Here is a 56912-nt window from a genome sequence, read left to right on the forward strand (position 1 = left end):
CCGGAGAGATAGACGCCACCCTGCCCGCTCATGCGGCTCAGGTCGCTGTCCTCCAGCGCCTGGAGTTCAGCGTGGGCAAGCAGCGGCAGCGCCAGCAGCGCAGCCAGGCAAAGCGGCCTAGAGATCATGGCTGGTCACCTTGAGGTAGTTGATGCCGAGGCCCTGGATGGCGTTGTAGCCGAAGTTGTAGCCACCGCTGCTGAAGTCGCCGCTGCCGACCTTGAGGCTGTTGATCACGATGTTGGTGCGCGGCGCGTTGGCGTAGAAATCAGTGGCCAGGGCGTCCTTCTGTGCCTGGGTAGTGCCGGAGGCGGTGGGATTGGGCAGCTCAAGGACGAACTGGCCGTTGCTGCTCACGTCGAACAGCAGCGGCTGGCTCTTGCCGTAGCCGAGGGAGATGTTGGCGTAGGCGTCGTTGAGGAAGATGGTGCGGTCGCGCTGCTCGGTGGCCGTGGTGCAGCCGCTGGTGTTCGCCGCGCAGCTCATGATCTGCATGCTCTTGGCGAAGAGGTTGATCCGCGCCTCGCCGACCATCTGGTTCCGCGTGCTGTCGCCCCACAGGCGCAGGTAGGAGCCGTCCATCGACAGTTCGGCGAAGTCCAGGTTGAGGATGTCGGTGCGGCCGGCGGCAACCTGGAAGTCGAAGCGGATGCCGAGGTCGACCTTTTCGCTGGCGCGGCTGGAGCAGCTGTTGCCCGCCGCCGCGAACCCGGCGATGCAGGGCTGACCGGCCGCGCCGGTGAGGCGTTCGGGGAACATGAATTCGAGGACGGTGACATTGCTCGGGGTGGTCTGCACCCACTGGCCGTCGTCCCGCAGGGTCAGCATGGACTCGCCCTTGGCCAGGTTGAGGGCGAAGGGATGGTTGAGCCGGCCGATGGTCACCGGGCTGAGGCTCGCCCCTTTGTTGCTGCCGGTGGCGCCGAGGTAGAACTCCTTCACCGAGATCGGCACGTTCTGCCCGCTGCCGTTGGTGATGTCGTTGATGGTGATGGTGGCGTTGGTGGCATCCAGCAGGATGTTGTCCAGCACGAAGCCGATGCCCGCACCTTCCACGCTGGACAGCTCCGCATCGTCCAGCGCCTTGAGTTCGGCCTGCGCCGTGGCGGCGGCCAGCGACAGCAGGATCACGGCGGCCCTGCTCATGCTCAGCACCCCGCCGTGGCCGTGCCGAGGCAGGTGTCCTGCCGCGGAATGCCGTTGAAGGCCTGGTCGAAGTTGATGTTGATCGGCGCCACCAGGTTGCCGTTGGCATCCTTGTACTTGGGCATGTTCATGAAGGCGCCCTTGAGGGCGGTGATGAAGGCATTGCGATCCATGTCCTTCCAGGCCAGGTCCTGGGTCTGGAAGGAGATGAAGAAGCCACGGGCGGCGCCTTCCATGTTTGCCATGTTGGCGGTGTTGCCCACCGGCAGGGACTGGAACTGGGACAGCGGGAAGCAGGTGGCGATGCCGAGGATGCTGCAGTTGCTGGACGCGAACGCCCCCAGCAGGGCATCGGTCCAGCCACCGGCGCAGCCTGCGGTGCAGGTCAGGCCGTCGCCGTTCTTGATGCCGGACTGGGTGGCGCGGATAGAGTCCGCTTCGCCGCCGGAGGTCACCAGCTGCGCGTCGGCCTCCATCGTACTGCTGCGATACACGCCCGCCAGGAACAGGGCGGTCTGCTGGGCGAAGTTGGACTTGTCATAGATGGCGTTGCCGGTGCCCTTGATGTGCACCGGGATGTTGCCGGTCAGGCTCTGGATGTCGCCGGAGAGCGTGCCCTTGGATTCGCCGAAGCCGATGCGCACGCCCACCACCTTGTTGCCGTTGTAGGCCAGTTCGACGAAGGGGTTGGCGATCTTGAAGGGGTTTACCGAGCCATCGGCGTTGACCGTGCCCAGGGCGAAGTGGTTGATCAGGATGTCGGACGAACCGGCGACTTCGCCCGGCCGGGTCACCGCGTCGTTGTATTGGCCGAGCTGGAGTTTCTTGATGTTCAGCTGGGTGTCGACGTTCACGCCGAAGTTGACGCGGGTGTAGTTGATCCCGGCATTGGCGTCGGTGGTCAGGTTGATGAAGGCCTGGCCGGTGACGTTGGACAGCTCGCTGTCGGCCAGTTCCTCCATCCGCGCCTGGGCAACGGACACGGACAGTACCCCGGCGAGCACAGCAGCGGTCAGTTGCCTGGCTGGAAGCGGTATCGAACGCATGGCGACTTCCCTGATTGTTCTTGTATGGGCTAACGACGAAGGCTCGTCCCCTTGCTAGCCACTATAGGGAGGCCGGGCGGGAAGCGTCCCGACCCATAGTCGAGTTGAATCCAACGGGGTCGCGGCTGCCGAAGGCGCGCTGTTACCCATTGCCACAACCGGGTAACGCCAGGTTGTTCAGGCCTGGCGGAACAGGCCGATCAGGTGCTCGGCGATGGCGCCCTTGATGTTCTCCACGTCCAACCGCGAGTGTTGTTTCAGGCGGGCCACATCGATGCGGTGCAGGGGCAGCGAGGGCATGCGCGCCTCGTACTCGCGCAGGTCGCCCTTGGCCAGGACCGGCAGGAACTGCTGACCACGCGCCTGGTAACGCTGGATCAACAGCTTGAGGCCATCCTGGAAGGGCAATTCGTGCGAAGGGCTCAAGCGGTGTTCGCCGGGGATCTTGAGGTAGAGGCCGGTTTCGCCCAGCACCTCGCCGGGGAGGATGTGGATGCCGGTGGGCAAGACGGCGTCGACGGGAATTTCGTGGAAGGTGTCGTGCCAGGCGCGCTCGTCGGGGAGGATGGTGATGCTGCCGTGCTCCTCCTCCGGCACCACGAAGCTGTAGTTGCTGTAGAGCTTTTCGACAAAGGCCGAGTAGACGCAGAGGCGGTTCTCGAAGCGCAGCAGGAAGTCGATGGCTTCCTGCCGGCTGGTGAGGGCGTCAAGGTCCCAATCCAGGCAGGTCTGGCGTTCCAGTTCGGCCCAGCGGGATTCGGCGGGAAAGGCGTAGTCGAGGCTCATGGTCCTTGCGGTCGGGCAGCGTACCGTTGCTCTAACGCAGAAAACATGCCAATGAATTCAAGCACTTGAATGAGACTTGCGGCACATTTCCCGGCCGTTGACGACACGCCGCCAGTCGCAAACTGCCCAAAAACGTCACCCCGCGACGAGCGTCGCTCCTCTGATCGGTTGAGTCTCAATCGCAACCTTCAACCTGAAGTACAATCGCCTCTTTTTTCAGCGAACCCGGCCAATCGATGATCGATCCCAAGCGCGTACTGCGCGCCCTAGCCGAACACTGGACGTTGCTCGAGCCGCTCTGCGAGCGCTTCGATACCGGCACCTTGAGCCTGGTTGAACTGCGCGTGCAGCTCGCCGGCCAGTTGCCGGAGGGCACGCCCACCGACATCACCGCCCTGCTCGACCTCTGGGTGCGCCTGGACATCCTGGTTCCCGTGGCCAAGAGCCCGAACCGCTTCGAGCTGAACGCGCAGATCCACGACTTCCTCGCCTACCTGCGGCGCGAACACCGCCTGGGCCTGTGCCTGGAGATCGAAGCCTACCTGCGTCACCTGGAGCGCCTCGCCGGCTATATCCAGGAAGCCTTCGAGATTCGCGACGGCAATGACCTGGCCCGCCAGCTGCGCCTGCTCGACATGCGCGTTCGCGACGTACTGAAGAAGCTCGACAACGACGAGCAGGCCCTGGTGGCCGTGGCCGACCGCGCCAAGACCAGCGACCGGCAGATTCCCCTGCGCCAGCGTTATGCCGAAGTGCTGGCCACCTGGGACGAGTATGTCGAGCCGATGATCCAGCTGGTGGCCGCCGATGGCGCCTTCGAGCAAGGCGTGCGCCGCGTCGAGCAGGTGCTGCTGCGCCTGTTGGGCGAACAGCAGCGCCTGGGCCAACTGGTGGACGACGACCTGCTGCTGCGCACCCACGCGCGCATCCTGGAGATGCAGACCAGCGCCCAGCTGACCCTGCGCAAGGCCCGCGAGCTGCTGCTGCCGCTGCGGGAGGAAGCCCGCCGGCACAACGCCGTGACCCGTGGCGCCGCCCTGGCGCTGTCGGTGATCCGCAAGAAGGGCCTGGATGCGGTGCCCCAGGCGGCGATGCCGCTGTTCACCCGCCCCCAGACCACCTTCCTCGGCAGCGGCTCCCAGGTGGAGGCTTACGTCTACGCCCTGGCCCGCTTCCAGCCGAAGCCGGCGCACTTCCCGAAATCCGGCGGCTCGCGCAAGGCCGCCGCGCCCCGTTCGCCGAAGACCGCGCGGGAAATGCTCGACCGCTGCGAGCAGGCCCTGCCGCTGCCGGACCTGATGGTCTGGCTGCTGGAGCAGGAGCCGGAAGGCGCCACCGACGAACTCCTCTACTGGTTCTCGCGACTGTCCCGCGATGCGCGCTTCCAACGCGATCGCCTGGAACGCCGTGAATACCTGACCGCCGAGCACCAGGTCAGCCTGAGCTCCTACGCCCTGATCAAGAGCCCCACCGCTGCGGCCGAGAAGACTTCCTGATGAATATCGACCTGAAAGAAATGACCCAGCTCGCGCCCATCTTCCGCGAGCTGTTCAAGGGCTATCACCTCTCCCGCAGCGAGCCGGAGTGCTACGCCCAGCTGTCCACCATGCAGGACCAGTACCGCGCCCTGTTCAAGGCGCTCGGTTTCGAGCTGGTCTGCGATCCGCGCGGCTTCTACTACTTCGTGCCCGAGCAGATGGGCGCCCAGGTGAACAAGACCGCCCAGCGCCTGGCGCTGTTCACCTTCATCCTGGTGGAACACCTGGCCGACCAGGGCCGCGACCCGCTGTCGGTCCTCGATGGCGGCAGCATCGGCCGCGACGAGCTGCCGGCCCTGCTGGAGAAGTACCGCGACCTGTTCATGCAGGCCGAAGTGACCACTCACGAAGAGCTGGAAGAGAAGGTGATCCGTCGCCTGACCCAGCTCGGTTTCGCCGAGGACAGCAACGGCGTGTACCGCTTCCTGCCGCCCATGCACCGCTTCCTCGATGTGTGCCTGGCCGTGCAGCACGACCGCGACCTGGCCGCCAGCCTGCACAGCACAGACCTGGAGCTGCGCGCCCCGGTGCTGATGGATGACGACAGCGGCGACGCCATCATCCCCATCGAAACCGCTGAAATCGGCGAAGCTGCCGACGAGTCCGAAGAAGACGCCCTGGCCCGCGCCATGGCTGAAGAACGCGCAGCCCAGGAGGAAGACGCATGAGCCAGGAACGCTACGGCATCCGCCGCTTCGCCCTGCTGAACACCGCCGGATACAGCCTGGGCCTGTTCCCGCTGGAAACCCCGCTGTCGATCTACGGCGCCAACAACCTCGGCAAGTCGGCCTCGATCAACGCGCTGCAGTTCCCGATCCTGGCGCGCATGTCGGACATGAGCTTCGGCAAGTACAGCCTGGAGCAGTCGCGCAAGTTCTACTTCGCCACCGACACCAGCTACATCCTCGTCGAAGTTTCCCTGCCCCACGGCCCCCACGTGATCGGCGTGGCCGGTCGCGGCCCGGGTGGCGGCTTCGGCCACCAGTTCTTCGCCTACCGTGGCGAGCTCGACCTGGACCATTACCAGCGCGACGGCACCTGCCTGCGTCAGCGCGAGCTGTTCAACAACCTGGAGCGCGAGGGCATCAAGGCCTACGAGCTCAAGCCCGATGAACTGCGCCGCCTGCTGGTGGGTGGTCACACGTCCATTCCGCTGGACCTGACCCTGATCCCGCTGCGCTCCACCAGCGAGCAGAGCCTGAAGACCTTCCGCTCGCTGTTCATCAACCTGCTGCACATGCGTGAGATCACCGCGGCCAAGCTCAAGCAGCTGTTCCTCGATGCCTTCGAGCACAGCCTGCGCTCGGGCAGCGTGGACTACATCGCTGCCTGCGAAGAAGCCTTCCGCGACGTACGCCGTATGGAGCAGGACTACCAGGCCCTGGTGGCGGCCGGTCCGCTGGTGGAAGCCCTGGCCAATGGCGTGGCCCAGCGCGAGGTCCTGCGCGGCAAGCTGCACCGCATCTCCCCGCTGCTGGACTCCCTGCTGGGCACCTGGCAGGACTACGCCGGTGCGCGCAAGGAAGAGCTGGTGATCCAGGCTGAGCACTACCGCGGCGAGCAGGATGGCCTGCAGAACGAGCAGCGTGGCGGCACCCAGGAAATGATGCGCCTGGAGCGCGCCATCACCGAGAACCAGCGCTGGCTGGGTGAACTCGCGGTGCTGAAGAACCGCTTCGCCCTGGTGGAAGACGCCAAGGTACTGGAGCAGCAACTGCTGGCCGCCAAGGACGCCCACGACGAGCTGGCCGGCGCCCTGGCCCAGTCCCGCCAGTTCTCCGCCGAGGACCTGGACGAGCGCCTGCGCGACCTGGAAAAACGCCTGAAGGCGGTCAAGCAGCAGCTCGACCACGCCGACAACAACAGCTACTCGCGCCTGCGTGAAGAATTCAGCCAGGCCGACGTGGACCGCCTGATGCGCCTGTTCAACGGCCAGCTGTTCAGCCTGCCCCTGGGCGAGAAAGGCATTGAGCTGGATGACCAGGACACCTGGGTGAAGACCCTGGAAGCCGTGCTCGACCAGTTCAAGGGCAGCCAGTTCGAGGTGCCCGGCCTGTCCATCGACCTGTCCCATATCGAGCCGCCGGCCCTGCAGGCCCTGGCTGACCGCGCCGCCCTGCGTGACCAGAAAGACCGCCTGGAGCGCGAGCTGAAGCAGCTTCGCACCCAGCAGTCCGTCGCCGCCGACCGTGCCGCGAGCAAAGCCCAGGCCGAGAAGCTTTACCAGGACGTGCTGGACGCCCAGAAGGCCCTGGAAGACTTCCGCAAAGCCCAGACCCTGACCGCCGAAGAACCGGCCAAGCTGGAAGAACTGGCGCAACTGGAAGCCACCCAGGACGAGTTGAAGCGCTCCGCTGACGCCTTCACCGAGCGCGTCCAGCAGCTCTCCGCCAAGCTGCAGCTGGTGGGCCGCCAACTGGCCGACCTGGAAGCCAAGGAACGCACCCTGGAAGACGCTCTGCGCCGCCGCCAGCTGCTACCCGCCGACCTGCCCTTCGGCAAGCCCTTCATGGACCCGGTGGACGACAGCCTGGACAACCTGCTGCCGCTGCTCAACGACTACCAGGACACCTGGCAGGCGCTGCAGCGTATCGACGGCCAGATCGAAGCCCTCTACGCCCAGGTGCGCCTGAAGGGTGTGGCCAAGTTCGACAGCGAGGATGACGCCGAGCGCCGCCTGCAGCTGCTGATCAACGCCTACGCCCACCGCCAGGACGAGGCCCTGACCCTGGCCAAGGCTCGTCGCGCGGCGGTTACCGACATCGCCCGGACGCTGCGCAACATCCGCAGCGACTACGACAACCTGGAACACCAGCTGGCCCTGTTCAACCGCGAGATCAACAAGCGCCAGGTCTCCAACCTGCAAAGCTTCCGTATCGTCCTCGCGCCGAACAAGGAAGCCCTGCGCCACATCGACCAGATCATCCACAGTGCTGGCCAGTACGAGGAAGGCGAGACCCTGTCGGTCTTCGACCTGACCAACTCCAGCGACCAGGATGCGAAGAACGAGGAAGCCAAGGAGTACCTGGCTCGCCTGGTGGCCGCCAACGGCAACCAGCTGGGCCTGAAGGACCTGTTCGAGCTGGCCTTCGAGATCACCAAGGTGCACGGCCAGCCGGTCATCCACACGGACATCGATGGCGCCGCCTCCAACGGCACCACGATGACCATCAAGGCGCTGACCAACATGTACCTGCTCCTGCACCTGATGGACCGCGAGCAGGCCGGCCGCATCCGCCTGCCCTACTACCTCGACGAGGCGGCGGACATCGACGAGCGCAACCAGCAGGCGCTGATCGAGACCAGCCAGCAGTTGGGCTTCACGCCTATCCTGGCGTCGGTGAAGCCGCAGGTGTCGGCCAACGTCGCCATCGACCTGGAAGGCGGCAGCGGCCCCAACGGCATCTACATCGACGAAGCGGACTGGAAGTTCATCAAGCGCCGCGAGGTGGCCAAGGCCACTCAGGACGCAGAGGACGAGGCGGTCGAACCCGCCTGATCCTTTCCCCGGAAAAGCAAAAGGGCCGCAATCGCGGCCCTTTTGTTTTAGGTGGCGGTCAATTCGCCAGCGGGATCTTCGGCGCCCAGGTCAGCCATTCGTCCTCGGCATCGTCATGGAGGGCGAAGGTCTGGCCGTTCAGGGCAACGTTGCCCATCTGTGCCTCGTTCGGCGTGGCGAAGGAAATGCCGCCTTCCACCATCGTCTCCAGGGAGCCGGTACGGACCTTCACGCCTTCGAACAGGCTGGCGTCCACACCGACACCACTGGAGTGCCAGAAGCGGCTGCCGCTGTGCACCAGGGGCGCGTAGCGCGGCTCGATGAGCACGTGGATGAACACGCGGTCAGCGGTGTTGCCCAGTTCATAGGACAGCACCTTGCCCACCGGTACCTCGCGGTAGCTGACGATCACGCCGGGCTTGATGGAGCCACGACGCGGCGCGCTGAGGGTAATGTGCAGCCCTGCCTGACGCAGGAGCGGGTCCGGCGCCTGGGTCAGCACCGTGAAGCGGGTCTGCGCCTTGCCGGGTTTGTCGGCGGGCTCCACTTCCAGGTACGGGCCGCTGACCAAGGTGTCCAGGTTGGCCGTGCGCAGCAGGCCGAGCTCCGGCCCCACGACCCAGAACTGGCTACCGGCGCGGGCGATGCGATCCGCCGCTTGGGTGATGCGCGCCTTGACCAGCACGCCGGACAGGTCGTTGGCCAGGACCACCGATTCCACCTCACCGACATCGATGCCCTTGAAGCGGATCGGCGTGCCTTCCTTGACGCCCGCGGCCTGGGGAATGGCGATCTCGACCAGGGTGCCCTTGGCGATGGCCTGGGACTCGTCGTCGTACAGGGTGAAGCGACGCGGCCGGGTCACCGGCTTGGCCTTGGGATCGGGGGTGCTGAAGGTGATGCCGCCGGCCAGCAGGGTCTGCAGGGATTCGCTCTTCACTTCGACGCCCGACAGCCCACCCTTGAGGGTCACGCCGCTGGAATTCCAGAAGCGGGTGGACTCGTTCACCAGCTTGGCGAACTCCGGCTCGATGTGGACGCCGACCACTACGCGCTGCTGGTCTCGGGAGAGCTGGTAGCTCTGCACGCTGCCCACGCGGATCTGGCGGTAGAGGACGGGGCTGCCGACTTCCAGGGAGCCGAGGCGGTCGCTACTCAGGACAAGGTGCAGTCCGGGAGCGTCGGTGTTCAGCGGCGGTGCCTTGGGCCTCACCTTGAATTCGCGGGTCGGTGTGCCTTCGCGGGCGAAGCGCACGGCGATGTAGTTACCCTTCACCAGGGCTTCGATTCCGGTGATGCCCGCCAGCGAAATCGACGGTTTGACCGTCCAGAACTCGGTGCCGTCGACCAGGAAGTCCTCGGTGCGCGGTTCCATGGTCAGCTCGGCAGTGGCGCCGGTGAAGTCCTTGTCCATGTCCAGTTTCTTCAGGGTGCCGACCTGCACGCCGTTGTACATCACCGGCGTGCTGCCGGGGTTCAGGCCACTGACGTCGTCCATGCGCAGCAGCACGCGCAGGCCGGCCTCGGCCGCTTCGAAGCCGTCATACAGCCGGAACGGGATGCTCGGGTCGGTGGGCGGGCTGTCCTGGCGGTGCTCCGGGGTGGCGAAGGCGATGCCACCGGCCATGATGCTGAGCATCGACTCGGTGCGAATCTTCACCCCGGAGAAGTCGGCCATGACGTTCAGACCACTGGCGTTCCAGAAGCGCGTGTGTTTGCGCACGAGGTGAGCATAGGGCTGCTCGATGTGCACCTTGATCTCGACGGTGCGCTGGTCCTCGGCCAGCCGATAGCTCTTCACCTGGCCGACCTGGATCTGCCGGTAATACACGGGGCTGCCCTGTTCCAGGGAGCCGAGGCGCTCGGCCTTGAGGGTCAGGTGCAGGCCGGGCAGCGAGTCGGACAGCGGCGGCGGCTCCGGCAGGGCAACGTAATTCCGCTCGCGCTCGCCCTTCACCGGGTCGATCGCGATATAGATGCCGGAAACCAGGGTTTCGAGGCCGGTCACCCCGGCGAGGGACACCCGCGGGCGCACCAGCCAGAAGCGGGTTTCCTTGCTGAGGTAGGGCTCGGCTTCCTTGAGCACTTCTACGGTGGCGATCACGCCCTTGATGTCCTGGCTGATGTGCAGGTCGGTGACCTTGCCCACCTGGATGCCCTTGTACATCAGCAGGGTCTTGCCCACCGTGATGCCATCACCGTTCTCGAAGCGGATCTGGATCTCGATCCCGGCTTCGCTCATGGCCTTCCAAGCCAGCCAGCCGCCGATGAGCAAGGCCAGCAGCGGTAATACCCAGATGGCGGACCAACTGGTGGTTTTCTTGGTTTTCGGCGTTGGCAACTCAGGCATTCTCGTCGTCCATATCGGTGTTGTCCCAGATCAGCCTGGGGTCGAAAGTCACTGCTGCGATCATGGTGATGCACACAACGCTAGCAAAGGCCGCCGCCCCCAGGTTGGCTTCGATGCTGGCCAGGTTGCCGAAGTTCACCAGCGCCACAAGGATGGCGATGACGAAGATATCCAGCATGGACCAGCGACCGATCCATTCGATGAAGCGGTACATCAGAATTCGTTGCTTGGGCGACATGGGCAGCCGTCGCTGCACTGAGTAAAGCAGCAATGCGATGCCGACCAGCTTGAAGGTGGGCACCAGGATGCTGGCCACGAAGACCACCAGGGCAATGGGCACCATCTCGGCGTGGATCAGCTCGATCACGCCGCCCATGATGGTGGAGGGCGCGCCGTTGCCGAGGAAGTTCACGGTCATGATCGGCAGCACGTTGGCCGGTATGTAGAGGATCGCGGCGGTGATCAGCAGAGCCCAGGTGCGGGCGAGGCTGTTGGGGCGGCGCGGGTGGAGCGTGGCACCGCAGCGGCGGCAGTTGCCGTAGGTCTCGTCCGACTCCGGGCGATTCAATTCATGGCATTCGTCGCAGACGATGATGCCGGCATCAATGGCGCGCATGGGATTGTCCTTCGGGGTCCAGGGCATCCCAGACCTGGTGCGGCGACATGGTCACCTCCAGCCAGACCTGGGACAGCAGCAGCCCCACAAAGCAGACGAGGCCAACGCCGAGGTGGAGGTCGGCCATGCCGATCAGCTTGACGATGGAAACCAGGATGCCCATGAGGTAGACCTCGAGCATTCCCCACTCCCGCAGGTGGTGGTACAGGCGATAGAGCTTCACACCCGTGCCCAGCGCCCAGCGGGTATTGATACAGACCAGGACCGCCAGTTGGCAGAGCAGCTTGATCAGGGGAATGATCATGCTGCACAGGAGGACCAGCGCGGCCACCCCTTCCATCCCGTTGTTGTAGAGGCCGACTACGCCGCTCCAGACGGTGTCCTGGGTCGTATGCCCAAGCATGTTGAGCTTCATGATGGGCAGGAAGTTGGCCGGGACGAACAGCAGCAGCGCGGTGAACACCAGAGCCAGGGCACGTCGCTCCATCTGCGAGCGGTGCACCACCAGTTCATAGCCGCAGCGGGGGCAACAGGCTTTCTGCTCTTCGCCCACGTCGGGGCGACGCATCAGCAGGTCGCACTCGTGGCAGGCAATCAGCGCATGCAGGGGAAGTTCGGACAGCGGACGTTCATCAGCCTGTTCAGGCATGGCGGCAAGGCTCTCAGGGTAACGCGGCTATTCTAGACGAGCGGCGCCATGCGGTCGCGATCCAAGCGTTTCCGCAAACTACCGCCCTCTCAGTTCCTTTATGTGAAGAGCGACAACCTTCCCCACGTCACGCCCACTTTCCCGCGCGCAAAGACAAACCCCCGACACGCCGTGGCGTATCGGGGGTTTGGGATAGAAGCTTGACGATGACCTACTCTCACATGGAGAAGCTCCACACTACCATCGGCGATGCGTCGTTTCACTGCTGAGTTCGGGATGGGATCAGGTGGTTCCAACGCTCTATAGTCGTCAAGCAATTCGGTAGGGGCCTCGTCGCAGGACGCGACCCCGAATCAGGTATGTGACAAGTTTGGCTTTTGCGGTTCTGGCAAATTTTCGGTCTATATCGACTTCACCACCACACGCAACAATCACCAGATTGTTTGGGTGTTATATGGTCAAGCCTCACGGGCAATTAGTATTGGTTAGCTCAACGCCTCACAGCGCTTACACACNTTCAGTTCAATACTGCTTGGGTTTTGAGAAAACCCTAAACTTGGCTCAGCAATCGCAAATAAACTCTCGAATTCACGAGTGTTACTTGTGATGCTGATAATCAGTTGACTATCAGTCTTACCTCACAAGCACCCACACGAATTGCTTGATTCAGTTGTTAAAGAGCGTTTCGATCAAGTCTTTCGTCTCAACCGAGGCCGCGCATTCTACGCTAGCCGTTCTTGCTGTCAAGCTGTTTTTTCGAAATTTTCGTTTCTACTCAACCGCTTGCGCTTCCGATCCGATTCACTCTTCTCGTCAGCGGGAGGCGCATTCTACAGCGTTCAAACTCGCTGTCAACCGCCTCTTTTCGACTTCGTTCGCCTTGGACGAACTGGTTGAAGCCGAACCTTCCAGCACTTTCGTCATCAACTTAACTCGTTGATTATCAAGGAGTTTTGCTTGGCGACTGCGCCGGAAGTGGGGCGCATTATAGGGATGCAAAATCTGCCGTCAACACTTAATTGAAATCTTTTTGTCATCCCGCCTGAGGGCCGCGATAGCCCTTGGCAGGAAGCGCTCGACCGGCGGGACCCGCAGGAGCATCAGCAAAGCACCGGTCAGAGCGTAACCAGACCACTCCGCCATATCTGCCCGTACCACCCAAAGCATATGGAGCAATGCGATGGCCAGAATCGCGTAGACCAATCGATGCAGCTGCTTCCAACGCTTCCCAAGACGCCGAATGCTGAATCGGTTGGAGGTGACGGCCAGCGCCAGCAGACCGCTGAACCCTAGAGCCCCGACAAAAATATAAGGCCGTTTACCCAGATCGATGAGCAGTTGCTGCATATCCAGCCCAAGAAGGAACACGGTATAGCCACTGATGTGCAGAACCACGTAGGTGAAGCACCAGAGACCGAGCTGCCTGCGCACTGCTATCCACCCACCCCAGCCGGTCAGCCTCTGCAGCGGCGTCATGGACAGCGTGATCAGCAGCAACCAGAGCGCGCCCAACCCCAGCCGATCGACCAATACCTTTCCCGGATCCGGCCCCAGGGCGAAGATCCAGGCCTGGTACAACCAGAGGCCGACCGGAATTGGCGCAACCAGGAATACGAAAAGTCTCCACAGTTTGAAGCGCATCAGTAGTTCTTCCTCAGATCCAGCCCCGTATAGAGACTGGCCACTTCGTCATAGCCATTGAACATACGGGTAGACACGATGTTGGGGCTGAACAGCCCGCTTGGGAGACGCCGCTCATGGGCCTGGCTCCAACGGGGATGGTCCACCTCAGGATTGACGTTCGAATAGAAGCCATATTCCTCAGGCGCTATCGATTGCCAAGTAGTGCGCGGCTGCTCGCTGACGAGACTGATCCGCACAATGGACTTGATGCCCTTGAAGCCATACTTCCAGGGCACCACGAGGCGAAGCGGCGCTCCATTCTGATTGGGAAGAACACGCCCATACATGCCCACGGCAAGGATGGTCAGCGGATGCATGGCCTCATCCAATCGCAAGCCTTCCACGTAAGGCCAATCGATCAGCGAGAAACCTGAGCGCACCCCGGCCATCTCTTCTGGCGCCAGCCGGCTTTCGAAGCTGACGTACTTCGCCTTGCTGGTCGGCTCCACCCGCTTGAGCAGGTCCGCAAGCGGAAATCCCAACCAGGGAATCACCATGGACCAGGCCTCGACGCAACGCAGGCGGTAGATGCGTTCCTCCAGACCATGGGGCTTGAGCAGATCCTCCACCGAGTAGGTACCAGGCCTGGCCACCTCCCCATCGATGCGCACCGTCCAAGGTTCGGTACGCATCTTGTCTGCATAGCGAGCCGGATCGCCCTTATTGGTGCCGAACTCATAGAAGTTGTTGTAGTGGGTAGCATCCTGGAACGGAGTAATCGACTCGTTCCCCGGCGTAACTGCCTGCCAGCGCGTGGCAGCCAGCTTCTCGGAGAACCAGGCGGGCGCTGAAGCCGGCTCCACATCCGGATAGGAAGAAGCGTCCTGGGCACGACCCGGCAACGCGGCCATGGCAGCGAGCCCTCCGGCTGCAGCCAGCACTCGACGTCGGGAGAGGTAGACGGTTTCAGGCGTGACTTCGTGCTCGCGGCAGGCGGACGAAGGGGGGATCTGGATCAGCATGGCGGCTCCGCAACTCGGGCTGGGATGCCCAGTAGACTGCGGAGCCGCGAGGAAATTACATCACTCTACTTTCTTGCGACGGCGCAGCTGGAGCAAGTATTGCACCGGGCCGGAGGCGGCGTAAGCAAGGAAGATCAGCAGGAGGATGCGCGGCGGATCGCTGAATACCACCGCGAAAGCCAGCACTACCACCAGGATCGCCACGAAGGGGACACGCCCTTTCAGATCCAGGTCCTTGAAGCTGTAGAACTTGATGTTGCTCACCATCAGCATGCCGGCCAGAGCGACCAGCAGGGCGACGATGAAGGACATGTTGGACCCCTTGATGCCGAAATCGCTGAAGGCCCAGACGGTGCCCGCGACGACACCTGCGGCGGCAGGGCTGGCAAGACCAATGAAGTAGCGCTTGTCTACTTTGCCGATCTGGGTATTGAAACGCGCCAGACGCAGGGCAGCACCCGCTACATAGATGAAGGCAACGGTCAGGCCGACGCTGCCCAAGCCGCTAAGCGCCCACTCGAAGGCCAGCAAGGCCGGCGCTACACCGAAGGCGACCATGTCCGACAGCGAGTCGTACTCGGCGCCAAAGGCACTCTGGGTATTGGTGAGACGGGCAACACGGCCGTCGAGGCTGTCCAGCACCATGGCGACGAAGACGGTGGCAGCGGCCACCGAGAAGTTGCCGCTCATGGCGTTGACGATGGCGTAGAAACCGGCGAACAGGTTCGCAGTGGTGAACAGGTTGGGCAGCAGATAGATACCGCGGTGCCGGACCTTACGACCGTCCGCGTCCTGACCTTCCTCGACGTGCTCGTCGATGGGCAGCAGGCTGTCGCTTTCGGTGGGCTGATTCGGCTCTTCGGGACGTTCACTCATGAACAACATCCTTGCAACGAATACGAGGTGTGGAGGACAGGGCACCCAGGATGCACCGTCCGGAAGACAGGCTTTATACCAGAACCCTGTCGCCATAACGAAAGAACGCGGCCGAGGCCGCGTTCTTTGTGATCAGGAGAAGACCTTAGTTCTTGGTCTTGTCGACGATCTTGTTGGCAGAGATCCACGGCATCATCGCACGCAGACGCTCACCGACCTGCTCGATCGGGTGGGCGGCGTTGTTGCGACGGTAGGCAGTCATCGAAGCGTAGTTCGAAGCGCCTTCCTGGATGAACATCTTGGCGTATTCGCCGTCCTGGATGCGCTTCAGAGCGTTGCGCATGGCCTGACGGGATTCGGCGTTGATGACCTCCGGACCGGTTACGTACTCACCGTACTCGGCGTTGTTGGAGATCGAGTAGTTCATGTTGGCGATGCCGCCTTCGTACATCAGGTCGACGATCAGCTTCAGCTCGTGCAGGCACTCGAAGTAGGCCATTTCCGGCGCGTAGCCAGCTTCGACCAGGGTTTCGAAACCGGCTTTCACCAGCTCTACGCAACCACCGCAGAGAACGGCCTGCTCACCGAACAGGTCGGTTTCGGTCTCATCCTTGAAGGTGGTTTCGATGATGCCGGTACGGCCGCCGCCCACGCCGCAGGCGTAGGACAGGGCAACGTTCTTGGCGTTGCCGGAAGCGTCCTGGTAAACGGCTACCAGGTCAGGGATGCCGCCGCCCTTGACGAACTCGGAGCGCACGGTGTGGCCCGGGGCCTTCGGCGCGATCATGATCACATCGAGGTCGGCACGCGGTACAACCTGGTTGTAGTGGATGGCGAAGCCGTGAGCGAAGGCCAGGGTGGCGCCCTTCTTCAGGTTCGGCTCGACTTCTTCCTTGTACAGCTTGGACTGGAACTCGTCCGGAGTCAGGATCATGACCAGGTCAGCAGCGGCAACGGCTTCCGGCACGCTCTTGACGGTCAGGCCATGGGCTTGAGCCTTGGCAACGGTGGCGGAACCCGGACGCAGGCCGACGGTAACGTCAACGCCAGAGTCTTTCAGGTTGCAGGCATGGGCATGACCCTGGGAGCCGTAACCGATGATGGCTACTTTCTTGCCCTGGATGATCGAGAGGTCACAGTCTTTGTCGTAATAAACTTTCATGTTCCTGACTCTTTTGTAACGAAAGGGATGGGGGTGCGCGCACCGCGACAAGGGCACATTAAGCGATCTGCTCCATTGCGTAAAATGATATATTCGCAACGCAATGTGCCGATATGAGAAATGCTCATGGACAGCCACTCCCTCAAGCTCTTTCTTTCCCTGGCAGACAACCTGCACTTCGGCAAAACCAGCCGCGAGCAGCATGTCAGCCCCTCCGCGCTCAGTCGCAGCATCAAGCAACTCGAGGACGAACTCGGCGCACCACTGTTCGTGCGCGACAGTCGCTCGGTTCAGTTGACCCGCGAGGGGCAGCAGTTCCGCGAATATGCGAGCGAGGCCATGAGCGGCTGGCATGCTATCCGCCAACGACTCATGCAGGACCAATTGGACCTGCACGGCGAACTCTCCCTGTATTGCTCGGTGACGGCGAGCTACAGCTTCCTCTATGACATCCTGAGCAGCTTCCGCCTGGACTACCCCCGCATCGAAATGAAGCTGCACACCGGCGACCCCGCAAGGGCCGTCGAGCGGGTGCAACAAGGGCTGGAGGATCTTGCCATTGGTGCCCGACCCGACAACCTGCCAGCCGGCGTCGAATTCCAGTCGATTACCCGCTCGGAGCTGCGCTTCATCGGCCCACAGTCACCTCAACTGCTGACAGAAGAACAGCGGAGGCAGCCCACGGCGCAGAGCTGGAAGGACGTGCCGATGATTCTCTCGGAAGAAGGCCTGGCCCGGACCCGGACCGACCGCTGGCTGAAAAGCCACGGCATCAAGCCGCGCATCTATGCCCAGGTGAGCGGCAACGAGGCCATCGTCAGCATGGTGAGCCTGGGGTTCGGTATCGGCGTGGTTCCGCAGATCGTGCTCGACAACAGCCCACTGACCGCACGCATCCGCATCTACGATATCCAGCCGCCATTGGCCGCCTACGACATCGGCCTGTTCGCCCTGGAAAAACGCCTCAAAGCCCCGCTGATCGCAGCCTTCTGGAATCGCCGCCAGTAAAATTCGGGAAATAAAAAACCCCGCACCAGGCGGGGTTTTTTCATGTCTGCGATCAGACGGTCAGTACTTTGTCGCCACGGGAAATCCCGGTGACGCCACTGCGTACAGTTTCCAGGATCGAGCTGGTGCCGATGGCCTGGATGAAGCTGTCCAGCTTATCGCTGGTACCCGCCAGCTGGATCGTGTAGACGCTGGACGTCACGTCGACGATCTGGCCGCGGAAGATGTCGGTGGTGCGCTTGACTTCGGCGCGCTGAGCGCCAGTGGCCTTGACCTTGACCAGCATCAGTTCGCGCTCGATATGAGCGCTCTCCGACAGGTTCACCAACTTGACCACTTCGATCAGCTTGTTGAGGTTCTTGGTGATCTGCTCGATCACTTCATCGTGGCCGATAGTGGTCAACGTCAGACGCGACAGGGTCGGGTCTTCAGTCGGTGCCACGGTCAGGCTTTCGATGTTGTAGTTGCGCTGAGAGAAGAGACCGACGACGCGGGACAGTGCGCCCGGCTCGTTTTCCAGCAGCAGGGAAATGATGTGTCGCATGTTCAGGTCCGCTCCGTCTTGCTCAGCCACATGTCGCGCATGGCGCCATCCCGAATCTGCATCGGGTACACGTGCTCGCTGGAGTCGACCTGGATGTCGAGGAACACCAGGCGGTTCTTCAGGGAGAACGCTTCTTCCATCTTCGCTTTCAGATCCTTCGGATCGGTCACGCGAATGCCGACGTGGCCATAGGCCTCGGCCAGCTTGACGAAGTCAGGCAGCGATTCCATGTAGGAGTGCGAATAACGGCTGTTGTACTGCATGTCCTGCCACTGGCGAACCATGCCCAGCGCACCGTTGTTCAGGTTGACGATCTTCACCGGCAAGTCGTACTGCAGGCAGGTCGACAGTTCCTGGATGTTCATCTGGATACTGCCCTCGCCGGTCACGCAGGCGACGTCGACTTCCGGGAAGTTCAGCTTGATGCCCATGGCTGCGGGGAAACCGAAGCCCATGGTGCCCAGGCCGCCGGAGTTGATCCAGCGATTGGGCTTGTTGAAGCGGTAATACTGCGCCGCAAACATCTGGTGCTGGCCCACGTCGGAGGTGACGTAGGCATCGCCCTTGGTCACTTCCCAGAGGGTTTCGATCACGCTCTGTGGCTTGATGATGCTGCCGTCGCCCTTGTCGTAGGGGAACAGGTCGCCACCGGCACGCCACTCATCGATCTGCTTCCACCAGGCCGCGACGGTTTCCTTGTTCGGGGTCTCGCCGATTTCCTTGAGGATGGCGACCATCTCGGACAGCACGCTGTCCACCGGGCCAACGATCGGGATGTCGGCCTTGATGGTCTTGGAGATCGAAGCCGGGTCGATGTCGACATGGATGATCTTGGCGTTCGGGCAGAACTTGGCAGCGCCGTTGATGACGCGGTCATCGAAGCGCGCACCGACGGCCAGGATCACATCGGAATGGTGCATCGCCAGGTTGGCGGTGTAGCTGCCGTGCATACCCAGCATGCCGACGAACTGGCGGTCGGTGCCCGGGAAGGCGCCGAGGCCCATCAGAGTGTTGGTGACCGGCAGGTTGAGCATTTTTGCCAGCTCGGTGAGCTGCTCGGACGCATTGCCCATGATCACACCACCACCGGAGTAGAGGATCGGGCGCTTGGCGGCCAGCAGCATTTCGGCGGCCTTGCGGATCTGGCCGGAGTGGCCACGAACGGCAGGGCTGTACGAGCGCAGCTTGACCTTCTTCGGGTAACTGTACTCGAACTTCTGGGTCGGATCGCCCATGTCCTTCGGGATGTCGACCACAACCGGGCCGGGACGGCCGGACTGGGCAATGTAGAACGCCTTCTTGATCACCTCGGGGATTTCCGAGGGATGCTTGATGATGAAGCTGTGCTTCACGATCGGGCGGGAGATACCGACCATGTCGGTCTCCTGGAAGGCATCGGTGCCGACCATGGCGCTCGGCACCTGGCCGGACAGGATCACCATCGGGATGGAGTCCATGTAGGCAGTGGCGATGCCGGTGATGGCGTTGGTCGCGCCGGGGCCGGACGTCACCAGTACTACACCGGGTTTGCCGGTGGCACGGGCGTAACCGTCAGCCATGTGGGTAGCAGCCTGTTCGTGACGGACCAGGATATGGGTCACTTCGTTTTCTTTGAACAGGGCATCGTAGATATGCAGGAGGGCACCACCCGGGTACCCGTAAATGTACTTAACGCCTTCGTCACGCAGCGAGCGGACGACCATTTCAGCGCCAGATAAAAGCTCCACGTTTTTCACCTCTAGAACGCCAGATAACCGCCCGCGACCGGACAGCCTGAATAGGTTTGCCTGCAATCAGCGCGTGAGCGACTGGTGGTCGCCGACTACGTCAGCTACTGACTGAACAGGCATTGGGTCGGCCCCTGAGAGTTGTTGCGGGGCTTTCCCACCCAGCGCGAGGTAACGCGTTGCGGGTGTTACAGGTCGGCGCGGGTGTGCACCTCATCGACTGCTACAGCTTCCGACTTGCGGCCGGCCCACTGGAACAGCGAACCCTGGATTCTTCGGATAAGCACCGTACAAGTCAAGTAATCCGTTGCGGAATCTTGCTTGGATTGCTGTGACGCGACGCAGGATCACGGTTGACGGCTTTTGGTTATAGTTACCGGAGGATTCTCCGTCATCAGAAGGAAACCCCATGCATCGCATGATTCTCGCCGGCAGCCTGCTGCTGGTACTGAGCAGCTCCGCCGTGGCCGGCCAGGTCTACAAGTGGGTAGATGCCCAGGGCGTCACCCATTTCGGCGCGCAGCCGCCCGAAGGCCAGGAAGCCACCAGCGTGAATACCTCGGTGCCCAAGCCGCGCCCCAGCCTTCCGCGCCTGGACAGCGAGCAGGCCGCGCCGCAGAAGCCGGCACCCGAGAAGCAGCCAGTGGGTGACCAGAAGGCCATCGACGAGAAAGTGAAGGCGGAAGTCGCCAGCCAGGAAGCGGAACGCCGCAAGTACTGCGAAAACGTTCGCACCAACCTGGCTCAGCTACAGAACAACCCGCGCCTGCGGGCAGAAGTGAACGGCGAAGTGCGGCGCCTGGATGAAAACGAGCGGCAATCTCGTATCAAGGAAGCCGAAAAGGCGATCAGGGACAACTGCAACTGAGGCCAGGCCTCAGTTCGCACCACCTATAAGCCGATCGAAGGCGCCCAGGGTATCTAGCAACCGCCCCACCTCGGCGAGCCGCTCCCGGTAGACCTCCTCCGCCATGGCGCGGATTCCCGACGCGCGAGGCAACTCCAGGTCATTCTCGAGAATGACCTTCATGCGCGGCAGGAAAATCCACTGCAACCATTGCTCGAAGGCCAGGGTATCCACGCAAAAGGGTGCGGTGCTGGCCAGGGCATCCGCACTGGGCGCGACTTCTGCCCACCATCCAAGACCGCGCAACTCCCGCTCAATGAGCAGGAGTTGGTCAGCCACGGCGACGCAGCGCGGATCCATCAGAGATTGACCTTGGCGCGGTCACGGGCCAGGGCAGCACCAGACGGGTCGCCCTGACGCTCGCGGGAGCGGGCGATCAGATCCCACAGGCTGGCTTGCAGGGCCGGCCGGCCGTTGGCGTAGGTCAACGCACGACGGGCGAACTGCTCAGCCTGGGCGGCGTCGCCCTGGGCCAGGCGTACTTCAGCCAGCTGATAGAGCACCTGGGGCTCGCGCGGCGCGATGCGCTGGGCGCGTTCCAGGCTGGCAGCGGCACCGTTGAGGTCGCCACCGCCCTGCTGCTGCTGAGCGGTGGTCAGCAGCGCTAGCACCGGGCCATCGAGCTGCTCGTCGGCAGCCAGACCGCCGCTGCTGGGAATACCGCTCGGCGCGCTCGGAGCCGGTGCGCTGTAACTCGGCGAACCATAGCTGGGAGCGCCATAGGTCGGTGCGCTGGGCGCGGCCGCAGGGCCGGTCGTAATCGGACCGGGCGTAATGGCGCCGCTGGTGATGCTGCCACTGATGGGCGCGCTGGGAGCCGGTGCTGCCACTGCGGAACCGGTGCTGGCGCCGGGCACCATCACGACCACGCCGGAATCCTCAGGAGTGCTGCGAGGCGCTGCAGGCGCTTGATTGTAGCCACCGCGATTGGGGGCTCCCTGCTCCAGTTCGGACAGCGCCGCGCCGGAGTCAACCACAGGAATGGCACCACGCTGCGGGGAGGCGCAACCCGCCAGCAGGGTGACTGCCGCAAGGGCGGGAATCCAGGCTTTACTCACGTTTCATCCTCTCGGTTCATTGCATCCAGCCGCGAACCCAGTCCATCACCGAGTCCACGGGGGCGCCCAGGCCACAAGGCGCGCCTGGGACGGGTTCGCTGCCACGAATGTAGGGCATCTGCACAGCACCCGGGCAGCTCGGGTCGGTTCCCTGGCCACTGTGCGGGTCAATCCACGCCTGTACCACGTTGTCCGGCATCGGCATGTCCAGTGGCAGCGGGTCAGCCTTGCGCATGAAGCTGGTCCACACCTGCAGGGCACCGGTAGCGCCGGTCAACGGCGTCTTGCCGTTATCATCGCGCCCCAGCCAGACCACGGCCAGCAGGTCCTGGCTGAAGCCGGCAAACCAGCTGTCCCGCGAATCGTTGGTGGTGCCGGTCTTGCCCGCCAAGGTCAGGGACGACGGCAGCTGGCTGTACACCGAACGCGCGGTACCTTCGCGCATCACTCGCTGCATGGCGTTCTGCACCAGGTAGATCGCGCCCGGATCGAAGCGCTGCTGGATCTGGAAGGGGTAACGCTTGAGCGGTTCACCCTCCGAGGTCAGCACGCTGCGAATCGCCCGCAACGGAGTGTTGAAGCCACCGTTGGCCAGGGTCTGGTACATGGTCGCCACTTCCATCGGGCTCAGCGCGCCGGCGCCGAGGAGCATCGAGGGATAAGCCGGCCACTCGCGGGAAACCCCCAGCCTCTCAAGGGTTTTGAGCACATTGGGGACGCCCAGTTCCAACCCGAGCTTGGCAGTCGACAGGTTGTAGGAATTGGCCAGCCCCTGGTACAGGTAAATGGTGCCGTGGGCGCGGTGATCGTAGTTCTGCGGACGCCAGACCTGGCCGTCCTGCCCCTTCACGGAGAACGGCTCATCAGCCACCCAGCTCGTCAGCGTGTACTGGCTGGGACGCTCCAACGCAGTGAGATAGACCGCCGGCTTGATCAGCGAACCGATGGGGCGCACAGCGTCGACAGCGCGGTTGAAACCCGCGAAGCGCGGCTGACGACTGCCGATCAGCGCCTGGATCTCGCCGGTTTCCGGATTGCTCACCACCATGGCCGATTCCACCTGATCCACGCCCTTGCGCCCTTCCAGGCGTTTCAGGGTTTCGTTCAGCGAAGTCTCCGCCTTGGACTGCAGGATGGGGTCGAAACTGGTGAAGATGCGCAGGCCTTCCTCGGTCAGGTCCTCCTCGCGGTAGTCCTCACGCAGCTGGCGTTTCACCAGGTCGAGGAATGCCGGGTAGGAGCTGTCGGCCAGGCTGCCGCGCGTACTCACGCCCAGCGGCTTCTGCTTGGCCGCGGCGGCCTCTTCGGGGGTAACCACGCCTTGCTCGGCGAGCAGATCGAGCACCAGATTGCGGCGCTCCAGCGCACGCTCGGGATAACGGCGCGGGTTGTAGTAGGACGGGCCCTTGACCATCCCCACCAACATCGCGATCTGGTGCAGCTTCAGCTCCGCCAACGGCTGGCTGAAGTAGTACTGACTGGCGAGGCCGAAGCCGTGGATGGCGCGCTGGCCGTCCTGACCGAGGAACACCTCGTTGAGATAGGCCTCGAGAATCTCGCGCTTGTCGTAGTGCAGCTCCAGCAGCACCGCCATCATGGCCTCGGTGGCCTTGCGGGAAATGCTTCGCTCGTTCGTCAGGAAGAAGTTCTTCACCAACTGCTGCGTCAGCGTACTGCCGCCCTGGCGCAGCTCGCCGGCGGTAGCGTTGACCCAGAAAGCGCGGACAATCGACTTGGGCGAAACGCCGTAGTGATTGAAGAACTCCCGGTCCTCGGTCGCCACCAGGGTTTCGACCATGTAGGCCGGCACCTGGTCCAGCTTGATCAGGACCCGATCTTCGTGGTGGGCGGGATAGAGGCCGCCGATCAGCAGCGGCTCAAGGCGGGCCACCGCGAGGTTGGAGCCATTGGCCTGAGTCAGGCCGGCGACGTAGTCACCGGAGAAGCGCACGCGGACCCGCTGGGCCGGCTCGGCGCCTTCATAGAACTGGAAGCCACGCGTGTTCAGATCGACGGTGCTACCCGCAACCGAGGCAGCGCCGGGGCCGTTGGACACACTCTCGCGTCGATAGCCCAAGGCATCCAGTTCCTTGAGGAAGTCATCCTTGGACAGCTTCAAGCCGACGAACAGCTCCAAGGGCCGGGCATAGACCTTGGCAGGAACCGTCCAGCGCTTGCCGGAGAATTTCTCCTGCACCACGGCATCGAGATAGATAGCGAAACCGGCCAGTACCACCAGGCCAACCAGGCCCAGTTTGAAGGCCCAGCCCAACCATGGGCGAAGGCCGCTGGAGCGGTGTTTAGAGCGGGATTTGGGGGATCGGGGACGTGTCATGGCGGCGCATTATACGCACTTTATCCACAGCCAACATGCACGCCCTGACGGTTTGCAGGCCTGCTCGCAGAGGCGATAATGCGCGGCTTCGACAGCGAGTGAACAAGGAACGCCCGTGAGCCAGTCCCTGATAGCAGCCCTGCAGAATCCGGCCCTCTATTCCCACCCCGTGGACGGGTTCCAGGTGATCGAGACGCACATCTCCTGGGTGCTGCTGACCGGCAGCTACGTCTACAAGATCAAGAAGCCGGTGAACTTCGGCTTCCTCGATTTCACGAGCCTCGACTCCCGCCGCCACTTCTGCGGCGAAGAACTGCGCCTTAACCAGCGTCTGACCCGCGACCTCTACCTGGAAGTCCTGCCCATCACCGGCAGCCCCGAGGCCCCGCAGATCGGCGGCGAAGGTCCGGCCATCGAATACGTGCTGAAAATGCGCCAGTTCCCCCAGGAAAACCTGCTCAGCGCCCTGCAGGCCCGCGGTGAACTGACGCCCGCCCATGTGGACGCCCTGGCGGGACAGATCGCCAGCTTCCACCTGGCCGCCCCCAGGGTGGCGATGGACCACCCGCTGGGCACCCCGGACGCGGTAATGATGCCCGTGCGGCAGAACTTCGAGCAGATTCGCCCGATGCTCGACGACAAGGCCGACCTGCCGCAACTGGACGCACTGGAAGCCTGGGCCGAGAGCAGTTTCGAGCGCCTCAAGCCGCTGCTGGCACGACGCAAGCAGGAAGGCTTCATCCGCGAATGCCACGGCGACATCCACCTGGGCAACGCCACCCTGATCGATGGCCAGGTCGTGCTCTTCGACTGCATCGAATTCAACGAGCCCTTCCGCTTCACCGACGTCTATGCCGATATCGCCTTCATCGCCATGGACCTGGAAGACCGCGGCCTCAAGTCCCTCTCGCGCCGCCTGGTCAACCAGTACCTGGAACAGACCGGCGATTACGAAGGCCTGGAGCTCCTCAACTTCTACAAGGCCTACCGCGCCATGGTACGGGCGAAGATTGCCCTGTTCAGCCTGGCCCACCAGACCGACGCCGTACAAAAGGCCGCCACCATCCGCCAGTACCGCAACTATGCCGGGCTGGCCGAGAGCTATAGCGCCATCCCCTCCCCGTTCCTTGCGATTACCCACGGTGTATCAGCCTCGGGCAAGAGCCACGTGGCACTGCGTCTGGTGGAAGCCTTCGGTGCCATCCGCCTGCGCTCGGACGTGGAGCGCAAGCGCCTGTTCGGCGAGCAACAGGCCGACGCCGAGGGCCTGCAGAGCGGTATCTACAGCCAGGACGCCAGCGCCGCCACCTACCAGCACCTGAGCCAACTGGCGAGTGCTGTCTTGCGCGCCGGCTTCCCGGTGGTCATCGACGCCACCTTCCTCAAGCAGGTTCAGCGCCAGGCTGCCCGCAAGGTGGCGGAGGAGACCGCAACGCCATTCCTGATCCTCGACTGCCATGCACCGGAAGCGGTGATCGAGGCCTGGCTCGCCCAGCGCCAGGCGGAAGGCGGTGACCCGTCCGACGCCACGCTCGAGGTGGTGCGCGCCCAACTGGCCAGCCGCGAAGCACTCGACGCGGGCGAACAGGCCCAGAGCAAGCGCATCGACACCGACCAGGAAGCCAGCCTCGACAGCCTGGTCGAGCAGATTCGCGCCCACCTGCCGGGCGCCTGAATCCGTCCATCCCCCGCCGCGACGGCAAGCTCCGTCGCGGCTTCTATACTCCCGCCACAGCCGAAGCCCGAAGCACCTTCCGCAGTCGCCAAAAGCCCCAAGGGCCAGAGGCGCCCCTTACCCGGAAGAAGCCCTTCAGAGCCGGCCCTATCGCACGAGCAGTGATCGTTTTCCGCGCATGGAACGCGCGAGGATGGGCGATAGCACTAAGCCACGCCCTCGTGGATGGCCGCTACACTTATCCACAGCCCTGTCCCTTTCGCGCTCTACCCATTGCACGGAGGCTCGATGAACGACGAACTGCAACACATGAAGAACCTGGGCAAGACTTCAGCGCAATGGCTGCATGCCGTCGGCATCCACAGCGCATCCGACCTGCGCAGGCTTGGCGCGGTAGGCGCCTACAAGGCCGTCCGGGCGCGGGGATTCAGGGCCTCGAAAGTACTGCTCTACGCCATAGAAGGTGCTCTGCTGGACGTTCACTGGAACGATCTGCCCCCCGGCCACAAGGCAGAACTGAACCACCAACTGGACACTCCTATCGCCAACAACAAGAGCTAGCTCACAACCTCCGACAAGAGTGATTTACCGGCAAGGCAGAGGTCCCTATTGTTTCAGGGACCTTCGTACGTCACTGCCATTCCAGACAGTTCAAGGAATTACTGCCATGTACCTACTCGGGGAGCAACCGGCCTACGCCGACCAGCTGATCAACAGACTGCAGAGCATCCCCGGACAGTTGCTCGAAGGCCTGGAGCCGGCTGGCCCTGCCGTGCGCCTGGAACAGGTGGACGACCTGTCCCCGCTGCTGCCGGGCAACCAGATTTTCCTGATCGAAAACGGGCTGCTCCACGCCACCGTCGACGAGCGCCCGCTTTTCTATCTGCAGGAAGGTGACCTCGTAGGCCTGCGCCAGGGCATCGACTTGCCGGCCTGCCGCTACAGCAGCGACGAACCCATCAGCCTGCTGCCTTTCAATCGCGGCGAGGTGTTCAAGCACATCTACGGCAACGAGAAGCGCCAGGAACTGTTCATCCAGTACCTGGTGGGCCACACCGCCCTGCTCTCGGACGCCGTGGCCCGCCTGAAGCAACCGGATGTACGTCCCGCCACCGGCTTCCAGCACTTCTCCGCCGGGGATGAACTGATCCACCAGGGCGACGAAGCCGACCACGTCTTCATCATCATCGAAGGCCATGCCGAAGCCTTCGTCGATGGGCAGAAGGTGGGTGACGTGCAGAAGGACGAGATCTTCGGCGCCATGGCCGTGTTCACCCGGGAAAGGCGCAGCGCCACCGTGGTCGCCAGCGAAGCCTGCACTGTGATGGTGATCCCCAAGGAACAGTTCCTCAGCCTGATGCAGAGCAACCCGCGCATCGCCCACAGCCTGATCGAGAGCATGGCGCGCCGCATCGACCTGCTGAACAAGGAAGTCACCCAGTTGCGGCTATCCCCTGAGAGGGCCTGATCGACACAAGAACCCCGGCGCCACACCGGGGTTCTTGTTTTCAGGCCTGGGAAAACACCGAAAAAGAAATCCCGGAAACGTACTTGACTCGATAATGAGAATTGTTATTATTGACGCAACTGATCGCGAGATCGGTCGGTAAGCTGGGAGACCAAGCAGTCGGACTCTTCAGATTATCTCCTCATCAGGCTAATCACGGTTTTCGACCCGGCACTTTGCCGGGTCTTTTTTTGCCCGCGATTCAGCAGGTTCCGCCCCCGTTCAAGGCCGGCGCGTCAGCGTGCGGCCGGAGCCTGATTGCGCATTCCTGCGCAGTGATCGATGGCCGGCAGTGCGGCGGTGTACCAGACATAGTCAGCGGCGCCCGCGTTCACCGGCTTACCCGCCTCCGAGAGAATCAGCACGGCATTGCCATCGGTCTGCCCCAGATCGGCCAGATGCAGGGGCACGCCCAGGTCGCGGCGCACATGGAAGGCGCCGGCAAAGAGCAGTGCCGGGCCGGGCGCTGCCGACAGACGCTCAGCCATACGCCGGTCACGCTGCTGCTGCACCGCCAGCATCGCCGGCATCTGGGACTCCGGCAGCAGGCCGCAGTGGGACTCCCGGATCTGCTCCAGCAGCGGCGCCCGGACACTTTCGACCGTGGACAGCTTGCCCTGCAGCGTCGGACGCTCCAGGTAGATCGCCTTGATTTCACTGCGATCGAGGTTGGCCGCCAGCAGCGGATAAGGCTGCTCCAGGGCGTGCCGCACGATGGGACCGTAAAGCGCCCAGTCCCAGTTCTTCTGCCAGGCCAGCGCTTCCGGCAGATCGGGCGGTAGCGGCCCCTTACGTGCGACATCCACCCGTGGCTGCTGCACAGGATCGAGCATTTCCAGCAGCAGGCTGCCCTGTTCCCGCCGCGCCTCCAGGGCCTCCAACAACCAAAGCTGGAGGGCGTGATGATCCGGGTTGTCATGCTGTTCGCCGACCAGCACGCGCGGCTCGGCGGCAAGCCGCTCCACCAGTTGTTCCGGCGTGAGCTGCTCGCCGCTACGCAGGTCGCGAATCACACCGAGCTCAGGGCGATCACGGCCTTCGGGGCTCTGCCATTCAGGCAGCGGCGGCAGGCTCTGGCAGGCGGTCAGCAGGCCAAGAAGGCAAAGCAATAGAACGCGCATGGAAAATCCTTGTTCGATTCAGCGGGCGACTATCAATGGGTGGCCCCGTACCGGGTGGCGCTGCACCAGCACGTCCAGACCGAACACGGCCTTGAGGGGCTCGGCCTGGAGTACACGTTCCGGCGTTCCCAGCACATGGGGACGGCCGCCGGCCAGCAGCAACAGGCGGTCGCAGTAGCGCGCGGCCAGGTTCAGGTCATGGAGGATCACCAGCACGGCAACGCCACGCTCGGCAAAGGTCCGCACGGCCTGCAGGGTGGTGTGTTGGTGCAGGGGGTCGAGCATGGACGTGGGCTCATCCAGCAGCAGCACCTGCCCGGAATCCCCAGGCCAGAGCTGCGCCAGCACCCGCGCAAGGTGCACACGTTGGCGCTCGCCCCCCGAAAGCGCCAGGTAACTACGCCCGGCGAGGTGGCTGGCATCGGCCGCGCCCAGTGCTTCAGCCACGACTTCGGCGTCTCGTTCGCGCCCCGTGTCATGGGGCATGCGGCCCATGGCCACGACCTCTTCGACCCGAAACGCGAAGTTCAGGGTCGAGCTTTGCGGCAACACGGCCAGGCGACGTGCGCGCAGGGGGCCGCTCCAATCGTCCAGGGCACGTCCATCCAGGCTGACCTCTCCTGAAGCAGCCGCCACTTCACCGCACAGCGCGCCAAGCAGGGTGCTCTTGCCCGCGCCATTGGGCCCCAGCACCCCGAGTACTTCACCCGGCTGCAATGCCAGGTCGACACCGGCCAGCACCTGCTTGCCGCCCCGGACCACGTCCAGTTGTTCCACACGCAACATCAGGGACGGCCTCGCACCAGCAGATAAAGGAAGAAAGGCGCACCGATCAGCGCCGTGACAATGCCGATGGGCAGTTCAGCCGGCGCCAGCACCAGGCGCGCCACCAGGTCCGCCAGCAGCATCAGGCTGGCCCCGGCCAGGGCCGAGGCCGGCAACAGAATGCGGTGATCCGGACCGGCCACCAGGCGCACGAGGTGCGGCACCACCAGGCCGATGAAGCCAATCAAGCCCGCCGCCGCCACTGCCGCCCCCACACCGAGGGCGGTACAGAACACCAGCTCACGCTTCAGCCGCTCCACATCAAACCCCAGGTGCCGCGCCTCGGATTCCCCCAGCAGGAGGGCGTTCAGGGCCTTGGCCCGACGCGGCAGCCAGAAGATCACCACAACGGTGACGATCAGCAACGGCCAGAGGCGCGCGTAGCTGGCGCCGTTGAGGCTGCCCATGTTCCAGAAGGTCAGGCTGCGCAGGGTGGCGTCGTCGGCCAGATAGGTGAACAGGCCGATCACCGCACCGGCCAAGGCGGTCAGGGCGATTCCGGCGAGCAACATGGTGGCCACGCTGGTCTGGCCGTCCCGACGCCCGAGGCGATAGACCAGCAGGGTCACGCCAAGTCCGCCACCAAAGGCGCAGACGGATAACAGATAAGGCGCGAACGCTTCCGGCAGACCGCCCATTGCAGCGCCGCCGACAATGGCCAGGGCACCGCCCAATGCGGCACCACTGGACACCCCGACCAAGCCAGGATCGGCCAGCGGGTTGCGGAACAGCCCCTGCATCGCCACACCGCAAAGCGCCAGCACAGCGCCCACGGCCAGCCCCAGCAGGGTGCGGGGCAGACGTATCTGGCCGAGGATCAGCTCGGCCTGCTCCAGCCCTTCGCCGGAGAACGGCAGGCCGGCCAGCCGCAATGCCGCACGCAGGGTCTCCCCCAGGGGCAGGCTGACCGGCCCCAGCGCCAGGGACATCCACAGCGCTAAAAGCAGGAGGACGCCCAGCGAGATGAACAGCGGACGGGAACGAAGTGAAGCGATCATGGCTGGCTCGGGCTCTTCGCGGTCGGTGCCGGTGCCGGTGCCGAAGGATAGAAGCCGGCGGACAGCGCGGCTATGCCATCAGGCACGCGCGGCCCCAGCCCGCCCACCAGCAGGGTCGGGTCAAGGCTGAGCAGGCGACCCTCACGCGCCGCGCGGGTGGCGGCCAGGGCGGGGCTCTGCTGGAGCAATGCGTCGCGGGCGGCCTCGCCTTCCAGGCGGCGATCGGCGATCACCACCACATCCGGATCCAGGGCGGCCAGGGCTTCACTGGAGATGGCCTTATAGCCTTGGTGATCAGTCAGGTTCTGCCCTCCTGCACGCTGGATCAGCCAGGCTGCTGCGGTGTCCTTGCCCGCCGCCTGCGGACCGCTGCCGGCATGGCCAAGGAGGAAGAGTACCCGCGGGGACTTCTGGGTCCGCTGGACCTGGCTGACCCATTCGGCCTGGTGTTCGAGACGCTGGCGGTAGTCAGCAAGCGCCTGGTCGGCACGCGCTTCATTACCCAGCAGGGCGCCGATCAGCTTGAGATTCCTTTCCAGGGTTGCGAGGTCAGCCGTGGAGGCCAGACGCTCGATGCGAACGCCTGCCGCGCTGATCTGAGCCAGCACCGGCGGCGGCCCCATCTCCTCGGTGCCGACCAGAATATCCGGGCGCAACGACAGAATGCCCTCTGCCGCCAGCTGCCGCTGGTAGCCGACGCTCGACAGCGCTTTCAATGCCTCGGGGTGCTGGCTGGTGGTATCCACGCCCACCAGTTTGTCCTGTCCGCCCAAGGCCACGACCCACTCACTGACCGAGCCACCCGCGCTGACCCAGCGCTGGGGAAGCGCCTCGGCCATGGCGGCCTGATGGGAAAACAGCATGCCCACGCAAAGGCTGGCGACACCGACAAATAGACGCATCAAGTACAACTCCATCGCTGACTGCGGGAAACGCCTACGCCCTGCGGTCACAGGGCGTAGGCCGGGGCCGGGGCACGCACGCCCCGTGGCGACTCGAACTCAGATCGCCGGGGCGTGCTCCGCCAGTGCTCGCCAGTCTTCCCGCTCAGGAATACCGGGTTTGCGGGCGCCGAACAATTGCACCACCAATTGGCCTTGCGCGTCGAAAGCTTCCCAGCTGGTGATCACACCGTCGGTACTGGGCTTGCGCACGCGCCAGAGCTCGGTCACGCCAGCGGTCTGCAGGTGCAGGTTGAACTCCGGATCAAGCACGTTGAACCAAGTGTCCAGCCACTTGAGGCTGCTGACCGTGCCGCTGTGAATCTGGATGCAGTGCTGGTTGCCGACGAACACCATGATCGGCACCTGGCGCTCGCCGGCCTCTTCCATCAGGCGCGGCAGCTCGGCGATGTCCAGCCGCTCCGCCCATTGGCTGCCCGCCAGGCGCAGGGCCTGGGTCCGCTCGGCGCCGTGTTTCTTCAGCAGGGCAAAGAAATGGTGGGTGTCCTTGAGGGCAGCCCAGCCTTCCCGCAGTGCGGTGACATCGATCTCCGCGTCAGGCTTGGCCTGGGCGGACTCGGACTGAGGCACCAGACCGAGTTCGGCCGTCTGCTCTTCGGCGCGGAAGCGCTCCACCAGCGGCTCCCAGGCTGCGAGATCGCTGTCGCCGGTGAGAAAGACCTTGTGCGCCGCAGTGCCCTGCTTGTCGAAGATCTGGATGCTGCGCTGAGTCCCGCGCGGGGTTTCCTCTGCCACCGCGAACACGCTGGACCAGCCCGTCAGGAACAGGCGCAGGTCGATGTCAGCCGACACCACCAGGCCCATCTGGCCGTTGGCCGCCACCGAAACCTCACGGTAGTAACCCTTGCGCTCGTGGACGCAATGCTCGTTACGGGTCAGCGCCATGATGTAACCCAGCTCGCCCAGGGCCGGCAGCAGAGCGGACCACTCAGGGCGCAGGCGCACCGCGTCGACGCCCAGGCGGCTGGCGGTCAGCTCGGCCTCGCTGACGTCCAGGCACTGGGCCGCATCGCGGGCACGCAGGCGCGGCTGCTCGGAACGCAGCGTCTGCCAGGCCTGATAGAGAGGAGATACCTGGCTGGGCATCGGGGATTGCAGGCTCATCTGAAGCTCCTTGTGATTCAGCGACTCGCCGAGAGGGCGAACTCAATGGGAATGTGCACGCGGCTGGGCACCGGCTGGCCGTCCTGGGTTTCAGGTCGGAAACGCCATCCGGCAACCGCGTCCAGGGCCGATCGATCCAGGCTTTCCACACCGGACGAGCGAAGCAACCTCGCCTCCAGCAAGCGCCCCTGGGCATCAAGGCGAACCTCCACCAGGACCTGCCCCTGCTGATTGCGACGCCTCGCCTGGGCCGGATAGACCGGCGACCTGGGGGGCGTGAGGAAGGCCGGCTCGCGGCTGAACACCTCAGTGACCACCGGCTTGGCCGGGGCTGGCCGCGCACTGGCGACCGAGCGACGCTCCACCTCGTCGGATGACGTGGCTGCTGCCACGGGCTGCGGCTTGGTCGGCGAGCTGGGCCGAGGTTTTGCCGGCTCGGTACGTGCAATGGCAATGGCCTGCTCCACCTTCGGCTCGCTGCTCGAGGCGGGCCTTGCTGCCTCCGGCCTCGGCTTGCTCGCCCCCAAAGGCCTTGGTGCCGGCCGTGGCGCCTGGGTCGGCTGCGCCATCGCCGGCACCTGAACGGGCTCGGGGTTTACCAGTTGGATCACGATCGGCATTGGTGTTTCCAGGGCCGCGCCTGCCTCTGCCCGCATGTCATGCAGGAACCACCCCACGCCAGCATGCACTGCCAGGGAAAGGCCGAAATAGAGGGGGAAACGTGGCATCGTGGCTCGTCATCTTCAAATGCAAATTCATTTGATAATTATTTGCATTTGACTGTCAATGTCATTATGTTCCAACCCCGATATCAACCTGCGATCACCAGCAACACCGACGAACGAGCCTTCAATAACCGCGAACATCGCGGAACCTAGCCCCTTCATAGCCGGCAGCGAACCGGCGCCTCCAATCGGTTTCTGGTACGCCTCTGCAATCGGGAGTGTCCCCCATGGCGCTGCGTCCGCCCTTTGCCCGTAGATCCGGGCTTGCCTTGCTGCTGCTCTGCCCATCCCTTGCCCTGGCCGCCGAGAAGGCCGCCACCCAGTTCGACACCATGACGGTGACCGCCACCCGCAGCGAGCAGCGCCTCGACGAGGTACCGAGCACGGTCTCGGTCCAGACCGAACGCGATATCGACCAGAAGAACGTGAACAACATCCGCGATCTGGTGCGCTACGAGCCGGGCGTTTCGGTGAGCGGCACGGGCAGCCGCTTCGGCCTTTCCGGCTTCACCATCCGTGGCATCGGCGGCAATCGGGTCCTGACCCAGGTGGACGGCGTCTCCGTGCCGGACGCATTCAACTTCGGTCCATTCCTCAACGCCCAGCGCAATTACATCGACCCGGACATCGTCAAGCAGGTGGAGATCATCCGGGGCCCGGCGTCCTCCCTTTATGGCAGCGACGCGATTGGCGGCGCGGTCAGCTTCCTGACCAAGGATGCCGCCGACTACCTGGACGAAGGCGATGACGCCTACGCCCGCCTGAAGACCGGCTACAGCAGCGCCGACAACAGCTGGTTGCGCAGCGCTACCTTCGCCGGCCGCCAGGGCTCACTGGATGGCGTCCTCCACCTCGGCCGACGCAGCGGCGAAGAAGTCGAAACCTTTGGCGGTGCCGGAGGTGCGGGCAAGGGCCGCGAAGAAGCCAACCCGCAGGACTTCACCACCGACAACCTGTTGGCCAAGGTCGGCTGGAACTATGCCGGCAATGATCGCCTGCAACTCAGTTACGAGCGCTTCGAGAACAATGTGGACACCCGCGTGCTCAGCGACGCCTCGGTCCTCACCTCCACCGCCCTGGGCGGCGGCATGTTCAGCAACGCCCTGACCGCCGCCAGCAACGCCAAGGACAGCACCGACCGCGAACGCATCAGCCTGGAGCATCAGCTGGAACTGAACGCGGCCTTCGCCGACCAGCTCAAATGGCAGCTCAGCCACCAGGACAGCGAGATTCGCCAGCAGACCTTCAACAACCGCTTCAGCTGGGTGGCATTCAACACCAACCCGGTGCCGCCTGCCTCGGCCTTCGAGCGCCTGCGCACCCGGGATTCGGTCTACGAAGAGAAGCTCTGGGCCTTCAACAGCCAGCTGGACAAGCACTTCGCCCTCGGTAGCACCCAGCATCACGTGATCTATGGTGTCGATCTCAAGCGCCTGGAAAGCAGCGACCTGCGCAAGGGCAATGAATTCCGCGTCAGCACCGGCCAACCTCTGCCACCCGCATTCGGCGCGGAAACCTTCCCGTTGAGCGATTTCCCCGACCCGGTCACCCACGAATACGCCCTGTTCGCCCAGGACAGCATCGAAATCGGCCGCTGGACCCTCCTACCGGGCCTGCGTTACGACTACTACGAGCTCAAGCCTCACGTAACCCCGGAATACCTGAACAGCAATCCTGTCGACCGCAATCCGTCCGACTTCGACGACCATGCCCTGTCGCCCAAGCTCGGCGTCACCTATCGGCTGGATGACGCCCACAGCCTCTACGGCCAGTACGCCGCCGGCTTCAAGGCGCCGGAGCCTGTGGATATCTTCGGTGAATTCGTCAACACCGCGATGGGCTACCAGAACATCGCCAACCCGCGCCTGAAGCCGGAAACCAGTGACAGCTACGAGATCGGCCTGCGCGGCAAGTACGACACCGGCAGCTTCGGCGTGGCGCTGTTCTACAACCGTTACGAAGACTTCATCGACCAGGTGACCATTCCCGATCCGACGGGTAACAACCTGCTCACCTTCCAGTCGCAGAACCTGAACAAGGTGACCATTCGCGGTGCCGAAGCACGGGGAGAGCTCTTTCTCGACAGCTTTGGGCTACCCGTCGGTACCCGCCTGCTGGGCACCATCGCCTATGCCCGCGGCAAGAATGAGGAAACCGGTGAGCCGATCAACAGCATCGATCCGCTCAATGCGGTCATCGGTCTGGGCTACGCCGAGCCGAGCGGCAAGTTCGGCGGCGACCTGGCCTGGACCCTGGTCCAGGCCAAGGACCGCATCGACCAGACGAACAACGCCAGCCTGCGCATCAACGAGCAGTTCGCCACACCCGGCTACGGCACCCTGGACCTGAATACCTGGTGGCAGGTCACCGAGGCCCTCTCGGTAAATGCCGGACTGTTCAACCTGACCGACAAGCAGTACTGGCAGTGGGGCGACGTCCAGGGCCTGGACGCCGACAGCCGCAGCCTGGGCCGCTTCACCCAGCCGGGCCGCAATGTTTCAGTCAACCTGGTCTGGGAGATCTGAGAACCTGTTCAGCACAGGGATGTGCCCCTTGGGCAAGCCACGGCGGCGCGCGATAATGCGCGCCTGCCGTGGAGATACCGATGATCCTGCTCTGTCGCCCCGACGACCTGGCCGAAGGCCAAAGCCGGGGCTTTACCGTTGATGACCTGAAAATCCTGCTGGTGCGCCGGCAAGGGCGGGTCCATGCCTACGTGAACAGTTGCCCGCACCGGGGCATTCCGCTGGATTGGGTGCCGAACCAGTTTCTCGACCACAGCGGCAGCCTGATCCAGTGCGCCACCCACGGCGCACTGTTCCTGATCGAGTCGGGGGAATGCGTGACCGGGCCCTGTGTCGGCGAGGCCCTGGACCCGGTGGCCATCCGCGAAGACGCCCACGGCATCTGGCTGGACGACGACGCCTGAGGCTCAGAGCCTCACGTCGAGGCGGCGACTGACGCGGATTTCCTCGTGGGTCAGCTCCACCCCGTAGGCCAGCACTTCCACACCGGCGGAAACCGCCTCACGCAGTACCGCCGAATAGGCCGGGTCGATTTCGTCCGCTGTCCGCACCGCTTCGATCCCCGAGAGATTGACGCAGTAGAGCTGCACGGCCCGAACACCAGCACGGGCCAGGGCGGCCAGTTCGCGCAGGTGCTTGCTACCGCGTTGGGTGACCGCATCGGGGAAAGCCGCCACGGACGTGCCATCGAAGCCCAGGGTGACGCTCTTCACCTCGACGAAGGCCGGACCATCGGCGAAGTCCAGACGGAAGTCGGCGCGGCTGTTCTCCAGTCCGTAGGCGACTTCCCGTTTCAACGCGCTGAATCCCTCCAGCTCGGTGATCACCCCCGCCTTGAGCGCCTCTTCTACCAGCGCATTGGCCCGAGCCGTATTGACACAGGCAAGGCGACCCTGGGGCGTCTCGGTGATTTCCCAGGTGCCGGGCAGTTTGCGCTTGGGGTCGCTGGAGCGACTGAACCAGACCCGGCAGCCCTCGCTCATGCAATTGAGCATGGAGCCGGTGTTGGGACAGTGGATAGTCAGTTGCTCGCCACTGACCGTCTCGATATCCGCGAGGAAGCGCTTGTAGCGCTTCAGCAGCCTGCCCTCCTCCAGGGCCAGGGCGAATCTCACCGGTCTGCCCAGGTCTTCAGGCCACGGGCCAGGCGCTGCACCGCCTCTTCCAGGCGCGGCAGGCTCTGGGTATAGGCGAAGCGCACATGCTGGCCGGCCAGATGACGCCCGAAGTCCAGGCCCGGCGTGAAGGCCAGGTGCTCGGTCTCGATGAAATGGCGGCAGAAGGCGTAGGCATCGCCCCCGAAGGCGGAAATGTCTGCATAAAGATAGAAGGCGCCTTCCGGCTCCACGGCGATCCGGAAGCCCAGATCGCGCAAGGCCGGCAGCAGGTAGTCCCGGCGCCGGGCGAATTCTTCGCGGCGCTGCTCGAGGATTTCCAGGGTCTGAGGCTGGAAGCAGGCCAGGGCCGCGTGCTGGGCCATCGATGGCGCGCTGATGTAGAGGTTCTGCGCCAGCTTTTCCAGCTCCGGCACGGCGTCCAGCGGCGCCACCAGCCACCCCAGGCGCCAGCCGGTCATGCCGAAGTACTTGGAGAAGCTGTTCAGGACGAACGCATCGTCATCCACTTCCAGCACGCTGCTGGCGTCCATGCCGTACGTGAGGCCGTGGTAGATCTCGTCAACCACCAGATGACCGCCACGCTCCTTGAGGGTTCGGGACAGCTCCGCCAGTTCGTCGGCATGCAGCACGGTGCCGGTCGGGTTGGCCGGCGAGGCCACCAGCGCACCCACGCTGTCGGAATCCCAGTACCGTTCGACCAATTGCGGGGTCAACTGATAGCGGGTCTCGGGGCCCACCGGAACCAGTTGGGCCGCACCTTCCACCAGGCGCAGGAAGTGGCGGTTGCAGGGATAGCCGGGGTCGGCAAGGAGCCAGTGCCGGCCCGGATCCACCAGCAGGCTGCTGGCCAGGAGCAGCGCACCCGAACCGCCGGGGGTGATGAGAATGCGATCTGGGTCTATGTTCAACCGATAGCGTGATGCGTAGAAGCTGGCGATCGCCTCACGCAGTTGCGGCACACCGCGAGCGGCGGTGTAACGGGTATGCCCGGCGGCCAGGGCTGCCTGCCCGGCCTGGACGATCGGCTCGGCAGTGGTGAAGTCCGGCTCGCCGATCTCCAGGTGGATGACATCGTGACCCGCCGCCTGGAGTTCATTGGCTCGGGCCAGCAGGGCCATGACGTGAAAGGGTTCGATGGCGCGGCTGCGCGCACTGTAGGACTGGGCCATTGGCCTTCCTTTATTAAGGCAAAGAGAGGATTCTACCCAATGGTTCCTGGACGCTGCAGCATGCGTGACGTCGGGGAGTGGCGTACCCGGATTTGATCTGGTAAGTTCGCCCGCTTGCAGCCGCAGGGCCGGCACCACCGGCGATGGACCATAATCCTGCGCAATGGATTAGAGAAAGTGAGAGGCGGCCATCCATGCCCACCAACGCAAAACAACAGAGCAGCCAGTTGATTCGTGGCTTCGTGCCCTACCAAGAGACCAAGGGCGAGGAGTACATGAGCGATCGCATGCGCGCTCACTTCACCAACATCCTCAACAAGTGGAAGCTGGAGTTGATGGAAGAGGTGGACCGTACCGTGCACCACATGCAGGACGAAGCCGCCAACTTCCCCGATCCGGCCGACCGCGCCAGCCAGGAAGAAGAATTCAGCCTGGAACTGCGTGCCCGCGACCGCGAGCGCAAGCTGATCAAGAAGATCGACGAGACCCTCCAACTGATCGAAGACAACGATTATGGCTGGTGTGACTCCTGCGGCGTCGAGATCGGCATTCGCCGTCTGGAAGCCCGCCCCACCGCCACCCTCTGCATCGACTGCAAGACCCTGGCGGAAATCAAGGAAAAACAGCTCGGCTCCTGATGCCGAAACGGGGCGCCAACGGCGCCCCGTCGCTTTACAGGGCCCCGCCCCAATGACGTCCCCTGCCTATATCGGGCGTTTCGCCCCTACACCCAGCGGTTATCTGCACTTCGGTTCGCTGGTCGCTGCCCTCGCTTCCTACCTCGATGCTCGCGCTCACGGCGGCCGCTGGCTGCTGCGCATGGAAGACCTGGACCCGCCACGGGAAGTCCCAGGCGCCCAGGCGGCGATTCTCCAGACGCTGGAAATCTACGGCTTCGAGTGGGATGGCGAAATGGAACGCCAGAGCGAGCGCCATGACGCGTACGCCAAGGTGATCGATCGCCTCTACGAAATGGGCATCGCCTACGCCTGCACCTGCTCGCGCAAGCAGCTGGAAAACCACCACGGCGTCTACCCCGGCATCTGTCGCAATGCCCAGCACCCGCAGCACGACGCGGCCATCCGCATCCGCGTACCGGAGCTGGAATACCACTTCGTCGACCGCGTACAGGGTGAGTTCCGCCAACACCTGGGCCGCGAGGTGGGCGACTTCGTCATCCGCCGCCGCGACGGCCTGTATGCCTATCAATTGGCCGTGATTCTGGACGACGCCTGGCAGGGCGTGACCGATATCGTCCGCGGCGCCGACCTGCTGGACTCGACCCCGCGCCAGCTCTACCTGCAAGAACTGCTGGGGCTGAGCCAGCCACGCTATCTGCATGTCCCGCTGATCATCCAGCCGGACGGCCACAAGCTGGGCAAGTCCTACCGCTCGCCGCCGCTACCCGCCGACAGCGCTGGTCCCTTGTTGACTCGAGCCCTGCGCGCCCTTGGCCAGGAGCCGCCAGAAGAACTGTCCCATTGCCGCCCTCACGAGGTGCTGGAATGGGGCATCACCCACTGGATCGCCGGGCGTATCCCGCGCTGCCGTACACTGGCTGAAGCGCAGCTGCGCTAGCCACTCGCGGCGCTCCGGGGCATTCGCTACCATCGCCGCAGACACGACGAGAATTGTGGCATGTACATCTATCGACTGGTCCTGCTCCTGGTGGTGGGAATCTACCTGTTCTCCCCCGCCATCATGGATTGGTGGATCGACCCCAACGGCGCCTGGTACAGACCCTACCTGCTGTGGCTGATCCTGATCGTGGTGACCTTCATTCTGCAGAGTCAACGCGATGCTGATGAGCTTTAGCCTCACGCAGCTGATCCTGATCAGCGCTGCCTACCTCCTGGCCTTGTTTGGCGTGGCCTGGCTCAGTGACCGAGGCTTCGTCCCGCGCTGGATCATCCGCCACCCGCTGACCTACACCCTGTCGCTGGGCGTCTATGCCAGCGCGTGGGCCTTCTACGGCACCGTGGGACTGGCTTACCAGTACGGTTACGGCTTCCTCGCCAGCTACCTGGGCGTATCCGGCGCCTTCCTGCTGGCGCCGGTGCTGCTCTATCCGATTCTGCGGATCACGCGCACCTATCAGCTGTCGTCGCTGGCCGACCTGTTCGCCTTCCGCTTCCGCAGCACCTGGGCCGGGGCCCTGACCACGGTGATCATGATCATCGGCGTGCTGCCCCTGCTGGCTTTGCAGATCCAGGCGGTGGCCGACTCCATCGGCATCCTCACCCGCGAGCCGGTGCACAACCGTGTAGCGGCGAGCTTCTGCGCCCTGATCACGCTCTTCACCATCCTCTTCGGCGCCCGCCACATCGCCACCCGGGAAAAACACGCCGGATTGGTATTCGCCATCGCCTTCGAGTCGGTGGTGAAGCTGGTCGCCCTTGGGGGTATCGGCCTCTACGCGCTCTACGGCGTGTTCGGCGGCCCACGCGAGCTGGAACTCTGGCTGCTGCAGAACCAGGCGGCACTCTCCACCCTGCACACGCCGTTGCAGGAAGGCCCGTGGCGCACCCTGCTGCTGGTGTTCTTCGCCTCGGCGATCGTCATGCCGCACATGTACCACATGACGTTCACCGAGAACCTCAACCCCCGCGCCATGGTCAGCGCCAGCTGGGGTCTTCCGCTGTTCCTGCTGCTGATGAGCCTGGCCATTCCGCTGATCCTCTGGGCCGGCCTCAAGCTGGGCGCCACCACCAATCCGGAATACTTCACCCTGGGCCTGGGCCTTGCGGTGGATAACCCAGCGCTGGCACTGCTCGCCTATGTCGGGGGACTGTCCGCCGCCAGCGGCCTGATCATCGTGCTGACCCTCGCCCTCTCGGGCATGGCGCTCAACCACCTGGTGCTGCCGCTCTACCAGCCGCCGGCCGAAGGCAACATCTACCGCTGGCTGAAGTGGACCCGCCGCGCCCTGATCGCCTTCATCATCATGGCGGGCTACGGCTTCTACTTGCTGCTGGGAGCAGAACAGGACCTGTCGAACCTCGGCATCGTCGCCTTCGTCGCCACCCTGCAGTTCCTTCCCGGCGCGCTCTCGGTGCTGTACTGGCCCACCGCCAACCGCCGTGGCTTCATCGCTGGCCTGCTGGCGGGCTTCGGCGTCTGGCTGTTCAGCATGCTGCTGCCCCTGGTCGGCAACCTGCAGGGCATCTACCTGCCGCTGTTCAACGCCATCTATGTCCTCGACGACACCAGCTGGCACATCGCAGCCATCGCCTCCCTGGCGGCCAACGTGCTGATCTTCACCCTGGTGTCGCTTTTCACCGAGGCCAGCCCTGAAGAACGCAGCGCCGCCGAAGCCTGCACCGTGGACAACGTGCGCCGGCCGCAGCGCCGCGAACTGATGGCCAGCTCGCCCCAGGAATTCGCCACCCAACTGGCCAAGCCCCTGGGCGCCAAGACCGCACAGAAGGAAGTGGAACAGGCCCTGCGCGACCTCCACTTGCCGTTCGACGAGCGCCGCCCCTACGCCCTGCGTCGCCTGCGCGACCGGATCGAAGCCAACCTCTCCGGCCTGATGGGCCCGAGCGTGGCCCAGGACATGGTGGAGACCTTCCTGCCCTACAAATCCGGCAGCGAGGGTTACGTCACCGAAGACATCCACTTCATCGAAAGCCGGCTGGAGGACTACCACTCGCGCCTCACCGGCCTCGCCGCGGAACTGGATGCCCTGCGTCGTTACCACCGCCAGACCCTGCAGGAATTGCCCATGGGCGTCTGCTCCCTGGCCAAGGATCAGGAAATCCTCATGTGGAACCGCGCCATGGAAGAACTCACCGAGATTCCGGCGCAGCGGGTGGTGGGCTCGCGCCTGTCCACCATCGCCGATCCCTGGAAGGGCCTGCTGGAAGGCTTCATCAACGTTCCGGACGAACACCTGCACAAGCAGCGCCTGACCCTGGACGGTCAGGTCCGCGCGCTGAACCTGCACAAGGCAGCCATCGAGGAACCCCTGGCGCCGGGCAGCAGCGGCCTGGTGCTACTGGTAGAGGACGTCACCGATACCCAACTGCTGGAAGACAAGCTGGTGCATTCCGAGCGCCTCGCCTCCATCGGCCGACTGGCCGCCGGCGTCGCTCACGAGATCGGCAACCCCATCACCGGCATCGCCTGCCTGGCGCAGAACCTGCGCGAAGAGCGTGAGGGTGACTCCGAGCTGAAGGAGATCAGCAGCCAGATCCTCGAACAGACCAAGCGTGTTACCCGCATCGTCCAGTCGCTGATGAGCTTCGCCCATGCCGGCGGCCGCCAGCAGGCCAGCGAACCGGTTTGCCTCGCCGAAGTGGCGCAGGACGCCATCGGCCTGCTATCGCTGAACAAGCGCAGCATCGAGGTGAACTTCTTCAACCTCTGCGACCCGCACCACATCGTGGAAGGCGACCCCCAGCGACTCGCCCAGGTCCTGATCAATCTGCTGTCCAACGCCCGCGACGCCTCTCCGGTGGGCAGCGCCATCCGCGTGCGTAGCGAAGCGTCGGAGCACACCGTCGACCTTATTGTCGAAGACGAAGGCAGCGGAATTCCGAAGGCGATCATGGACCGTCTGTTCGAACCCTTCTTCACCACCAAGGACCCAGGGAAAGGGACCGGCCTTGGCCTTGCACTGGTCTATTCGATCGTGGAAGAGCATTATGGACAGATAACCATAGAAAGCCCGGCCGACTCCGAGAGCCAGCGCGGCACCCGAATCAGGGTGACGCTGCCTCGTTTTGTCGAAGCAACATCCGCCGTGAGCTGAGACGTCTAGAGAGCTGAATTAATGCCACATATTCTGATCGTCGAAGACGAAACCATTATCCGCTCCGCCCTGCGCCGCCTGCTGGAACGTAACCAGTATCAGGTCAGCGAGGCGGGCTCCGTGCAGGAAGCCCAGGAGCGATACAGCATTCCCGGTTTCGACCTGATCATCAGCGACCTCCGCCTACCCGGTGCCCCTGGTACCGAACTGATCAAGCTGGCCCAGGGCACTCCAGTGCTGATCATGACCAGCTACGCCAGCCTGCGCTCGGCAGTGGATTCGATGAAGATGGGTGCGGTGGACTACATCGCCAAGCCCTTCGACCATGACGAAATGCTCCAGGCCGTCGCACGCATCCTCAAGGAGCGCCAGGAGGCGAAATCGGCTCCAAGCGAGCGTCCCGCTGCCGGTCGTGGCGGTGACAAGGCAGCCGCCAGCAATGTCGATGGCGAAATCGGCATCATTGGCTCCTGCACCCCGATGCTCGAGCTCTACAGCAAGATCCGCAAAGTCTCCCCCACCGATTCCACCGTGCTGATCCAGGGTGAATCCGGCACCGGCAAGGAGTTGGTGGCGCGTGCCCTGCACAACCTGTCCCGCCGCGCCAAGGCGCCGCTGATCTCGGTGAACTGCGCGGCCATTCCGGAAACCCTGATCGAGTCCGAACTGTTCGGCCACGAAAAGGGCGCCTTCACCGGCGCCACCGCAGGCCGCGCCGGCCTGGTGGAAGCGGCCGACGGCGGCACCCTGTTCCTCGACGAGATCGGTGAGCTGCCCCTGGAAGCCCAGGCGCGTCTGCTGCGGGTCCTGCAGGAAGGCGAGATCCGCCGGGTAGGCTCGGTGCAGTCGCAGAAGGTGGATGTGCGCCTGATCGCTGCGACCCACCGCGACCTCAAGACCCTGGCCAAGACCGGCCAGTTCCGCGAAGACCTCTATTACCGCCTGCACGTCATTTCCCTGAAACTGCCCGCCCTGCGCGAGCGTGGTAACGACGTGCTGGAAATTGCCCGCGCCTTCCTGGCGCGCCAGTGCACGCAAATGGGGCGCGACAGCCTGCGCTTCGCCAGCGACGCCGAGCAAGCCATCCGCCACTACAGCTGGCCAGGTAACGTGCGCGAACTGGAGAACGCCATCGAGCGCGCGGTAATCCTCTGCGAGAACCCGGACATCTCGGCGGACCTCCTGGGCATCGACATCGAACTGGACGACCTGGACGAAGAGGACTTCAACGAATCCGCGCCCCAGGCACAGATCCAGGCAAACAACACCGCCCACGAGCCCACCGAAGACCTGTCCCTGGAAGATTACTTCCAGCACTTCGTGCTGGAGCATCAGGACCACATGACCGAGACCGAGCTGGCCCGCAAGCTGGGCATCAGCCGCAAATGCCTGTGGGAACGCCGCCAGCGTCTGGGTATCCCGCGCCGCAAATCGGGCGCAGCCGCCGGGCCTTGAGCCCGCGACGAAGGTGACAACCCGGGAACGCTTCAAGTTCCCCGCGCTGTTACCCCGCCTAACATCGCGTAACAAAGCCGGGTTTAAAGGTAACGAAAACCCGGCTTTTTTTTGCCCGCCGCTTGACCCAGTACCCTCGCAACCCCTTGATTTACAAGGAATCGCAAAAGTTGGCACGACATCTGCTTTATCTGGCGCACAACAACAATAACAACTGCTGAACCCCACAATAAAAACAAGACGTATCGACTCCAGCACAACAAAAACAAGACAGCGGAGGCGCAGCTAACTGATTCTTTTGGAGAGGAGTTGCCCTTGGGGCTTGCCCCACAGCCAGGCAGAGAACAACAAAAACTGCTTCCAAAGCAGCGCCAGTACTGGTTGGGTCACGGAATGATCAAGGCACCATCAGCGTCCAAAGCAATCCGTTTGCTATTACCCCTCGAATGGAGGGCATTTCCAGAGGCAAAAAGCTTGCTGGAGCGGGTCGAACAACAAAAACACCAAGCCCGGAACAATAAAAACAAAGCACGCACCAATTTGGGGGGGAGCTTCGGCTCCCCCAGTAGCTTTGACACCTGTCAGACCTTTCCTTCAACATCCCCCCTCCCAGTGCTAGAATCCGCGGCCATCGTGCGCCCATATCCCTTTCTGGCCGTCCATCCCGCAAAACAGTGCATCCCATGCTGAAGAAGCTGTTCCAGTCTTTCCGCTCTCCCCTTCGCCGCGCCCAACATCCGCGCAGCACTCCCGAAGTACTGGGCAACAATCAGCATTCGCTGCACCGTTCGGACATCAGCCGCAACGCCGTCATGGTGGTCGAGCGCCTGCAGAAGGCCGGTTACCAGGCGTACCTGGTGGGCGGCTGCGTCCGCGACCTGCTGCTGAACCTGCGCCCCAAGGATTTCGACGTTGCCACCAACGCCACTCCGGAGCAGGTGCGTGCCGAATTCCGTAACGCCCGGGTGATCGGCCGCCGCTTCAAGCTGGCCCATGTGCAGTTCGGCCGGGAGATCATCGAAGTCGCCACGTTCCGCGCCAGCCACCCGCAGGGGGAGGACGAGGAAGACAGCAACCAGGCATCGCGCAACGAAAGCGGCCGCATCCTGCGCGACAACGTCTACGGCAGCCTGGAAGACGACGCCCAGCGCCGCGACTTCACCATCAACGCGCTGTACTACGACCCCACCTCCGAACGCATCCTCGATTACGCCCACGGCGTGCACGACATCCGTAACCGTCTGGTGCGGCTGATCGGCATTCCTGAGCAGCGTTACCAGGAAGACCCGGTACGCATGCTGCGGGCCGCGCGTTTCGCCGCCAAGCTGGACTTCGAGATCGAGAAGCACAGCGCCGCGCCCATTCGCCGGCTGGCCCCCATGCTGCGCGAGATTCCTTCCGCACGCCTGTTCGACGAAGTGCTCAAGCTGTTCCTCGGTGGCAAGGCCGAGCGCACCTTCGAACTGCTGGTGGAATACGACCTCTACGCCCCGCTGTTCCCGGCCAGCGCAGCGGCCCTGGAACGCGACCCCGAATACACCGGGCGCCTGATCCGCCAGGCCCTGATCAATACCGACGACCGTATCCGCCAAGGCAAGCCCGTCACCCCCGCATTCCTCTTCGCCGCCCTGCTCTGGCCGGCACTGCCTGCCCGTGCGGCACAGTTGCAGGAACGCGGCATGCCGCCGATCCCGGCAATGCAGGAAGCCGCCCACGGCCTGATCATGGAACAGGTCCAGCGCACCGCCATCCCCAAGCGTTTCAGCATCCCGATCCGCGAGATCTGGGACATGCAGGAACGCCTGCCACGCCGCAACGGCAAGCGTGCCGACCTGCTGCTGGAGAATCCGCGTTTCCGCGCCGGCTACGACTTCCTCCTGCTGCGCGAAAGCGCTGGCGAGAAGACCGATGGGCTTGGCAACTGGTGGACCGACTACCAGGACGCCAGCGACAGCCAGCGACGCAACATGATCCGTGAGCTCAGCGCCAAGGACGACCAACCGGCAGGCCAGCGCCGCCGTCGCGGTGGCAGCCGCCGCCGTCGTGGTCCCCGCAGCGAAGGCTCCCCCAGCACGTCGGGCGATTGATCATGGAGCGCGTGTACATCGGTCTGGGCAGCAACCTCGCCGAGCCAGTGGCCCAATTGCGCGGCGCCCTCGCGGCGCTGGGCGAACTGCCGCAGACCCGCCTGGCGGCGGTTTCCTCGCTCTACGCCAGCGATCCCCTGGGCCCGCCGGACCAGCCCCGTTACGTCAACGCTGTCGCCGCCCTGGACACCCAGCTGGCGCCGCTGCAACTGCTCGACGCCCTGCAAGCCATCGAATTGGCGCAGGGCCGCGTGCGCAAGGACGAACGCTGGGGGCCGCGCACCCTCGACTTGGATATCCTGCTGTTCGGACAGCACCGCATCGATGAGCCGCGCCTCCAGGTCCCGCACTACCACATGCACGCTCGCGCCTTTGTGCTCTACCCCCTGGCGGAGATCGCCAGCGACCTGCAACTGCCCGACGGGCGCCTGCTGCAGGTCCTGCTGGAAGCCTGCCCATTCGAGGGGTTGGAGCGCCTTCCCGACTTGGCGGTAACGCAGTAACAAGTCGGTAACACCTGCAATTGACTTCATGCCCCCCCATCGGGACTATAAGCGTCCCGTTGCCCCGCGCCGGTAAAAAACCGGTGCCGATGAGGACGTTTTCATGCCTGATGTGACCCTGACCACCCTGCAAGAGCTCAAGCTGAAAGGCGAGAAGATCGCCATGCTGACGGCCTACGACGCCACTTTCGCCCAGGCTGCCTGCCAGGCCGGTGTGGATGTGCTGCTGGTGGGCGACTCCCTTGGCATGGTCCTGCAAGGCCATGACAGCACCCTGCCGGTCAGCATGGCCGACATGGCCTATCACACTGCCGCCGTGAAGCGTGGCAACCAGGGCGCATTGATCATCAGCGACCTGCCCTTCATGGCCTACGCCAATCTCGAGCAGACCTTCGCCAACTGTGCCGCCCTGATGCAGGCCGGCGCCCACATGGTGAAGCTGGAAGGCGCGGCCTGGCTGGCCGAGCCCATCCGCCTGCTGGCCGAGCGCGGCGTACCGGTCTGCGCCCACCTGGGCCTGACCCCGCAAGCCGTGAACATCCTGGGCGGCTACAAGGTCCAGGGCCGCCAGGAAGCCCAGGCCCGCCAGCTGCGCGCCGACGCCATGGCCCTCGAACAGGCCGGTGCCGCCATGCTGCTGCTGGAATGCGTTCCCAGTGAACTGGCTGCCGAAATCACCCAATCGGTGAAGATCCCGGTCATCGGCATTGGTGCCGGCAGCGCTACCGACGGCCAGGTACTGGTCCTGCACGACATGCTGGGCATGTCCCTCACCGGCCGTGCGCCCAAGTTCGTGAAAAACTTCATGGAAGGCCAGAGCAGCATCCAGGCGGCCCTCGCTGCCTACGTCAATGCCGTCAAGGACGTCTCCTTCCCCGCAGCTGAACACGGGTTCTCCGCATGATCACCGTCAAGACCGTCCGCGAACTCCGCGCCGCTGTCGCCCGCGCACGCAGCGAGGGCAAGCGCATCGGCTTCGTGCCCACCATGGGCAACCTCCATGCCGGCCACGTCGCCCTGGTGGAGAAGGCCAGCCAGCGCGCCGACTTCGTGGTCGCCAGCATCTTCGTCAACCCGCTGCAGTTCGGGCCCAATGAAGACCTGGCCAAGTACCCGCGCACCCTGGTGGCTGACCAGGAGAAGCTGGTGGCCGCCGGCTGCCACCTCCTGTTCCACCCTGATGTGGAAGAAATGTACCCGGACGGTATGGAAGGCCAGACCCGCGTCAATGTGCCCGTGGTCTCAGATGGCCTTTGCGGCGGCAGCCGCCCCGGTCACTTCGAAGGCGTCGCCACTGTGGTCAGCAAGCTGTTCAACATGGTCCAGCCCGACCTCGCGATCTTCGGCGAGAAGGATTTCCAGCAGCTGGCGGTGATCCGCAAGCTCGTGCGCGACCTGAACATGCCCATCCAGATCATCGGCGAGCCCACCGTGCGTGCCGCCGACGGCCTGGCACTGTCTTCGCGCAACGGTTATCTGGACGACGCCCAGCGCGCCAACGCCCCGGCTCTCCATCGCACCCTGCAGCAACTGGCCGCCGCCATCCGCCAGGGCCGCAAGGACTTCGATGCGCTGGAACAGGAAGGCCAGGCCGAACTGGCCAAGGCCGGTTTCCGGCCCGACTACCTGGAAGTCCGTGAAGCGTTGAATCTGCGCCGCGCCAACGCCGGTGACCAGCACCTGGTGATACTGGGTGCCGCCTTCATGGGTAACACCCGCCTGATCGACAACCTTGCCTTCAACCTCGAAGAGCAAGCCTGACCGCCACCGGCCTCAGCCTTGAACCCCCACGGGGGTTCGGGCAAACTCTGCCGCCGCCTGCGACCTGACGAGGAAATGCCATGCACGCCATCATGCTCAAGGCCAAACTGCACCGCGCCGAAGTCACCCACGCCGTGCTCGATTACGAAGGCTCCTGCGCCATCGATGGTGACTGGCTGGACCTTTCCGGCATCCGTGAATACGAGCAGATCCAGATCTACAACGTCGACAACGGCGAGCGCTTCACCACCTACGCTATCCGTGCCGAGAACGGCTCGCGGATGATCTCCGTGAACGGCGCAGCGGCGCACAAGGCCAAGGTGGGCGACCGCGTAATCATCTGCGCCTACGCTCACTACAGCGAAGCGGAACTGGCCAATTTCAAACCGCGTATGCTGTACATGGCTCCGGGCAACGAACTCAGCCACACCAGCAACGCGATTCCGGTTCAGGTCGCCTGACACCGGACAGCAGAATGACCCGAAGCCCGGACTATTCCGGGCTTTTTCATAAGTCGCACACAGGTACGCCATGGATCACCACCTGACGCCGCTCGATGTCACCCAACTGCCCAGCTGGAACGCCCTGCACCAGCACCGCCAGGACCTTGCCGGCTTCAGCCTGCGCCAGGCCTTCGCTGACGATGCCGAGCGCTTCAAGCACTTCAGCCACAGCGCTTGCGGTCTGCTGCTGGACTTCTCGAAGAACCTGATCCGCGCCGACACCCTGGCCCTGCTGGTCAAGCTGGCCGAGGAAGCGCACCTGGGCGATGCCATCAAGGCCATGTTCCGTGGCGATGTGATCAACGCATCCGAGCAACGCCCGGTGCTGCACACCGCCCTGCGCCGACCCATCGGCGACAAGGTGAAGGTGGACGGCAAGGACGTGATGCCCGAAGTGCACCGCGTGCTGCACCAGATGACCGAGCTGGTGGGCTCCGTGCACAACGGCCTGTGGCGCGGCTACACCGAGAAGCCCATCACGGACGTGGTGAACATCGGTATCGGCGGCTCGTTCCTCGGCCCGCAGCTGGTTTCCGAAGCCCTGCTGCCCTTCGCCCAGAAGGGCGTGCGCTGCCATTACCTGGCCAACATCGACGGCAGCGAGTTCCGCGAACTGGCGTGCCGCCTGAATGCCGAGACCACCCTCTTCATCGTTTCCTCGAAGTCCTTCGGCACTCTGGAAACCCTGAAGAACGCTCAGGCCGCCCGTGCCTGGTACCTGGCCCAGGGCGGTAGCGAGGAAGAGCTGTACCGGCACTTCATCGCCGTTTCCAGCAACAAGGAAGCGGCCGTCGCCTTCGGTATCCGCGAAGAAAACATCTTCCCCATGTGGGACTGGGTGGGCGGCCGCTACTCGCTGTGGTCCGCCATCGGCCTGCCGATCGCCATGTCCATCGGCATCTCAAACTTCAAGGAACTGCTGTCCGGCGCCTACAGCATGGACCAGCACTTCCAGAGCACACCGTTCGATCGCAACATCCCGGTGATCCTCGGCCTGCTCGGCGTCTGGTACGGGGACTTCTGGGGCGCCCGCAGCCACGCGATCCTGCCCTACGACTACTACCTGCGTAACTTCACCGACCACCTCCAGCAGCTGGACATGGAATCCAACGGCAAGAGCGTGCGCCAGGACGGCACCCCGGTCAGCGCCGGCACCGGTCCGGTGATCTGGGGGGGCGTCGGCTGCAACGGCCAGCACGCCTACCACCAGTTGCTGCACCAGGGCACCCAGCTGATCCCGGCGGACTTCATCGTCCCGGTGTCCAGCTACAACCCGGTGGCCGACCACCACCAGTGGCTGTTCGCCAACTGCCTGTCCCAGAGCCAGGCCCTGATGCTCGGCAAATCCCGCGCCGAGGCCGAGGCCGAACTGCGCGCCAAGGGCCTGCCGGAAGATGAAGTACAGCGCCTGGCGCCCCACAAGGTGGTGCCTGGCAACCGCCCGAGCAACACCCTGGTGATGGAGCGCATCAGCCCCCGTCGCCTGGGCGCGCTGATCGCCATGTACGAGCACAAGGTCTACGTGCAGAGCGTGCTCTGGGGCATCAACGCCTTCGACCAGTGGGGCGTGGAACTGGGCAAGGAACTCGGCAAGGCCGTCTATTCGCGCCTGACCGGTCAGGACGAAGCCCAGGCCGAAGACGGTTCCACCCAGGGCCTGATCGACTTCTTCCGCGGGCGGCACCGCGGCTGATCGCGCCTGCCGAACCTGTAGGGGCGGATTCGTTCGCCCCTACAGCCATCCCCCCATTGCGTTATCGGCAAAACCGCTGCCGATACTCGCTCGGCGTCACCCCCAGGGCCTGAACGAAGGCCCGTCGCAAGTTGTACTCGCTGCCGAACCCCGTCTTCTCCGCCGTACGCTTGAGCGAAACCGCCCCAGCTTCCAGCAGCCGACACGCCTCTTCCAGCCGCAGTTGGAACAGCAGCCTGGCCGGCGTCACCCCCAGCTCCGCCTGACAATGCCGGTGCAGGGTGCGCGGGGAAACCGCCATCCGCGCCGCCATCGCCTCGACATCCAGCGCCTCGTGCAGATGGCCGCGTAGCCACTGCGCCAGCCGTTCCAGCACACCGCCAGCAGGTGCCTGCTGGGCCAACAGTTCGGCACTGAACTGCCGCTGCCCACCGGGACGACGCAAGTACATCACCAGCCCCTTGGCCACCTGCAATGACAGCGCCCGGCCATGGTCCTCCTCCACCAGGCTCAGGCAGAGGTCCATGCCTGCGGTCACTCCGGCGGAACTGTAGAAGCGCCCATCGCGGACGAAGAGTGCGTCCTCCAGCACCTGCAGGCTTGGGAACAGCCGTTGCAGCAGAGCGGCGTACTTCCAGTGGGTCACCACGGGCCGCCCGTCCAGCACACCGGCCTGGGCCAACAGGAAGGCGCCGGTGCACACCGAGCCGCAACGCGCCGCATGGGCGGCCGCTTCCTTCAGCCAACGCGCCAGCACACCCTGCCCCATGGCCTGCTGCACCCCGTAGCCGCCGGCCACCAGCAGGGTGCATCCGGCCAGGCTGGCGGGGTCCGGCAGCGTCTCGGTCAGCAGCTCCAGGCCGGCGCTGGAACGCACCAGGCCGCCACCGGGCGAGACGCTCTGCAGTACATAGGTGCAAGCCGTCGGCGGCAGGTGCTCCCCTACTGCGGCGAACACTTCGGCCGGACCTGTGGCATCCAGCAACTGGAAACCGGGAAACACCAGCAGCACAACGCGATGAGGGGAAGCCATGAGGGCGTACTCGAAACCAGGATTGGCAGATATTCACTGATAGCTGTCATTCCTGACATTCGCCTGCGCGCCAGACTGGTGGCCCCACGTCCCGGAGAACATGCCATGGGCCAACTCCTGCTGATCCTGCTACTTGTCCCGCTGCTCACCCAGGCAGTAGCCGCCGAGAAGATCCAGCCCTACCAGCCGCGCTTCGGTCGGGAACGGCCCGTGGTGGCCGTGGTGGGCGAGAACCGCATGACTGAACTGGTGGACTTCCTGGTGCCCTTCGGCCTGCTTGGCCGTTCTGGTGTAGCCGAGGTGATCGCCCTCTCCACCCGCGAAGGCCCCCTGCAGTTGATGCCGGCCCTCAAGGTTCGCGCCCAGGCCACCATCGCCGCGTTCGAGCAACGTTATCCACAGGGGGCGGATTATCTGATCGTCCCCGCCGTGCACCACAGCGACGATCCGGCCCTGACCGGTTTCGTCGCCGCCCAGGCAGCCAGGGGCGCCACGGTGGTCGGCATCTGCGATGGCGTGCTGGTCCTGGGCCACGCCGGCCTGCTCCACGGCCGTCGCGCCACCGGCCACTGGTACTCGAAGGAACAGCGCGAAGCGGACTTCCCCGACGCCCACTGGCAGGTGGATACCCGCTACGTGGTGGACGGCAGCGTGGTGACCAGCTCCGGCGTCAGCGCCGCCCTGCCGGTATCCCTCGCCCTGGTGGAAGCCATTGCCGGTCCGGCGAGGGCCGCCGCCCTGGGCCGCGAGATCGGCCTCGGCGACTGGTCGTCCGAGCACAACAGCCGCACCTTCACCTTCGGCCCTGGCGGCTACTTCACCGCCGCGACCAACTACCTCGCCTTCTGGCGCCACGAGACCCTGGCCCTCCCGCTCGAACCGGGTCTGGACGAAGCCGCCCTGGCCCTGCGCGCCGATGCCTGGGCCCGCAGCTTCCGCACTGAGGTGTTGGCCACGGCAAGCGGACCGGTGAAAAGCCGCCAGGGGCTGGAGTTTCTGCCGGACGCGACGAGCCCCGAAGTCCCTCCCCTGCCGGGGAACACCGTGCCGGCAGGCGTGACACTGGACGAGGCCCTGAACGGCATCAGCGCCCGCTATGGCGCAGCCACCGCGGCCTTTGTCGCCACCCAGTTGGAGTACCAGCGGCGCTGAACGATCCGGCTCTCCCGAGGCTCAAAACTCTACGGTCAACCCTTGAACGAACGGGCGGCTTGGATGCACCCTTGTCGCCATCTCGGCTACACAACAACAAGGACCCGCCATGTACGAGATCTGCCTTCACCCCGTGCCGGATGCCGTGCGCAAGCGCGCTCTGATCGACAACGATGCCTACCTGCGCCTGTACCAACAGTCCGTCGAGCAGCCCGAGCTGTTCTGGAGCGAGCAGGCCACCAGTTTCCTCACCTGGTTCAAGCCTTGGGACCAGGTGCACCACAGCGACCTGAAGAAGGGCGAAGCCGAGTGGTTCAAGGGCGGCAAGCTGAACGTCGCCTACAACTGCATCGACCGCCACCTGGAGCAGCGTGGCGAACAAGTCGCGATCATCTGGGAAGGCGACAATCCCAGCGAATCCGCCAACATCACCTACCGCGAGCTGCACAGCCACGTGACCCGCCTGGCCAACGTGCTGAAGAACCGTGGCGTGAAGAAGGGCGACCGGGTCTGCATCTATATGCCGATGATCCCGGAGGCGGCCTACGCCATGCTGGCCTGCGCGCGCATCGGCGCGGTGCACTCGGTGGTGTTCGGCGGCTTCTCCCCCGACGCCCTGCGCGACCGCATCCTCGACTCTGACTGCCGCACCGTGATCACCGCCGACGAGGGCGTGCGTGGCGGCAAGTACGTTCCGCTCAAGCAGAACGTCGACAAGGCCCTGAAGGACTGCCCGAACGTGTCGTCGGTAGTGGTCGTCCAGCGCACCGAGGGCACCATCGACTGGGTCGAAGGTCGCGACCTCTGGTACCACGAAGCCCTCCACGGTGTCAGCGAAGACTGCCCGCCAGAATGGATGGACGCCGAAGACCCGCTGTTCATCCTCTACACCTCCGGCTCTACCGGCAAACCCAAGGGCGTGCTGCACACCACAGGCGGTTACCTGCTGTGTGCGGCCATGACCCAGAAGTACGTGTTCGATTACCACGACGGTGACATCTACTGGTGCACCGCGGACGTGGGCTGGGTCACCGGCCACAGCTACATCGTCTACGGTCCGCTGGCCAACGCCGCCACCACCCTGATGTTCGAAGGCGTGCCCAACTACCCGGACGCCTCGCGCTTCTGGCAGGTGATCGACAAGCACCAGGTGAACATCTTCTACACCGCCCCCACCGCCATCCGCGCCCTGATGCGCGAAGGCGAGGCCCCGGTGAAGAAGACCTCCCGCGCCAGCCTGCGACTGCTCGGCAGCGTCGGCGAGCCGATCAACCCGGAAGCCTGGGAGTGGTACTACCACGTGGTGGGCGATTGCCGCTGCCCCATCGTCGACACCTGGTGGCAGACCGAAACTGGCAGCATCCTCATCACCCCGCTGCCCGGCGCCACTCCCCTCAAGCCCGGCTCCGCTACCCGTCCCTTCTTCGGCGTGCAGCCGGCGTTGCTGGATGAAAAGGGCAAGGAAATCGAAGGGGCGGGCTCAGGCGTCCTGGCGATCAAGGCCAGCTGGCCAAGCCAGATCCGCAGCGTCTATGGCGACCACAAGCGGATGATCGACACCTACTTCGCCGCCTACCCCGGCTATTACTTCACCGGTGACGGCGCCCGCCGCGACGAGGACGGCTACTACTGGATCACCGGTCGCGTCGACGACGTGATCAACGTCTCCGGCCACCGCATCGGCACCGCCGAAGTAGAGAGCGCCCTGGTGCTCCACGACTCCGTGGCCGAAGCGGCCGTGGTCGGCTATCCCCATGACGTGAAGGGCCAGGGCATCTATGCCTTCGTTACCCCGATGAAGGGCCTGGAACCCTCGGAGGAGCTGAAGAAGGAACTGCTGGCCCTGGTCAGCAAGGAGATCGGCAGCTTCGCCAAACCCGAGCTGATCCAGTGGGCCCCGGGCTTGCCCAAGACCCGTTCGGGCAAGATCATGCGCCGCATCCTGCGCAAGATCGCCTGCAACGAACTGGAAAACCTGGGCGACACCTCGACCCTGGCCGACCCGTCCGTGGTGCAGAGCCTGATCGACAAACGCCTCAACCAGTAAGGCCCGCCAAGGCACCAGCCCGTCCCGCGGGCTGGTGCCCTTCGCCCGGAAGCACTCCTCCTCCATGGAATTCATTCGCCGCCGTATCGAACGCCAGATCATCGGCCTCACGGGTCTGGCCCTCGGCCAACTCGACTTCGAGAATCCCAAGGGCGACCCCGGCCTGTTCGGCCCGGACTCGGTGACCTGGAAGGTCCACGGCGACTTCACCTCGATGATGATTGGCGGCATCAGCGCCCTGCTGCTGCAAATGCTCCATCCCCTGGCCCTGGCCGGCGTCTGGGACCACTCCAACTTCCGCGCGGACATGCTCGGCCGCCTGCGCCGCACCGGCCAGTTCATCTCCGGCACCACCTACGGCACCCGCAAGGACGCCGACTGGCTGATCGACAAGGTGCGCAGCATCCACCAGCAGGTGGTCGGCACTGCGCCTGATGGCCGCCCCTACGCCGCCAGCGACCCGGCCCTGCTCACCTGGGTGCACGTGGCCGAAGTCAGCTGCTTCCTCAAGGCCCACCTGCGCTACCTCAATCCGCACCTTTCAGGGGAGGACCAGGACCGTTACTACGCCGAGATCGCCCTGGTGGCCGAACGCCTCGGGGCGCGCGATGTGCCGAAATCGCGCCAGGCGGTGGCGGACTACCTGGAGGCCATGCGCCCGCAACTGCTCTGCGACGAACGCAGCCTGGAAGTGGTGCGCGTCCTCCTCGCGGCGCCGGCGCCCAGCGCCCTGGCCAAGCCCTTCGGCCTGCTGATGATGCAGGCCGGCATCGACCTGATGCCGGAGTGGGCCAGCGCCATGCTCGGCCTCCACCAGCGCCCTTGGCAGCGACGCGTGGTGCGCGACCTGGTCTGGCGCGTGGCGCCGCTGCTGCGCTGGGCCATGCGCAACGGTGCGGTGCATCGTGCACGCCGCCGCATGGGGCTGTCGCCACGCTGAGCACGGCATCTGGCCGCGCGGCGCGGGACTGCGGGCTTTGCTAAACTGCGCGCCCCTTTTTGCGAGACGCCGCGCATGTCCTCCGCTCTCCTCCAGGCGCTGCGCGCCGCCCTCGATGCCCGTCAGCCGCTGCTGGCCGAACTCCACACCCAGGGCACCGACTGCTATCGACTGTTCCACGGCAGCCAGGAGGGCGCGTCCGGCCTGACCGTCGACCGCTACGGCCCTCAGCTCATGGTGCAGAGTTTCCATCAGACCCTGGAGCGTGAACCCCTCCTTGCCCTGGCCGCCAGCGTGGAAGAATTCCTCGGCGACAAGCTGCTGCTGGTCTACAACGACCGCTCCCAGGGCAACTCCCGCGTCGACCGCCGCGATGCGGTCTATCAGGCCGAGCCTGCCGCCCTCGAAGACCTGGTCGGCCACGAGTGGGGGCTGAATTACCGGGTACGAGGCCGCCATCCGGGGCAGGACCCGCTGCTGTTCCTCGACCTGCGCAACACCCGCGGCTGGGTGAAGGCCAACAGCGCTGGCAAGTCGGTGCTCAACCTCTTCGCCTACACCTGCGGCGTCGGCCTGTGCGCGGCGGCGGGGGGTGCCCGCGAGGTGTGGAACCTGGACTTCGCCGAGGGCAACCTGGCGGTCGGCCGCGAGAACGCTGCACTGAATCCGGACCTCGCACCCATGCACTTCGTGCAGTCCGACTACTTCCCGGCCATCCGCCAACTGGCCGGCCTGCCCATCGCCCGCCGTCACGGCCAGAAGCTGCCCAGCTACCCGCGCCTGGAACAGCGCCAGTTCGATCTGGTGTTCCTCGACCCGCCGGCCTGGGCCAAGAGCGCATTCGGCACGGTGGACCTGCTGCGCGACTACCAGAGCCTGCTCAAGCCCGCCCTGATGGCTACGGCCGAAGGCGGCGTGCTGGTGTGCAACAACAACCTGGCCAAGGTGGAGCTGGAGGACTGGCGCGAGCAGGTGCTGCGCTGCGCCAGCAAGCTGGGCCGGCCAGTGCGCGATTGCCAGCAACTGGTGCCGGCCGCCGACTTCCCCTCCATGGATGCTCGGCCGCCCCTCAAGACGCTGATCCTGCAGCTCTGAAAGCCGTTCAGTAACGAGAGCCAGCCATCAGGCGGAACCACGAGGCCGTGCCATAATCCAAGGCAAATTTGCCGGGATAGTTGACGCCTCATGTACAAAGGATTGAAGCGGGCCGTTTGTGCCCTACTGATCGTCGTTGCCCTCTACAGCCTCCTCGGCTTTCTGATCATCCCCGGAATCGCCCTGCGGGTGGCCAACCAGCAACTGGCCCAGTACGCCACGGTGCCCGCGCGCCTGGAGCGTATCCAGCTCAACCCCTTCAGCTTGGA

At 64.3% G+C, this 56912-nt stretch carries 51 protein-coding genes and 1 rRNA gene (2 of these 52 running past the window's edge); 26 read left to right on the forward strand and 26 right to left on the reverse strand.

Going from position 1 to position 56912, the window contains the following annotated elements; translation table 11 throughout:
* The 4 genes from TQ98_RS22650 to TQ98_RS22665 form a co-directional block, all read right to left on the reverse strand.
* A protein-coding gene (locus tag TQ98_RS22650) for a DUF6160 family protein (protein WP_044873485.1) crosses the window boundary here: on the reverse strand, positions 1 to 128 show its 5' end (the start). 481 nt of this gene lie to the left of the window's left edge; the window shows 128 of its 609 coding nt (coding positions 1–128); it begins with the start codon at positions 126 to 128; its stop codon lies beyond the left edge, outside the window.
* A complete protein-coding gene (locus tag TQ98_RS22655) occupies positions 118 to 1146 on the reverse strand; it encodes a hypothetical protein (RefSeq protein WP_044873484.1) in 1029 nt (342 codons plus the stop codon). Before TQ98_RS22655 ends, TQ98_RS22650 begins: the two co-directional genes overlap by 11 nt.
* A 2-nt stretch (positions 1147 to 1148) precedes the next feature.
* On the reverse strand, positions 1149 to 2192 hold the full coding sequence (locus TQ98_RS22660; RefSeq protein WP_044873483.1) for a DUF6160 family protein: 1044 nt from the start codon (positions 2190 to 2192) through the stop codon (positions 1149 to 1151).
* 177 nt (positions 2193 to 2369) lie between these two features.
* The gene (locus tag TQ98_RS22665; RefSeq protein ID WP_044873482.1) at positions 2370 to 2978 is read right to left on the reverse strand and encodes a hypothetical protein; all 609 of its coding nucleotides are present in this window, start codon (positions 2976 to 2978) and stop codon (positions 2370 to 2372) included.
* Positions 2979 to 3214: 236 nt separating this feature from the next.
* On the opposite strand from TQ98_RS22665, the gene mksB reads away from it, so the two are divergent.
* Genes mksB through mksF form a run of 3 tightly spaced genes read left to right on the forward strand, consistent with a single transcriptional unit; the run spans position 3215 to position 8015 of the window.
* The gene (gene mksB / locus TQ98_RS22670; protein ID WP_044873481.1) at positions 3215 to 4474 is read left to right on the forward strand and encodes an Mks condensin complex protein MksB; all 1260 of its coding nucleotides are present in this window, start codon (positions 3215 to 3217) and stop codon (positions 4472 to 4474) included.
* Positions 4474 to 5184, forward strand: coding sequence for an Mks condensin complex protein MksE (gene mksE / locus TQ98_RS22675; protein WP_044873480.1), 711 nt, complete (start codon positions 4474 to 4476; stop codon positions 5182 to 5184). The genes mksB and mksE overlap by 1 nt, the downstream gene beginning before the upstream one ends.
* Entirely contained in the window at positions 5181 to 8015 is a 2835-nt protein-coding gene (gene mksF, locus TQ98_RS22680) for an Mks condensin complex protein MksF (RefSeq protein ID WP_103103054.1), read from the forward strand. The genes mksE and mksF overlap by 4 nt, the downstream gene beginning before the upstream one ends.
* A 58-nt stretch (positions 8016 to 8073) precedes the next feature.
* On the opposite strand, the gene TQ98_RS22685 is transcribed toward mksF, so the two are convergent.
* The 8 genes from TQ98_RS22685 to ilvC form a co-directional block, all read right to left on the reverse strand.
* Positions 8074 to 10365, reverse strand: a complete 2292-nt coding sequence (locus TQ98_RS22685) for an MlaD family protein (protein WP_044873477.1) — start codon at positions 10363 to 10365, stop codon at positions 8074 to 8076.
* Positions 10358 to 10981: a paraquat-inducible protein A gene (locus TQ98_RS22690; protein ID WP_044873476.1), complete on the reverse strand. Its 624-nt coding sequence runs from the start codon at positions 10979 to 10981 to the stop codon at positions 10358 to 10360. Before TQ98_RS22690 ends, TQ98_RS22685 begins: the two co-directional genes overlap by 8 nt.
* On the reverse strand, positions 10968 to 11630 hold the full coding sequence (locus tag TQ98_RS22695; RefSeq protein WP_044873475.1) for a paraquat-inducible protein A: 663 nt from the start codon (positions 11628 to 11630) through the stop codon (positions 10968 to 10970). Before TQ98_RS22695 ends, TQ98_RS22690 begins: the two co-directional genes overlap by 14 nt.
* Before the next feature lie 198 nt (positions 11631 to 11828).
* Positions 11829 to 11944: ribosomal RNA gene (gene rrf / locus TQ98_RS22700) — 5S ribosomal RNA — on the reverse strand.
* Between the two features lie 694 nt (positions 11945 to 12638).
* The gene (gene msrQ / locus TQ98_RS22705) at positions 12639 to 13271 is read right to left on the reverse strand and encodes a protein-methionine-sulfoxide reductase heme-binding subunit MsrQ (RefSeq protein ID WP_044874119.1); all 633 of its coding nucleotides are present in this window, start codon (positions 13269 to 13271) and stop codon (positions 12639 to 12641) included.
* Entirely contained in the window at positions 13271 to 14275 is a 1005-nt protein-coding gene (msrP, locus tag TQ98_RS22710; RefSeq protein WP_044874118.1) for a protein-methionine-sulfoxide reductase catalytic subunit MsrP, read from the reverse strand. The genes msrQ and msrP overlap by 1 nt, the downstream gene beginning before the upstream one ends.
* Before the next feature lie 60 nt (positions 14276 to 14335).
* A complete protein-coding gene (gene pssA, locus TQ98_RS22715) occupies positions 14336 to 15151 on the reverse strand; it encodes a CDP-diacylglycerol--serine O-phosphatidyltransferase (protein ID WP_044874117.1) in 816 nt (271 codons plus the stop codon).
* A gap of 145 nt (positions 15152 to 15296) precedes the next feature.
* Positions 15297 to 16517, reverse strand: a complete 1221-nt coding sequence (gene ilvC, locus TQ98_RS22720) for a ketol-acid reductoisomerase (RefSeq protein ID WP_277949296.1) — start codon at positions 16515 to 16517, stop codon at positions 15297 to 15299.
* On the opposite strand from ilvC, the gene ilvY reads away from it, so the two are divergent.
* The gene (gene ilvY / locus TQ98_RS22725; RefSeq protein WP_044874115.1) at positions 16440 to 17321 is read left to right on the forward strand and encodes an HTH-type transcriptional activator IlvY; all 882 of its coding nucleotides are present in this window, start codon (positions 16440 to 16442) and stop codon (positions 17319 to 17321) included. The two genes, ilvC and ilvY, sit on opposite strands and share 78 nt — an antisense overlap.
* Before the next feature lie 52 nt (positions 17322 to 17373).
* Here ilvY and ilvN read toward each other — a convergent pair whose 3' ends face one another.
* Together ilvN and TQ98_RS22735 are read right to left on the reverse strand one after the other, a co-directional pair.
* Complete coding sequence (ilvN, locus tag TQ98_RS22730) at positions 17374 to 17865, reverse strand: acetolactate synthase small subunit (RefSeq protein ID WP_044874114.1); 492 nt, start codon at positions 17863 to 17865, stop codon at positions 17374 to 17376.
* A gap of 2 nt (positions 17866 to 17867) precedes the next feature.
* Complete coding sequence (locus tag TQ98_RS22735) at positions 17868 to 19592, reverse strand: acetolactate synthase 3 large subunit (protein WP_044874113.1); 1725 nt, start codon at positions 19590 to 19592, stop codon at positions 17868 to 17870.
* 409 nt (positions 19593 to 20001) lie between these two features.
* On the opposite strand from TQ98_RS22735, the gene TQ98_RS22740 reads away from it, so the two are divergent.
* On the forward strand, positions 20002 to 20460 hold the full coding sequence (locus TQ98_RS22740) for a DUF4124 domain-containing protein (RefSeq protein ID WP_103103055.1): 459 nt from the start codon (positions 20002 to 20004) through the stop codon (positions 20458 to 20460).
* A gap of 9 nt (positions 20461 to 20469) precedes the next feature.
* Here the strand turns inward: TQ98_RS22740 and TQ98_RS22745 are convergent, their stop codons facing one another.
* From TQ98_RS22745 to mrcB, 3 genes are read right to left on the reverse strand one after another with little or no spacing between them, the layout of a single operon-like run.
* Positions 20470 to 20799 carry a YqcC family protein gene (locus TQ98_RS22745; RefSeq protein ID WP_044874112.1) on the reverse strand — a complete coding sequence of 110 codons (330 nt, stop codon included), beginning with the start codon at positions 20797 to 20799 and terminating at the stop codon, positions 20470 to 20472.
* Entirely contained in the window at positions 20799 to 21557 is a 759-nt protein-coding gene (locus TQ98_RS22750) for a tetratricopeptide repeat protein (protein ID WP_044874111.1), read from the reverse strand. Before TQ98_RS22750 ends, TQ98_RS22745 begins: the two co-directional genes overlap by 1 nt.
* 16 nt (positions 21558 to 21573) lie before the next feature.
* Positions 21574 to 23892, reverse strand: a complete 2319-nt coding sequence (gene mrcB / locus TQ98_RS22755; protein WP_044874110.1) for a penicillin-binding protein 1B — start codon at positions 23890 to 23892, stop codon at positions 21574 to 21576.
* 115 nt (positions 23893 to 24007) lie between these two features.
* Here mrcB and TQ98_RS22760 point away from each other — a divergent pair, with 115 nt between their 5' ends.
* From TQ98_RS22760 to TQ98_RS22770, 3 genes are all read left to right on the forward strand, one after another.
* Positions 24008 to 25567: an AAA family ATPase gene (locus TQ98_RS22760; protein ID WP_044874109.1), complete on the forward strand. Its 1560-nt coding sequence runs from the start codon at positions 24008 to 24010 to the stop codon at positions 25565 to 25567.
* 288 nt (positions 25568 to 25855) lie between these two features.
* Positions 25856 to 26128 (forward strand): TfoX/Sxy family protein, encoded by a 273-nt coding sequence (locus TQ98_RS22765; protein ID WP_044874108.1) that lies wholly within the window; start codon positions 25856 to 25858, stop codon positions 26126 to 26128.
* A 106-nt stretch (positions 26129 to 26234) separates the two neighbouring features.
* Entirely contained in the window at positions 26235 to 27035 is an 801-nt protein-coding gene (locus TQ98_RS22770; protein WP_044874107.1) for a cyclic nucleotide-binding domain-containing protein, read from the forward strand.
* A gap of 275 nt (positions 27036 to 27310) precedes the next feature.
* On the opposite strand, the gene TQ98_RS22775 is transcribed toward TQ98_RS22770, so the two are convergent.
* The 6 genes from TQ98_RS22775 to TQ98_RS22800 all read right to left on the reverse strand — a co-directional run bounded on the left by TQ98_RS22775 (position 27311) and on the right by TQ98_RS22800 (position 32704).
* A complete protein-coding gene (locus tag TQ98_RS22775; protein ID WP_044874106.1) occupies positions 27311 to 28195 on the reverse strand; it encodes a ChaN family lipoprotein in 885 nt (294 codons plus the stop codon).
* Positions 28196 to 28213: 18 nt separating this feature from the next.
* Positions 28214 to 28981 (reverse strand): heme ABC transporter ATP-binding protein, encoded by a 768-nt coding sequence (locus tag TQ98_RS22780; protein ID WP_103103056.1) that lies wholly within the window; start codon positions 28979 to 28981, stop codon positions 28214 to 28216.
* Positions 28981 to 30018, reverse strand: a complete 1038-nt coding sequence (locus TQ98_RS22785; protein WP_044874103.1) for an iron chelate uptake ABC transporter family permease subunit — start codon at positions 30016 to 30018, stop codon at positions 28981 to 28983. The genes TQ98_RS22780 and TQ98_RS22785 overlap by 1 nt, the downstream gene beginning before the upstream one ends.
* Complete coding sequence (locus TQ98_RS22790; RefSeq protein ID WP_242443218.1) at positions 30015 to 30929, reverse strand: ABC transporter substrate-binding protein; 915 nt, start codon at positions 30927 to 30929, stop codon at positions 30015 to 30017. The genes TQ98_RS22785 and TQ98_RS22790 overlap by 4 nt, the downstream gene beginning before the upstream one ends.
* A gap of 90 nt (positions 30930 to 31019) precedes the next feature.
* Positions 31020 to 32084 carry a hemin-degrading factor gene (locus TQ98_RS22795; protein ID WP_044874101.1) on the reverse strand — a complete coding sequence of 355 codons (1065 nt, stop codon included), beginning with the start codon at positions 32082 to 32084 and terminating at the stop codon, positions 31020 to 31022.
* A gap of 17 nt (positions 32085 to 32101) precedes the next feature.
* On the reverse strand, positions 32102 to 32704 hold the full coding sequence (locus tag TQ98_RS22800) for an energy transducer TonB (RefSeq protein WP_158249370.1): 603 nt from the start codon (positions 32702 to 32704) through the stop codon (positions 32102 to 32104).
* A 332-nt stretch (positions 32705 to 33036) separates the two neighbouring features.
* Here TQ98_RS22800 and TQ98_RS22805 point away from each other — a divergent pair, with 332 nt between their 5' ends.
* Positions 33037 to 35334: a TonB-dependent hemoglobin/transferrin/lactoferrin family receptor gene (locus tag TQ98_RS22805; protein WP_044874100.1), complete on the forward strand. Its 2298-nt coding sequence runs from the start codon at positions 33037 to 33039 to the stop codon at positions 35332 to 35334.
* 80 nt (positions 35335 to 35414) lie between these two features.
* Positions 35415 to 35738 (forward strand): Rieske (2Fe-2S) protein, encoded by a 324-nt coding sequence (locus TQ98_RS22810; RefSeq protein WP_044874099.1) that lies wholly within the window; start codon positions 35415 to 35417, stop codon positions 35736 to 35738.
* Between the two features lie 3 nt (positions 35739 to 35741).
* Here the strand turns inward: TQ98_RS22810 and sfsA are convergent, their stop codons facing one another.
* Positions 35742 to 36449, reverse strand: a complete 708-nt coding sequence (gene sfsA / locus TQ98_RS22815; protein ID WP_044874098.1) for a DNA/RNA nuclease SfsA — start codon at positions 36447 to 36449, stop codon at positions 35742 to 35744.
* Entirely contained in the window at positions 36446 to 37621 is a 1176-nt protein-coding gene (locus tag TQ98_RS22820; RefSeq protein WP_044874097.1) for a pyridoxal phosphate-dependent aminotransferase, read from the reverse strand. The genes sfsA and TQ98_RS22820 overlap by 4 nt, the downstream gene beginning before the upstream one ends.
* A 194-nt stretch (positions 37622 to 37815) precedes the next feature.
* On the opposite strand from TQ98_RS22820, the gene dksA reads away from it, so the two are divergent.
* The 11 genes from dksA to pgi all read left to right on the forward strand — a co-directional run bounded on the left by dksA (position 37816) and on the right by pgi (position 50376).
* On the forward strand, positions 37816 to 38259 hold the full coding sequence (gene dksA, locus TQ98_RS22825; RefSeq protein WP_044874096.1) for an RNA polymerase-binding protein DksA: 444 nt from the start codon (positions 37816 to 37818) through the stop codon (positions 38257 to 38259).
* A 52-nt stretch (positions 38260 to 38311) separates the two neighbouring features.
* Positions 38312 to 39199 (forward strand): tRNA glutamyl-Q(34) synthetase GluQRS, encoded by an 888-nt coding sequence (gene gluQRS / locus TQ98_RS22830; RefSeq protein WP_044874095.1) that lies wholly within the window; start codon positions 38312 to 38314, stop codon positions 39197 to 39199.
* Between the two features lie 60 nt (positions 39200 to 39259).
* On the forward strand, positions 39260 to 39436 hold the full coding sequence (locus tag TQ98_RS22835; protein ID WP_003095129.1) for a hypothetical protein: 177 nt from the start codon (positions 39260 to 39262) through the stop codon (positions 39434 to 39436).
* Positions 39420 to 42374 carry a sensor histidine kinase gene (locus TQ98_RS22840; RefSeq protein ID WP_177410192.1) on the forward strand — a complete coding sequence of 985 codons (2955 nt, stop codon included), beginning with the start codon at positions 39420 to 39422 and terminating at the stop codon, positions 42372 to 42374. Before TQ98_RS22835 ends, TQ98_RS22840 begins: the two co-directional genes overlap by 17 nt.
* A 21-nt stretch (positions 42375 to 42395) precedes the next feature.
* A complete protein-coding gene (locus TQ98_RS22845; protein ID WP_044874094.1) occupies positions 42396 to 43829 on the forward strand; it encodes a sigma-54 dependent transcriptional regulator in 1434 nt (477 codons plus the stop codon).
* 683 nt (positions 43830 to 44512) lie between these two features.
* A complete protein-coding gene (locus TQ98_RS22850; RefSeq protein WP_044874093.1) occupies positions 44513 to 45916 on the forward strand; it encodes a polynucleotide adenylyltransferase PcnB in 1404 nt (467 codons plus the stop codon).
* A gap of 2 nt (positions 45917 to 45918) precedes the next feature.
* Positions 45919 to 46419, forward strand: coding sequence for a 2-amino-4-hydroxy-6-hydroxymethyldihydropteridine diphosphokinase (gene folK, locus TQ98_RS22855; RefSeq protein WP_177410193.1), 501 nt, complete (start codon positions 45919 to 45921; stop codon positions 46417 to 46419).
* Between the two features lie 103 nt (positions 46420 to 46522).
* A complete protein-coding gene (panB, locus tag TQ98_RS22860; RefSeq protein ID WP_044874092.1) occupies positions 46523 to 47323 on the forward strand; it encodes a 3-methyl-2-oxobutanoate hydroxymethyltransferase in 801 nt (266 codons plus the stop codon).
* Positions 47320 to 48180, forward strand: coding sequence for a pantoate--beta-alanine ligase (panC, locus tag TQ98_RS22865; RefSeq protein WP_044874091.1), 861 nt, complete (start codon positions 47320 to 47322; stop codon positions 48178 to 48180). The genes panB and panC overlap by 4 nt, the downstream gene beginning before the upstream one ends.
* Positions 48181 to 48260: 80 nt before the next feature.
* Entirely contained in the window at positions 48261 to 48641 is a 381-nt protein-coding gene (panD, locus tag TQ98_RS22870; RefSeq protein WP_016494751.1) for an aspartate 1-decarboxylase, read from the forward strand.
* Between the two features lie 70 nt (positions 48642 to 48711).
* Entirely contained in the window at positions 48712 to 50376 is a 1665-nt protein-coding gene (gene pgi, locus TQ98_RS22875) for a glucose-6-phosphate isomerase (RefSeq protein ID WP_103103058.1), read from the forward strand.
* Positions 50377 to 50437: 61 nt separating this feature from the next.
* On the opposite strand, the gene TQ98_RS22880 is transcribed toward pgi, so the two are convergent.
* Complete coding sequence (locus TQ98_RS22880) at positions 50438 to 51409, reverse strand: helix-turn-helix domain-containing protein (protein WP_103103059.1); 972 nt, start codon at positions 51407 to 51409, stop codon at positions 50438 to 50440.
* 105 nt (positions 51410 to 51514) lie between these two features.
* On the opposite strand from TQ98_RS22880, the gene TQ98_RS22885 reads away from it, so the two are divergent.
* From TQ98_RS22885 to TQ98_RS22905, 5 genes are all read left to right on the forward strand, one after another.
* On the forward strand, positions 51515 to 52561 hold the full coding sequence (locus TQ98_RS22885; protein WP_044874088.1) for a DJ-1/PfpI family protein: 1047 nt from the start codon (positions 51515 to 51517) through the stop codon (positions 52559 to 52561).
* Positions 52562 to 52670: 109 nt separating this feature from the next.
* The gene (gene acs, locus TQ98_RS22890) at positions 52671 to 54608 is read left to right on the forward strand and encodes an acetate--CoA ligase (protein WP_103103060.1); all 1938 of its coding nucleotides are present in this window, start codon (positions 52671 to 52673) and stop codon (positions 54606 to 54608) included.
* Between the two features lie 64 nt (positions 54609 to 54672).
* On the forward strand, positions 54673 to 55548 hold the full coding sequence (locus TQ98_RS22895) for an oxygenase MpaB family protein (protein ID WP_044874085.1): 876 nt from the start codon (positions 54673 to 54675) through the stop codon (positions 55546 to 55548).
* A 75-nt stretch (positions 55549 to 55623) separates the two neighbouring features.
* Complete coding sequence (locus TQ98_RS22900) at positions 55624 to 56643, forward strand: class I SAM-dependent methyltransferase (protein WP_044874084.1); 1020 nt, start codon at positions 55624 to 55626, stop codon at positions 56641 to 56643.
* 90 nt (positions 56644 to 56733) lie between these two features.
* Positions 56734 to 56912 carry the beginning of a DUF748 domain-containing protein gene (locus TQ98_RS22905; RefSeq protein WP_044874083.1) on the forward strand. 2755 nt of this gene lie beyond the right edge of the window, so the window shows 179 of its 2934 coding nt (coding positions 1–179); it begins with the start codon at positions 56734 to 56736; its stop codon lies beyond the right edge, outside the window.

This window comes from Pseudomonas sp. LFM046 (assembly GCF_000949385.2).
Classification (GTDB): domain Bacteria; phylum Pseudomonadota; class Gammaproteobacteria; order Pseudomonadales; family Pseudomonadaceae; genus Metapseudomonas.

Coding starts and splice junctions, on each gene's coding strand:
- TQ98_RS22655 (WP_044873484.1), bottom strand. CDS start 1,146: ATGAGCAGGGCCGCCGTGATCCTGCTGTCGCTGGCCGCCGCCACGGCG.
- TQ98_RS22660 (WP_044873483.1), bottom strand. CDS start 2,192: ATGCGTTCGATACCGCTTCCAGCCAGGCAACTGACCGCTGCTGTGCTC.
- TQ98_RS22665 (WP_044873482.1), bottom strand. CDS start 2,978: ATGAGCCTCGACTACGCCTTTCCCGCCGAATCCCGCTGGGCCGAACTG.
- mksB (WP_044873481.1), top strand. CDS start 3,215: ATGATCGATCCCAAGCGCGTACTGCGCGCCCTAGCCGAACACTGGACG.
- mksE (WP_044873480.1), top strand. CDS start 4,474: ATGAATATCGACCTGAAAGAAATGACCCAGCTCGCGCCCATCTTCCGC.
- mksF (WP_103103054.1), top strand. CDS start 5,181: ATGAGCCAGGAACGCTACGGCATCCGCCGCTTCGCCCTGCTGAACACC.
- TQ98_RS22685 (WP_044873477.1), bottom strand. CDS start 10,365: ATGCCTGAGTTGCCAACGCCGAAAACCAAGAAAACCACCAGTTGGTCC.
- TQ98_RS22690 (WP_044873476.1), bottom strand. CDS start 10,981: ATGCGCGCCATTGATGCCGGCATCATCGTCTGCGACGAATGCCATGAA.
- TQ98_RS22695 (WP_044873475.1), bottom strand. CDS start 11,630: ATGCCTGAACAGGCTGATGAACGTCCGCTGTCCGAACTTCCCCTGCAT.
- msrQ (WP_044874119.1), bottom strand. CDS start 13,271: ATGCGCTTCAAACTGTGGAGACTTTTCGTATTCCTGGTTGCGCCAATT.
- msrP (WP_044874118.1), bottom strand. CDS start 14,275: ATGCTGATCCAGATCCCCCCTTCGTCCGCCTGCCGCGAGCACGAAGTC.
- pssA (WP_044874117.1), bottom strand. CDS start 15,151: ATGAGTGAACGTCCCGAAGAGCCGAATCAGCCCACCGAAAGCGACAGC.
- ilvY (WP_044874115.1), top strand. CDS start 16,440: ATGGACAGCCACTCCCTCAAGCTCTTTCTTTCCCTGGCAGACAACCTG.
- ilvC (WP_277949296.1), bottom strand. CDS start 16,517: ATGCTGCTCGCGGCTGGTTTTGCCGAAGTGCAGGTTGTCTGCCAGGGA.
- ilvN (WP_044874114.1), bottom strand. CDS start 17,865: ATGCGACACATCATTTCCCTGCTGCTGGAAAACGAGCCGGGCGCACTG.
- TQ98_RS22740 (WP_103103055.1), top strand. CDS start 20,002: ATGCATCGCATGATTCTCGCCGGCAGCCTGCTGCTGGTACTGAGCAGC.
- TQ98_RS22745 (WP_044874112.1), bottom strand. CDS start 20,799: ATGGATCCGCGCTGCGTCGCCGTGGCTGACCAACTCCTGCTCATTGAG.
- mrcB (WP_044874110.1), bottom strand. CDS start 23,892: ATGACACGTCCCCGATCCCCCAAATCCCGCTCTAAACACCGCTCCAGC.
- TQ98_RS22765 (WP_044874108.1), top strand. CDS start 25,856: ATGAACGACGAACTGCAACACATGAAGAACCTGGGCAAGACTTCAGCG.
- TQ98_RS22770 (WP_044874107.1), top strand. CDS start 26,235: ATGTACCTACTCGGGGAGCAACCGGCCTACGCCGACCAGCTGATCAAC.
- TQ98_RS22775 (WP_044874106.1), bottom strand. CDS start 28,195: ATGCGCGTTCTATTGCTTTGCCTTCTTGGCCTGCTGACCGCCTGCCAG.
- TQ98_RS22780 (WP_103103056.1), bottom strand. CDS start 28,981: ATGTTGCGTGTGGAACAACTGGACGTGGTCCGGGGCGGCAAGCAGGTG.
- TQ98_RS22785 (WP_044874103.1), bottom strand. CDS start 30,018: ATGATCGCTTCACTTCGTTCCCGTCCGCTGTTCATCTCGCTGGGCGTC.
- TQ98_RS22795 (WP_044874101.1), bottom strand. CDS start 32,084: ATGAGCCTGCAATCCCCGATGCCCAGCCAGGTATCTCCTCTCTATCAG.
- TQ98_RS22800 (WP_158249370.1), bottom strand. CDS start 32,704: ATGCCGATCGTGATCCAACTGGTAAACCCCGAGCCCGTTCAGGTGCCG.
- TQ98_RS22805 (WP_044874100.1), top strand. CDS start 33,037: ATGGCGCTGCGTCCGCCCTTTGCCCGTAGATCCGGGCTTGCCTTGCTG.
- TQ98_RS22810 (WP_044874099.1), top strand. CDS start 35,415: ATGATCCTGCTCTGTCGCCCCGACGACCTGGCCGAAGGCCAAAGCCGG.
- TQ98_RS22820 (WP_044874097.1), bottom strand. CDS start 37,621: ATGGCCCAGTCCTACAGTGCGCGCAGCCGCGCCATCGAACCCTTTCAC.
- dksA (WP_044874096.1), top strand. CDS start 37,816: ATGCCCACCAACGCAAAACAACAGAGCAGCCAGTTGATTCGTGGCTTC.
- gluQRS (WP_044874095.1), top strand. CDS start 38,312: ATGACGTCCCCTGCCTATATCGGGCGTTTCGCCCCTACACCCAGCGGT.
- TQ98_RS22835 (WP_003095129.1), top strand. CDS start 39,260: ATGTACATCTATCGACTGGTCCTGCTCCTGGTGGTGGGAATCTACCTG.
- TQ98_RS22840 (WP_177410192.1), top strand. CDS start 39,420: ATGCTGATGAGCTTTAGCCTCACGCAGCTGATCCTGATCAGCGCTGCC.
- TQ98_RS22845 (WP_044874094.1), top strand. CDS start 42,396: ATGCCACATATTCTGATCGTCGAAGACGAAACCATTATCCGCTCCGCC.
- TQ98_RS22850 (WP_044874093.1), top strand. CDS start 44,513: ATGCTGAAGAAGCTGTTCCAGTCTTTCCGCTCTCCCCTTCGCCGCGCC.
- folK (WP_177410193.1), top strand. CDS start 45,919: ATGGAGCGCGTGTACATCGGTCTGGGCAGCAACCTCGCCGAGCCAGTG.
- panB (WP_044874092.1), top strand. CDS start 46,523: ATGCCTGATGTGACCCTGACCACCCTGCAAGAGCTCAAGCTGAAAGGC.
- panC (WP_044874091.1), top strand. CDS start 47,320: ATGATCACCGTCAAGACCGTCCGCGAACTCCGCGCCGCTGTCGCCCGC.
- panD (WP_016494751.1), top strand. CDS start 48,261: ATGCACGCCATCATGCTCAAGGCCAAACTGCACCGCGCCGAAGTCACC.
- pgi (WP_103103058.1), top strand. CDS start 48,712: ATGGATCACCACCTGACGCCGCTCGATGTCACCCAACTGCCCAGCTGG.
- TQ98_RS22880 (WP_103103059.1), bottom strand. CDS start 51,409: ATGGCTTCCCCTCATCGCGTTGTGCTGCTGGTGTTTCCCGGTTTCCAG.
- TQ98_RS22885 (WP_044874088.1), top strand. CDS start 51,515: ATGGGCCAACTCCTGCTGATCCTGCTACTTGTCCCGCTGCTCACCCAG.
- acs (WP_103103060.1), top strand. CDS start 52,671: ATGTACGAGATCTGCCTTCACCCCGTGCCGGATGCCGTGCGCAAGCGC.
- TQ98_RS22895 (WP_044874085.1), top strand. CDS start 54,673: ATGGAATTCATTCGCCGCCGTATCGAACGCCAGATCATCGGCCTCACG.
- TQ98_RS22900 (WP_044874084.1), top strand. CDS start 55,624: ATGTCCTCCGCTCTCCTCCAGGCGCTGCGCGCCGCCCTCGATGCCCGT.